The following is a 44511-nucleotide window of genomic DNA, read 5'->3' on the forward strand; positions in this document are numbered from 1 at the left end:
TTTAGCTTACAGAACTGCTTGTGAAGCTCTAGAGGATGAGTTCAAGTAAATGTTGCACTTATTCTTGCAATTTATCAAAAATAAACCCTTTCTATTTTCCCCATAAGCTATTTCAATGGCGATACATAATCATCTGGAAGTCTCCCTCTCCAATCAATCCACATTTGCTCAGCAAGTGGAATTAATCTTTCAAGCTCTTCATGAGTAAATAATTCTCTAGTTTCAGGTAAATCAATTAATGATGTAGGACTCTCTTCTATGAATCGTTTCTCACTAGCTTTCTTCTCTTCTTCCGTAGGTGGCCACCGATCGGTCTCAATCATGTAAAATATTTCGAGTAGTGATCTCTCTCCACTATCTAATAAGGCAAATAGCTCATTTGGTAATTCATAGACTACTAACCAAGAAGCCACAGTTCCCTCTTCTGAAACTAAATAATATTTATCCTCATTTTTCCAGATAGATTTCCCATATCCTTCAACTTCTTCAAACTGAATAACATCTTCCCATTCTAGGTTTGTTGGTTTCATTTGTATTCTCCTAGTGCAAGTTATTCTCTCAACCAGAATAACATAAAATCAGGCTTCTTTTTCTCTTCCTCAATAGGCAATGCCATCTTTTACCCATTTTCTATTTTCTAACTCCACATCAAAATAGAAATCCCTTCGACCAAATTTATCAAAACAATCCTCTTTAAGAGCCTCACAGACAATTCTCAGTTTCTCTTTACTTATCTCAGAAATATACATCATTGTATATCCTATAGGAGATTCAATTTTGTCAATTTTCTCACCTTCTAAATTATAAATCTCTAATTCTGAAGGAATATCAAATCCACTTGATGAGCCAAATATGCTGAAGATACGCTGATATTTAGGGCTAAAGCGAAGATGATGTAAATGATGAAAACCAATCTGGTGCTGCCCATTATGATTCCACTCTAGGGTACCTTCTAGTAGATTTTGTTGCCCTAATAATTTTCCTGCTAAACTAAAGTAGAAAATAATTTTGCTTACAAAGTTTTCACCACTATAGACCATCACAATGTTTTCAGCTTTATTATACTCTGCTTGAATGATATCTGGTAGTTCTATCTTTATTTCACTACCATCCCATCCCCATGTGACCATCCGTTCACTATAATCGATTCTCATCATCCTGCTCCTACTCTAACTCAGTGTATTGTTTGCTCAGTCATCAGGGACTGCACCTCCTCGACAAGTTTATCTATCACATTCTGTGTGATACGAATGTGATTGAATGATGACTCCCAATTCAGTATAGTTGACTTATATGCAGTAAAACTTCCATCAGTCAACAATTCTCCATTTGCTTTAAAACATAGCCATTTTTATGGTCAAATGTGATGATTGACCTTGTACCAGAAATTTTGATTTAACTTCCTTTTCTTATATCCCTTTTTGAATAAACTTGTAGAGTACTCATAATCTTTTAATTTGGTATTCCAAAATGATAGGACTACCTTAAAAATCAATGTTCTCATGTTCCACTATTATACCATATAAGCACTTTCCCCAAGATCCATCCTTCCATAAACCAACAAAAAAACACTGAATCATCAGTGTTTTCTTTTCTATTTCTGTCCCCTGCCGGAATCGAACCAGCAACTACTCCTTAGGAGGGAGTTGTTATATCCATTGAACTAAGGGGACCCTATAAAAAAAGAAGCGAGATCACTCCCGCCTCCTTGTTCGTCTTAACGACGGATTTCTTTAATACGAGCTGCTTTACCTTGCAATGCACGAAGGTAGTACAATTTCGCACGACGTACTTTACCGTAACGTACAACTTCAATCTTTTCTACACGTGGAGTGTGTACTGGGAATGTACGTTCAACACCGACACCGTTAGAGATTTTACGAACAGTGTACATTTCAGTGTGTCCTTGACCTTTACGAGCGATAACAACGCCTTCAAAGATCTGGATACGTTCACGAGATCCTTCGACAACTTTCGCGTGTACACGAACAGTGTCACCAGGACGGAATGCAGGGATATCAGTACGAAGTTGACCTTCAGTCAAGCTTTGGATTAATGGATTCATTTTATTCTCCTATCTTCGTCAATCTTGAGGGCTACTCCCCCAGCGGATAAACTGTATTTTTGTGCTTTCATTACGCACAAAGTTTATAATACCAAAAGAATGTTCGTTTGTAAAGGATTATTGCAACTTTTTCGCAACTTTTTGTCCACCATAGATAGACAAGGCTGGAAAGAGACGCGTAGCGACCAGACAGACTAGGAGAAAGGCTGGCCAATGCTGGAATCCAAAGACCTCACACCCGATCAAAATTGGACCAATGGTCGTTGAGGTTGCACCAGCAAAGACTGCAGCATAGCCCAAGGCGGCTACCAGATAAAACGGAAGTCCAAGGAAAGGAGCTAGCCAGACACCTAGACTTGCCCCGATAGAAAAGAGCGGGGTCACTTCTCCTCCCTTATAGCCTGCAGCAATGGTCGTTACCGTAAAAAGGAGCTTGAGGATCCAGTCTGCTCCAGTGATCAAGCTCTTGCCATCAGCTCCCGCAAAACTTTGGGAGATTAGATTGGTCCCCAGTCCTGTATAGCGACCTGTCCCAATCAGATACAAGAGGACACTTAGACCGAGACCAACCACTCCAATCCGCACATAGGGATTGGCAAAGGTCTTGGCAAAGCTAGTTTTTAACAGCCCCAAAAGATAGGCAAAGAGCTTACCTGTCATACCAAAGATCACTCCTAAGATCAGCAACTGCAAGACTACTAGAGGAGATAGGGAAAGCTTATCTGAAATGACCTGGGTGAACTTCTCTAGCCCCAAGGTATGAGAGGTCCAACTAGCGACAAAGGCTGCAATGGTCGCAGGATAGAGAGCCCGCCACTCCAGTCTCCCAACCACTAGGACCTCCATTGCAAAGAAGATAGCGGCTAGAGGCGTCTGAAAGAGGCCACCGAAGCCGGCTGCCATCCCAGTGACCAAATAGATCCGTGAAGCGTCTGGGCCAAGTTCCTCTCTTCGTAGAGCATGGGCCACTGTCCCACCAAGCTGGACCGCCACTCCTTCGCGACCAGCGGATCCACCAAAGAGATGCGTCATCCAGGTAGAGAGGATGGTCAAGGGGATCAAGCGCTTGGGAATGTTTTTCTCCCTTCCCTCACCCACTTCAAAGAGGAGCTCCATACCTTTTTGACTCTTGCCCCCATAGGTGCGATTGAGATAGGTGATTAAGATACCTGCTAGAGCCAGAAAGGGCAAGAGATAGAGGAGATAGTCTGTACGAACTTCTCCAATCCCGATCAAGACACGCCCAAAGAGGGTATCAATCACTCCAACGATTGCCCCGATTATAAGGGCATCTAGGGTATAAACAAAGGTTCTTTTACTCATCGTCATCTCAGCACCCTAGTCCGCATCTAACTGATCGGCTTGATAGCCTCTGGAGCGCTTCATCAAGTCCCGATAAGTGGCAAGGATGGTTTCTTCATAGCATTTTTCCTGGACCAAGCTGGCTACATTGGCTAAGACCTCTTCCTCTCTGGCCCGGTCCAAGACAGGGTTTTGATGGGTTTCTTTGTAACGAATGACGTCTTCCACACAGTGCATCCGGCGTTCTAATAGACGGACCAATTCTTTATCAATACTGTCAATCTCTTGGCGAATCTTTTCTAGTTCCATACACTGGCCTCCTTACTTTTTGCTACCCATTTTATCAAAAATTGGGCAATCTTACTAGCCCTATCCAGCTATTGAAGGTTTTCATCCATAAAAAAAGTGCTTGCCACATGCAAACACCTTACTTAGCTATGAATTAGCCGACTTTTGCTACGACTTCTTCTGCAAAAGCTTCTAATTTTTCAATATCTTCATCTTCAGCTGACAAGTCTACCTTGACGCACTCAGAACCTTTAACCGCACCAGTCGCTGCAAAGACACGATCAAAGTCATCAACTGCCTTACAGAACTCGTCGTAGAAGGTATCACCGGATCCGACAACACCGTAAATCTTACCATTCAAGTCAAGACCCGCTAAGTCTTCATAAAAGTCTACGATTTCGTCAGGAAGCTCACCATCACCGTAGGTATAGGTTGCTACGACTGCAATATCAGCTTCAAGAAAGTCCTCTGCGTCTACTGTTGTACATTCGTCGACTTCTACTTCGACACCAAGATCACGAAACTTATCTGCTACGATATCAGCAATCTCTTCTGTATTTCCTGTCATACTTGCAAAAACAATCTTTGCTAATGTCATAATTCCCTCCAAATAATAATCTTATGACATTATACCACTTTCGCGCGCATTTTGCATAGTCAAGTACTGAGAGCCTGGCATTGTTCGGAAATTGTCCACCTGAGGCTAGACAACCTTTTTCTTTTCCAAATGCCCTCCTTATGCTAAAATTGAAAGAGAATTAAATGAGGTACTATATGCAGATCACACAGGACATTTTAGAGAAAATCAACCACTACGATACCATAATCCTTCACCGCCATATGAATCCGGATCCTGACGCGATTGGAAGCCAGGTTGGTCTGAAAGAGATCATCCAGACCAACTTCCCAGACAAAAGAGTCCTAGCTACCGGCTATAACGAGCCGACACTTGCTTGGATGGCTAGCATGGATACTGTTACAGATGAGGACTATGCAGGTGCCTTGGTCATTGTCTGCGATACTGCCAACACTCCTCGCATCGATGACAAACGCTACACGAGTGGCGATTTTCTGATCAAGATCGACCACCATCCAAACGATGATGCCTACGGAGATCTCCTCTGGGTAGACACAGATTCAAGCTCTACGAGTGAGCTTATCACCCTCTTCGCTCTTGAACAACAGCTTGAGATTAGTCCAGAAGCAGCCCGTCTCCTCTATGCTGGTATTGTCGGAGACACTGGACGTTTTCTCTACCCTTCGACGACCAGCCGGACTTTCGAGATGGCTGCCCACCTTCGTAGCTTTGACTTTGATTTTGCAGGTCTTTCTCGTCAGATGGACAGCATGAGCTCCAAGATCGCCAAGCTTCAAGGCTATATCTATGATCATCTCGAAATCGATGAAAATGGAGCTAGTCGCGTAACCCTGACCCAGGAGCTCCTCAAACATTACCAAATCACAGATGCCGAGACTGCTGCGATCGTCTCAGCACCTGGTCGGATCGAAGACGTCAGCGTCTGGGCTATCTTTGTCGAGCAAGCTGACGGCCACTACCGCGTCCGTATGAGAAGTAAGGCTCTGGTGATCAATGAGATTGCCAAACGCCACGATGGTGGAGGTCACCCACTCGCCAGTGGAGCCAATTCTTATTCCTTAGAAGAAAACGAGCAAATCTATCGAGAACTACAGGAAGTTGCCAAGGCCAAATAGATAGTGAAAATCAAGCAAGCAGGTCAGTCGTTTCTAGTGGAGACGATTGGCCTTTTTTCATTTTACACAAAAACGAATGAATTTTAATAACATTTAGAAAAATGTGAACGATTTCTTAAATTTCCATTCCAGTTTGAGCTAATTTATGCTATAATAATCACAAAAAAAGGAGACGTTTTATGCATAAACATCGTATTTTTATCATCGTCGCAGCAGCTCTTACTGCCATTTCTACCTTTTTGCCATGGAGTACATTAAATGGTGGATCCTTCGGAAGTTATTCTTTCAGTGGAATTCAAGGTGAATTTGGATGGGTCATCGTTGTCCTAGCTATTGGTGCCATCGTTCTAGCTTGCCTTCCAAACATTGCTCCACCAATGAACAAGAATTTTTCTATTGGTGTCATTGCTATCGGTATTCTTGAAAGCTTAATTACGATCATCACTATGTTTAGAGTCTTTGGTGCTTCATCTCAATTCGGTGATGGCTTTTCTATTGGTTTTGGTTTGATTATTGCAGTCATTGCAAGTATTGCTATTGTGGTCACAGGACTCCTTGCTATGTCTGGTGGTAAAATCACTAAAGGGACATTCCAAGAACTTGCATCAACAAGTAGAGGATTCGCACAGTCTGTTGCATCATCTGTCCAATCACCACAACAACCGGGTCAACCTGGACAACAACAATGGCAACAACCGCAACAAGGGTTTGGTCAGCCTGCCCCAGGACAAGGATTCCAACAAGCGTCTCAACAAGGATTTGGTCAACCTGCTCCAGGACAAGGGTTCCAACAAGCGCCTCAACAAGGGTTTGGTCAACCTGGTCAACAACAATGGCAACAACCGCAACAAGGATTTGGTCAGCCTGCCCCAGGACAAGGGTTCCAACAAGCGCCTCAACAAGGGTTTGGTCAACCTGGACAACAACAATGGCAACAACCGCAACAAGGATTTGGTCAACCTGCTCCGGGACAAGGGTTCCAACAAGCGCCTCAACAACCTCAGCAAGGGTTCCAACAAGCGCCTCAACAAGGGTTCCAACAAGCGCCTCAACAGCCTCAACAAGGGTTCCAACAAGCGCCTCAACAAGCTTGGCAACCACAAGAGCAACAGCAACCTCAACAACCAGAACAGCCAACTACTGAACCTGGTCAAGAATAAAAAGATTTCTATTGATCTTACATGGCTAACTATTCCTTTCTAGGGTTGTTAGTCGGAGTGGGAAAGCTTACCTAACAGGATAGGCTTCTCCCACTTTTTTTCTTTATAAAATACGAAAAATTTGGTAAAAATCCTTGCCAAACTCATTTGTTTTTGATAAACTAACTTAGTAACAATCTATGGCTCGGAAAGAGACCATGGCAGAAAGGAATTATTGCAAAATGAAAAAAGATATCCATCCAGAATATCGCCCTGTTGTCTTCATGGACACTACTACTGGTTATAAGTTCCTTAGTGGTTCAACTAAGTACTCTAACGAGACTGTTGAATTCGAAGGTGAAACTTACCCATTGATCCGTGTTGAAATTTCATCAGACTCACACCCATTCTACACTGGACGTCAAAAGTTCACTCAAGCAGATGGACGTGTGGATCGTTTCAACAAAAAATACGGTCTCAAATAAGAAACCAATCAAAACCACTTCCACTTGGCAGTGGTTTTTTCTTGTCCTTGTCCGCACAAAAATACCGCTCCTTCAGACTTCCTGAAAGGGCGGTTTTTGTATTATTCGTAGTCGCCACCGGTAAAGTTAAAGTATTCTTCTAGGCTTTTTCCTGAAGCTGCGACGTCTTTTGCATCTTCTCCAATATAGCGAAGGTGCCAACTTTCCGGCATGTAGCCTGTGCTCGCTTCTTTTCCTTCTTGATAGCGGACGATAAAGCCATACTTAGCAGCATTCTTGAGCAACCATTTGCTTGCGCCTGCTTCTTGGACCAGATTGCCACTAGTATCGATGAGGTCAAATGCTAGACCTGTCTGGTGCTCACTATAGCCAGGACGAGCTGAGTAGCGATCTGCTGCAGCTGCTCCGTCTTGATTGACATAGCTTTGGTAGAGAACAACCTGGGTCTCATAACTGCGGAAACCACTGTATTGATCGCTGATAGCATAGCCTTCTGCCTGCATGGCTGCAATCAACTCGTGCAAGGCCGCAACAGCTGTCGGATCCTCACCTGGATTGTAGTCTGCAGCTAAGGGGTAGTGCTTGTTGGCGATGACGATATCCCCAGACTTTCCTTGAACACTGTAGTAAGAACCATTGAAAGAAACGCCTTTGTCTACTGTGACTTCGCCTGCCTTCTTCGTTGACTTGTCGCTATCATCAGATGAAGTTGCTTCAGAAGCACTGGTTTCTTTGCCGGCTGACGACTGAGCGACTTGCTTACTGGAAGCAGGCTCTTTTTGAGATGAGCTCTTTGATTCCTTTTGTTGGCCACAAGCACCTAGGCTCAACAGAACCAGGCCAGCAAGCGTCCATTTTGTCATGCTTAATTTCATCATAAACCTCCTAATTACCAGCCGTGACTGCAATAGCCGTAATCACGTAAGTATCCCCCACAGGTTTTAGGGTGTAGGTCTTGTCCTTGCTACTCTGGCTATCTTTTCGGCTGGTCACATAGTGTACAGTATATTCTTCGTGGGTTTTCACGATGATCATTCCGTTCTCTTCGGTAACGCTGAGAACGTTGAAAACACCTGGTGTATAGTAGTCGATTTCAGCCTTCTTGACGCCTCCACCTGTCGTCCACTCCACCATTTCCTTGTAGGCATCACTTGAAGTGTCATAGTACTTGGAGTAGGTGTTGGATCTACTTGAGACAGATGAGAAGATTTCTGTCCGGTAGTCTTGGAGGAAGGAGGTGATAGCAGTTTTCTTCTCTTCTGCCTTCTTGGCTTCTTCTTCCTTGGCTTTACGAGCTGTTTCTGCATCTTTCAATCGTTTAGCCACATCCTTAGAAAGCTTCAAGGTGATGACTTCATCGTCATCAGGAGTTTCACCGATTGTAACCTTGGTCTTTTCAGTTGTATAGCTCTCATTGTTGAGACTAAAGACTGCATGGACCTCGATTTCTTGATGGGCTACGACGTCGACTTCAAATAAAGTACTTGTGCCGACTTCCTTGCCATTCACGGCTACCTTGATATCCGTTGGATTGCTGACTTCCTCTGGGAATTCAATTTCCAGAAGTCGTTTCTCAGAATTGAAGGTCAAGTCCAGCTTATTCTTAGAAGCTTGAGCTGGATCTAGCTTGACCTCACTAGAAATCTTTCCAACTTCGGTCTTACCGTCCAGTTGCATGTCTCGTGGCGCAAAGTGAACCTTTCCAAGTTTGGTGGTTTGGTTCTTTTTGAGCACTGTCGACTCTTTTTCACTGGTCTTAAGCTTGGCATCATCCAGATTCGTAGTTGCTGTGACTTCAAGTGGATAGGTTGCGATGCGGTATTCTTGGAAGATACCGAATTTCTTATCCGCCTTCTCGATTCCAATCAGTAGATTCTGATTTTTGTCCTTGACGATCCCTGTTTTTGAAGACTGGGCGATATGATCTAATTCGTAAATGACATCGATCTTCTGAGCCGTCATGTAGTCAAGCAAGCCTTGAGCTTCTTCCTTGGTCCACTTGTCCTTGTCATTTGATAGGATGCTAGCCACTTCCCGGTAATCCTTTTGTTCAATGGCTGTGACCAATTTGTCTACTGTCACCTGTGGGCCCGTAGTTGTTGAGAAGTAATAGCCTAGTCCAGACAAGGCCAAGACCAACAAAGCCAAAATACTGAAGAAGAAAACTTTCTTTTTCTTGCCCTTTTTCTCTTTTTTGACTTTCTTTTCTTTCTTTTTCTTGCCTTTCTTGCCAGCTTCTTCTTGCTCTGGCGCTTCTACTGGCACTAGGGCTTCAACTGGCTGGGACAGACTTTCTGGAGCTTCTGATGGACTCTCCACTGGCGCGAAGACCTGTGTTGTTTGATTGGTCTCATCCAAGTGAATCGTTGGAGCAGGTCCTTCTACGATTTCAAAGTTCTGGCTACGAGCTGATTCAATCTCTTCTGGAAGTGGCGCACGTCCATAGAGGGCGAAGAAACGCTCTTCCCAGGCCTGTTGGAGTGGATTTACAACTGCTTCTACCACTTCCTGCTCTCCTAGCCCTGGCACTTCTGGCGCCACTTGGTCGATAGCTACTCCGGCAATTGATTTGATTGCCTTAAAATCAAAGCCGGAATCTCTTCCGGCAATGAATTCTTCAGGAGTAGGTTTGCGACCGATTACTTTTTCAAATAATTCTACCCATTTTTTGTTCATCGGTTTGTTCTCCTAAAACCTAAATTATTTTTATCCGATAGTTGTTGAACAAGATATTATGACCGTTTCCCTATCTGATTAGAAGAAGGAAGCGATATAGAAGGATACTTGTTCTAAAATGCGTCTGTCAATGATGCCAACAATGGTGAAGATGACAAGAATGACTGCTGTAGAAGCAAGGAGTAACAAGAATTTGTCAGCTTTGAATTTTGTTCTGTTCAAACCTTGGTAAACAGTATATAGCAAGCCCAAGAAATAGAGAACGAAGATCAAAGATAGAAGGAAGCTAAATCCTTCAAAGTACTTGACTAGAGAAAGGATCAAGACAATGAGGGATGCAGGCAAGGCATAGATAGACAAGCGAGCAAACTCATCAAATGAACGTTTGTAGGTGTATTCTTTATCTTGCAAGACAAGGTTACGAACCAAGAAACCAGTTAACTGAGTGGCGTAAAGTGTAAAGAAAGTTACAATGACAATCAACAAGTAAGCAGTAAATCCTACCTGAGCGTATGGGAAGGCACTCGCCACGAAGAATAGTGAGAGGCTAAGGATAAATGCTGTTAACACATAATGAAGGATACCATTCAAGATTTTTGGTTGATTTTCTACTGTTGGGCGAGCCAAAGCAGAAACGATCCATGACCAGAATCCTTTCATCGCTTGACCAAAAGCGTTTGGTTGAGCAGGTTGTACATAATAGGCTTGACCTGGTTGAGGTTGACCTGGATAAGGTGCTTGTTGGAAGCCTTGACCTGGAGCTTGCCCTGGAGCTGGTTGACCAAATCCTGGTTGTGGCTGTTGTTGAGGCGCTTGTTGGAAGCCGTTTGGTTGAGCACCAAAGACTGGTGCTTCTGGAGCAGCATTGAATTGTGGCGCTTCTTGAACTGGTGCTTCTGGCGCAGCAGTATATTGTGGCGCTTCTTGAACTGGTGCTTCAGGCGTAGCAGTATATTGTGGCGCTTCTTGCACAGGCGCTTCTGGTGCAGCAGCAAATTGTGGCGCCTCTTGAACTGGTGCCTCTGGCGCAGCAGTGAATTGTGGCGCTTCTTGAACTGGTGCCTCTGGTGCAGCAGCGAATTGTGGTGCTTCTTGTACTGGTGCTTCTGGTGCTGCAACGTACTGTGAAGTCACTTCTTCTGGTGCAGCTGGAGCAGCAACAAAGCCAGCGTTTACTTGGTCTGGAGCTACTGGAGCACCTACAAATTGTGAAGCTTCTTGGGCTACCTGTTCTTCTTGGAACTCACCTGCAGCCAACGCTTGAGCGATCTCTGCTTCAGTTGCTGAACGACCGTTCACAGCTTCAAAGTAATCAAGCCAATCCTGTTTGATCATAAAATAATCTCCTTATAAAACAAAATACAGATATATTATATAAAAATTTTAGCTAGAATTCAATGTTCTACCGGAATTCACAAGCTGGGCCATCCCAACTAGTCAAATGCATCCATGCCACCTTGGACGTTGGTTACATCATAGCCCGCTTCTTCCAAAAATTGACAGGCACGGGCTGAGCGCCGACCAGACTTGCAGATGACATAATAGGCTTGGTCTTTGTTCAGCTCTGAATAGCGTTCTGCCAATACTGATAAGGGAAGTAAGGTCACTTCGTCCAGATGAAGAGCATCGTACTCCTCTTGCTCGCGAACATCGACGACGTTAATTTCTCCTGCTTGGTACTTTGTAAAAAAGTCATTAAATGGAATTTCTTTCATGATTTCTCCTTTTTGTTGCCACTATGGCAAGGTTAGTATTTCATAGTTAAAATCAATGGATTCTAAAAAGTGGAATAGGTCTTGGGTTTTGATAAAGATCGTCTTTTCATTCGTGTTAGGATGGAAGGTCATGATTTCCTCTGACACAATGTCCTGATCAAAATAGACGAGAATATCCTTTTCTTCATTGTTTAACAAGCCAAATGGAGATACCGTCCCTGCTGGTAATTGCATTTTTTCTGCCAGAGATTCAGTTGAAGCCATGCGGATCCGATTGGCTCCTACTTGCTCTTTGAAGTCATCCATGTCCAAGAGTTTCTGGTCATCCATGATGAGCAGATAGTACTGGGTTTTCTTTTTATTGGTCAAAAACATGGTCTTTGTCCGGACCCCTTCGAGACCTTCAATATAGGAATCGGCCTGCTCGGTAGTCAATACTGGTGGATGCTCCACCACATCAAATTCAATCCCGAGCTCGTCCAATTTGGCTTTGACTTTTTGATATGCATCCATGGGAATTCCTCCTATTGGTGGTTATCACTCATTATTCTTTTTGTACTCTCTTAAAATCTGCTGGACCCGAGCCTGAAGAGCCGGCACCACTTCTGCCTCAAACCAGGGATTCTTGGCCATCCAGATCTGATTGCGGGGCGAAGGGTGGATCAGAGGGAAATAGTTGGGCAGGTAGTCCTTGTATCGGCTTACCCGCTCGGTCACCTTGCCACTGACTTTCTCATGGAGATAGTAAGCTTGGGCATACTGGCCGATCAAGAGAGTCAACTCGATATTCGGACACTCCTTAAGGAGCAGAGGGTGCCACTTTTCCGCAAAGTCCTTGCGAGGTGGCAGATCCCCTGACTTGCCATGCCCTGGGAAATAAAAGTCCATGGGAATGACCGCAAATAGACCCGAATGGTAAAAGGTCTCTTCATCGACTCCCAACCACTCCCTAAGACGGTCTCCACTCTTGTCCTTCCAATAGAGGCCGGCTTCTTGTGTTTTCAGTCCAGGTGCCTGTCCGATGATATTGATCCGAGCAGTCTTTGGTGCCGCAAACAAGGGCTCGATCCCTTTATCCGTATAGTTTTTGTTTTGTGGATCGGCCATAATGGCTTCTTTGATCCGCTCCAGTTGATCCATTTCTCCTCCTCTAAGCAAAAACTCAGCCAGCAAGTGCCGACTGAGTAGCATCTTATTTGATGAGTTCGTAGATGGCTTCTGCGTAGATTGCAGCTGCACGGTAGAGATCTTCTACATCCGCAAATTCATTGGCTTGGTGCATTGTGTTCACATAGTCTGGGAACATGGCACCGAAGGCAACCCCGCGTTTTAATAGACGACCAAAGGTTCCGCCACCGATTACTTGCTCATGACCTTTCAGTCCGGTTTGTTTTTCATAGACACGCAAAAGCGTTGAGACCAATTCATCTTCCATAGGAACATAGTGAGGGGTGTGGCCGTGGGCAGACAAGCTGACAGATGCCACTCCTTCTACTTTTTCAAGACCAGCTTTGATGGTTTCTGGATCTGTTCCTTTAGGGTAACGAATGTTCAAGGCAATGGTGTTATCTGAGCTGTTTTCGTCGAAGTTGAAGACACCCGCATTCATGCTGAGAGCCCCCATCTTTTCATCCGTGTGGGCAATGCCAAGCTTCTCACCAGCAAAGTCTTCGTGAAGAAGAGATGCTGACACCTGCAAGTAAGCTTTGGCATCTCCACCGAAGTCAAATTGGTTCAAGAAGAGAGCCAAGTAAGTTGCTCCATTGATCCCAGCTTCTGGAGTAGAGCCGTGGGCAGATTTCCCGATAATGGTGATCTTGTACTGGTCTTCATCTACTGTAGACACTTCATAACGAAGTTGGTGTTCATTGGCAAAGTCCTCCAAAAGACTAGCTAGATCAGGTAATTGACCAGAAACGACTGCAGTCGCTGACTCAGGCACCATGTTTTCACGAAGGCCACCGGTGAAGCTATGAAGATGCGCTTGACCTGTATTTTGACCACCGAAGTGAAGGTACTCAGTAATGTTTCCTTTTTCCCCGTTGATGATGGGGAACTCCGCATCTGGAGAGAAGCCAAAGTCTGGATCAGGAAGACCGACATGTTTGAAATAGAAATCCATATCGCCCCAGCCAGATTCTTCATCTGTACCGACCACGAAGCGCACGCGCTTAGAAACTGGCAATCCCAGATCCTTGATAATCTTCAAACCATAGTAACAAGCTACTGTAGGTCCCTTATCATCTGATGAACCACGCGCATAGAGCTTGCCATCGATAATCTCAGGTTTATAAGGGTCTGTATTCCAGCCACTACCTGCAGGCACCACGTCCATGTGGGCGAAGATCCCGAGCTCTTCTTCCCCTTGTCCAAAGGTGAAGTGACCAGCATAGTTGTCCACGTTGGTTGTTTCGTAGCCATCACGCTCAGCAATTTCCAAGAATTTCTCAAGAGCTTTGACGGGTCCAGGTCCATAAGGGTGAGTCGCATCCGCTTGGCTGTCATCCCGTTCTGAGTTGATTTCCAAGAGGCTGAAAAGGTCAGCCATCATTTCTTCGCGACGTTTTTCTACTTCTGCTTTAAAGTCAATTGTTGTCATGCATTCCTCCGTTATTTCGATTTAAATTGAATCCTCTAGAATCCCTTCAGCGACTGCCAAAGGATTCTAGAAAACCGGACTTGTATCGTACGAGACGAGGACCATCCGGTTCTTTCTGTTGTTATTAGCGTTTTTCGATGATTTCGTCTACTGGCAAGCGGTAGCTAGGTTCTACCTTCTCTGCTGCGTAACCGACTGTAATCAAGAGTTCTGGACGGAAACGCTCTTCGATTTCCAAGACTTCGTTGACTTTTGATTTGTCAAAGCCAAGGATGATGTTTGAGCCGATCCCTTGGTCCGTCAAGGCCAATACCAGGTTCATTGCGACCAATCCAGCATTCAATGCCAAGTAATCGCTAATCTGTTGTTCATTGTAGCGAGCATATTCTGCAGGTAGGTTTTGCATGAAGTATTGCAACTGCTCCTCTGAGAAGTTCTGGACCCCACCGACACGAGCAATCTTCCGAGCCCGACGTTGCAAATCGGTATCCGTAAAGAGAGCGATGGTCACAGGTGCTTCCATGACTTGGTCATAGTTCCCACCATAGGCTAGTTTAGCCAATTCCGCATTTTTCTGACGAACGACCACGAATTTTCATGGTTGGCTATTGTGCGCACTTGGTGCCAAGGTCGCAATTTCAATAGCTGTCCGCACATCTTTTGGATCGACCGGCTGGTCTGTGAAATGCTTGATCGCATGACGTTTTTTGTTGAGTTCTAGGAATTTCATAGTCAACTTCCTTTTCTAATTCTATTACCTCTATTTTAACACAAAATGAAAGAGCTTGCAGAGTTTTTTCATTGAGGACCCTGTTTCATTTTCCACTAGGCCACTCTCACTTCTACGGGTTCAGATTATTCCGACGCAGGACTTTCTTTTTCAAAGAACTGGCCACTAGAGTCTTGGATTTTGTTGATGATATCATCGTAGTGAGAATTTCTTTCTTCCTCATAGAGATTGTTAATTTCTTGATAGTTCAACGGATTTTCGACCTTGGGCTCTGGCTTGCGACTGAGGAAATCAAGAGTCCCTAGAAGAAGTAAGATTAGGATCACTAAAGAGGTCCAGCCAGTTTCCTTCTTAGGTAGCCGAACTCCCTTGGTCGAAAGAGATTTCCAACTTGGGGATTGAGGCAAGAGCTCATAGATTCTCTTTTGAGTCGGAAAGAGGGTCAACAATGCATACAAGGTCAGAAAGAGAAATGAAAAACTATGGACAGAAATCCAACTATACTTAATTTTCATCTTAAAGGCCTTATAACCAGCTCCCCCCATATACATTTCTAGGGCGAAGACGGCGATCATCAAAAGACAGAAAATCAGGAATTGGACTTTCCATAGTTTTCTTAATCCTAAAAACTCTTTTTTGAGCGCCTCTTCTTTGTCCTTAGCTTGGTCTACTTCTATCAGAGCTTGGGTGCTTGGTTTTACTTTACTATTGCTTTCAGTTGACCCTACTTTCGCTTCAACTGGTTCTACCTGTCTAGCAAAATAGGCCTCCGCTTCTCTGATGACTTTGCTAAGGTTTTCCTCCACCAGCAGATAAGGAAAACCATTGATCATCCAATTGTCTTTCTTATCTGGTTTATCTGGCTTCATAACACGAAGAGCAAAGTGTCGTCCAACCAAGCTAATTGAAAATATCGCATCATAATATTCAGATCGAACTGAAAAATCAATGCCATAAACAGTCTGATCCTCGGTCAGTTTTTTCGTTTCCATAAAGGAAACGTCCTTTGTAAACGTCGATCGGATTATCTCTTGTACTTGAGAAATATTCTCTTCAACGGTAGCAGGATCAAGGGGGAGTGTTAAAGCAGAAAACGTATCAGTGGAAGTATTCCCTTCTAGACTATCTTTAAACCAATCCAAGAAAGAAGTCATATTGGATACGGTTAGATCAATAGACTGATGGATTGGAAATGCTTGGTCATCTATACTAGAAGGCATGGGGTCTATCTCTTCAAGGACAAACTGCTGACCCGCTATCTCAAAGCTAAAAAAAGGTGGATAATGAGGCAACAAACAAGTAAAGACAACCCTAAAGGGTTCATTCTTTTCGAAGGGTCTTCTCCAGAAGTCTATTATTGCTATTCCCTCAAAGGTCGATTCTATCATTCTTTTAAGGAGGAAACGCTTTTTTAAGAGATTATCAGGAGTCAGTGTTTCAGAAAACATAAGGCCAGGTTGATCCAGATAAGCTTTGATCTTTCCAAAGCTATCCCTAAAACGATCTCGATCATACAAAAACTCCATTCCGAATCTTTCAGGCCCCCAAAGGAGTGATACATCGTTACCTTCAACCAACATATTTATTGTTGTCTTATATTCTTCAAGATGAATCTCAAGAATAAAAGTCGGACCATAAGCACTCCGGGCTGTCGTTTCTATGTCTACAATTTCGAAATGCTCACCAAAAACATGTTGAAGGGCTTGTCGGATATCATTTACCACAAGCTCTCTATGCTGATCAACAGTTAAACCCATTTCTTTATTACTTACCCCTTATGCGTTTTTATAGACTCAAGGAAAGCATTAACCTCCTTTAGATAGTCGTGTTGTTCAATCAAAGAAGTTAGAAGCTCGATGTTATGACCCCGATAGTTATCCTCGCGTCTCAGTTCTTCGTACATCTCAATAAAAGGAAGGCCCTTGTCCTTAGCATCTTGGAGCTCTGCTTCATAGTCATAGGCCACCTTCCGAAAGTGCAGGTTGGTCACCCCATCTGCCTCGACATCGATCAGAGCATACTGGGCCCTGTGATTTTGAATTGGTTCCCAGTCGAAATAAGGCATGCCAATAGTCCCCGGATTGAGGATCTGCTGACCCTGACTGCCATAGCGAAGCAACTGCTTGTGGACATGCCCGTAGATCGCCATATCTGTCTGGTCATCCAGCAGTTGGTCAAAGTTCTCCGTCGCATTTGCTGGACGCAAGTCTCCACCGTAATTCTTTTCTGGCAAATTGTGGGTCAGTGAAAAACGAATACCATTGATCTTCTTCTTCTCTACCAATGGAAGTGAACGAAGCCAATCGATCCGCTTAGGATCTAGTCCTTCCATGAGGTACTGAGTGAGACGAAGAAGCTGGATCTCCTGCGGATCCTCAAGTCCGTACTCGCCATCCAAAGCCTCTAAAACACAATCGTCCCAATTTCCACGAACAGCCACTGTAATCGGAATCGCATCCAGCAACTCAAAAAGGTCCTCTCTTCCAGGTCCCGGTAGCAAAATGTCACCTAAAAGCCAGTATTCCGTCGCACCTAGAGCACGCGCATCCGCAATTACTGCCTCCAGAGCTGTCGTATCTCCGTGGATATCAGATAAAATAGCGATTCGATGGTTCATAATAAACTCCTTATGATTGGTATGGTTCAGAATCCTCCGCCACTTCCATCAAGAGACTTGCTTCTTCCTGCTGTCCTTGATGAAGCTTGGTTTGCACTGCCTCTGCGACTGCTCGTGGAATGCCGACTGTGACGATCTCATCTACAGTGGCTTCCTTGATCTTGGTCAGTGACTTGAAGTGCTTCATCAGCAACTGCTTGCGTTTTGGTCCCAAACCTTCGATGCCATCCAGCTGAGAGGAGAAGGAATTCTTGGACCGGAGCTGGCGGTGGAAGGTGATGGCGAAACGGTGGACTTCATCCTGGATTCGTTGCAGGAGGAAAAATTCCTGCGAGGTCCGAGAGAGTTCGATGACTTGGAGAGGATCGCCGAAGAGTAATTCATGCGTTTGGTGCTTGTCATTCTTTTGCAGACCCGCAATAGGAATATCCAGCCCTAACTCGTCTTGGATCACTTGCTTAGCGATATTGACCTGGCCCTGACCCCCATCGATAACGATCAGATCTGGTGGCGTCAGGCCATCCCGCATGACACGGCTGTAGCGTCTGCGAATGACTTCCCGCATGCTGGCATAGTCATCTGGCCCGACGACGGTCTTAATCTTGTACTTGCGGTAGTCCTTTTTGCTTGGCTTCCCATTGATAAAGACCACCATGGCTGAGACCGGACTGGTCCCCATGATGTTAGAGTTGTCAAAAGACTCAATGCGCACAGGGGTTGGAATTTGCAGGAGTTTTCCAAGGTTTTCAATAGCACCTTGGGTCTTCTCCATGGATTTTTCAAGGAGATTGAACTTCTGCTCCAGACTGACACGCGCATTCTTGATGGCCAGATTGACCAACTGCTTCTTCTCCCCTCGCTGGGGCTTGAGGACCTTGGTATCCACTAGGGCTTTGACCGCTTCCTCATCGATGTCTTGAGGGATCAAGATTTCATTGGGGATCAGGTGGGATTTTTCCTGGTAAAACTGCCCTACATAGGTCAAGAAATCCTCGTCCGGATCATTGTAGTAAGGAAAAAGGTTGACGTCGCGCTCGATCAGCTTGCCCTGACGGACAAAGAAGACCTGCACACACATCCAGCCCTTGTCCACGTAGTAGCCAAAGACATCCCGGTTCTGCAAATCCTTAGCCATGACCCGCTGTTTGGTCCGCAGGGTCCCGATGGCCTGGATCAGATCGCGGTACTCGGCTGCCCGCTCGAATTCCATGTTTTGCGCAGCTGTATTCATCTTGAGCTTGAGCTCATCGATAATCTTATCGTCCTGTCCCTTGAGGAAATCAGAAACCTCCTGGGCCATGCCCTTGAAATAGGCCTCGTCCTTGTGGCAGACTGTGTGGGCCATGCATTGTCCTAAATGGTAGTAAAAGCAGACTTTGGAAGGCGGATTGGTACACTTGCGGAAAGGGAAAATTCGGTCCAAAAGCCTCTTGATCTCATTGGCCGCTCCCACATCCGGATAGGGGCCGAAATAGAGACTGCCATCCTTTTTGACCTGGCGCGTGATGATGAGGCGCGGATAGCGCTCATTAGTAATCTTGATGAAGGGATAGGACTTATCGTCCTTGAGCATGATATTGTACTTGGGCTTGTTCTCCTTGATGAGGTTGATCTCAAGAAGCAAGGCCTCAATATTGGACTCAGTGACGATAAACTCAAAATCCACAATCTCAGATACCAGTGCTTCCGTCTTAGTATCGTGGCTTCCTCTGAAATAGGACCGCACCCGATTGCGAAGATTCTTGGCCTTCCCCACATAGATGATGGTTCCGTTCTTGTCTTTGTGAATGTAACAGCCCGGACTCGTCGGCAAAAGCTCGAGCTTGGATTTAATCAAGTTATTCATACTCTCTATTATAGCAAAAAAGAGGGATATAAAATAATCCTTTCATGAATGGAAACAAACTATTATTTTACATAAGACAGTTAGATGTTTATAAAAAAATTGAATCTTTTATTCATTTAAGAGGATCAAAAACTTTTCGCTGTGAGAAAAATGCCTGAAACATAATTGTTTCAGGCATCGGAATTATTGAGACCTTAGGCTCAATAATTAGTCATGGAACTTCTTCGAAGTTCGCTGACGTCCGTACTCACCTAAGGAAAGTTTTTCAGAAGATTTTATCTTCAATTTGAGAGAGAGCTAAAACGATCCCTCTTGATATTAATAGCCCCTTAGGTAAGGAAGTAAGGACATAAGAGTTGTCCCAAGGACCAAGACCCAGAACCAGAAGGAATACATGCTTCTTTGGAAGACGCCTGGTGCTGGTCGGTTTTCTTGTATGTAGTGAAAAATAGCTTTTCTCTTTAAAATCAAGACGATGGTAAAGACGATGGTTCCACCTAAAAAGACTAGAATTTGAACCCACTCGGCCACATTCATATTGACATGCGTACCGAGGTAATGAAGCCCTTGAGAGAGGACCAGGTTGTTAAAGATATGGTAGAAAATAGCCCACCAGATCGAATACTCGAAGGTCAAGTAGCCAAAACCAAAGCCTATAATCGTCGCAAAGAACAACTGATCAAAATTGGCATGGAACATTCCAAAAGCCAAGGCTGTCATGATAATCGCAAAGACTTTTCCATACTTTTCTAAGGCTCTCAAGCCAGCCGCCCGGAATACCAATTCCTCCGTGATGGGACCGATCAGGGTCGCATAGAGCAAGAGACTCCAAGATTGGCTGAGTTGCTCAGACATATCCTCTTGAGGCTTGAAAAAGCCCAACGTTTCCATCATGTGGTCTAAGAGCTGAGATAAGGCACTAGAAGCCAATTGGGCAAACCCCAAGAAGGCAATGAACACTAAGAAAGTCTGCCAAGTCATCTTGCGTCCCTTTTGTCTCACATCTCCTTTAAAGAGTGATCCTTGCCGATAAAGGGCAAATAGGAGGACACCTATACTGACAGATATCAAGTAGCTAATCCCATTTCCATTGATGATTTTTTCTACATACTCCTGCTTCTCTGCCATCTCCAATCCATACCGTCCAAACATAAAGAGGGTAACGGCAAAGGTTGAAATGATACTGACAAAGACCATGACCAAGAGATAGAGGCAAACCATCCCTGAAAAGCTTCCCAAATCCTTTTTGGGATCTATAAATCGATTGAACTGTTTCATCCATTCACTCCACTAATCTACTGTTTTTCTTTTCCGACTCCACCCGTAGCACCATCCAAAAGCCCCTTCATACAAAACAAAGAAAATCAGAAAGGCATGTAGGAAATAGTCCTCCGGTAAAGCTAGAATAATCGGATCCCGATAAGGATCAAAGAGCCAGGTAGCATCTCCGACAAAGAGGACTTGGTGAAAGAGGGTAAAGAATTGATCAAAACCAATAAAGAGGGTCACTCCTCCTATGATAATCGGCAAGAGAACCATCCCACCAAATAAAGGGCGATAGAGGCCTGCGTAACCCTTACGCATCACTGTTCGAATAAATCGTATAGCTACTGGCAACAAGACCAAGAACAAGACCTGGGTCAGGTGAAAGAGGTATTTGACTGCTTGGAAATGATGAAGCCCATCTGGAGAGGATGGAAAATCCGGCATTTCCAGCTTCCAGGTAAAAGGACTGGTCAAATACTGCATAAGGATCTGAAAATTTTTCTGGATGACTGCAGGAGCCAAACCAGTCCTATTCTGGATTCGTAACCAGCTAATCTCCATGGGATAGATCAACCAGGCTACGAGAATGGTCCCTAAAATCACCGTTGCTAAGAGCCAGAGGACAAAGCCCGTTACATTTAACCGGTCACGCATCGAAATCCCACTCCGCTAAACTCGATAGGACGTGCGTTGGTGGCAAGGGCAGGTCTGGTACTTCTTCTGGCTTGGTAAAGCCAGTGGTCACCAGCAAAGTAGGGATGCCATTGTCAATCCCTGCTCGGATGTCGGTCAGGTAATTGTCACCCACCATGACCACTTCTTCGCGCTCTAGTCCCAGGTGAGCGATGGCCTTATCCATGATGATGGCATTGGGCTTCCCGATAAAGGTTGGCTTCACGCGCGTTGCCACTTCGATCAGGGCATTTAGAGCTCCTGCCCCTGGCATCATTCCCCGTTCTGTCGGGATATTGAGGTCTGGATTTGTCCCAATGAAATGGGCTCCCTTTTGAATAGCCAAGGTCGCGATGGAGAATTTCTCGTAGTCCACTTCCCAGTCGAGACCCACCACGACATAGGCTGGATTCACGGTATCTTCGACGAAGCCTGCTTCAGCAATAGCTTGTTTCAAGCCCACATCTCCAATGACATAGGCAGTTTTCCCAAGATTCATATCCACCATATAATCGATGGTTGCAAGCGTCGCTGTATAGATGGTATCCAGTGGCGTTTCGATATTGAACTGGCCTGCCAGCATTTCTTGGACCATTTCAGGCGTCCGGGTAGTATTGTTGGTCACAAAGAGATAGGGGATCTGACGCTCTTGCAATTGGTGGACAAAGGCTTCCCCAGCTGGGATCCGCTCCTTGCCCTTGTAGATGGTTCCGTCTAAATCAATTAAATAACCCTTATAAGTCATGGGATTCTTGGTCTCCTTTTTCACTTGCTTCCTCTGCTACTTTCTCCTGACCTTGAAACTGGCCTCCTGCTCCATACAGAAGCAAACAAGCCCCATATAAGGCAAATTGAAGGACCAGACCTAAGAAATTGATACTTGCTTTTCCAGCCTGAGTAAAGAGGAAGGAGGAAATCATCAAAATCACGATGGTCACCATTAAACCACCAATCTTAGCCTGATCAATGGTAATGGTATAGACGCCGGTTTCTTTTTTCTCATTGCTTTCTTTCTCGGCCTGGATAGGCTTCATGGTCTCAATGAAGTCTGTCATTAAGGTCGCTGCGAGGCTGATAGTCGTACTGAAGAGGACACCTTGGGAGAGCTTGTCAAAGAAGTTACTCCAGAAGCTTCCTGATTGACTGGTGATACTCAAAGAAAAAACGACAACAGGCAGGATAAAGGCCAAAATCAAATGAATCCAGACACGATACCAACGGACATCTTCCTTGAGAAAACGAAGAAAGACTTCAAAACTCAAACGATAGCGTACAAAACGAATCGCTTCCTCAATAAAGATATAAAAGGCTGCAACTAAGGTTAAGAAACCATCCCCCAATACATAGAGGGGATTTTTCTTACGACGAGCATAGGCAACAACCCGCCGTTGAACCTCCATCAAGTCTTCTTTTTTTTGTTTTAATCTTCGTTTTTCCATAATGTTTCCTTTTCTATTTCTTCCCAAGTGATGAGGGCTTGTGCGTGGATTTGGCCTTCCGATGAGATGAGATGATTGCTGACCATTCCTTCTCGCTCGACGCTAGAGGTGATCATGCCCCCAGGCAAGACCTCCTTGACATACTTGAGATGGACCCGTTTGGGGATATGCTGGCTTAGGAATTCTGCTCCCATCACTTCAAAGACCCAGTCCAAGTACTTGCTGTTGTTGACATGTCCGTTCATGTCCAAATCATAGAAACGCACATGGTAGTCCTGCTCCATAGCTCCATTCAGTTCTGGATAGCGTGGACCACGGCGGATCTTCTTCTCAAACGGTGACTCATATGGCTCTGTGATCTCTTCCGGTACGGATTGGACCTTACGACTGTCCCGATCCATCAAGACAAAGGTTGCCACCATCTCGACAATGGCTTCCCCCTTCTGGTCTCTAACGACAAAGGAACGGTAGCAAAAGAGACGATTGTGGGCCAGGGCCTGGGTCTCAATGGTAATCTGTTCATCAAAGACTGGTAGGCGGTGAACCGTGATGTCATAGTCGGTGATGATCCACACCAGATTGCGCTGTTCGAGCAGGTCCCTGTCACTGACACCCAGCTCCATCGACTGCATCCCCGAGACCTGCAAGGACAGGAGGATGAGCTGTGGCATCTTGATAAAACCATTCACATCGCTCATATCAAAAGGAACTTTCATGTCATACTGATAAATTTTAGCCATCGTTTACTCCAATATAAATTTCTCTGCTACGGTATCTCCAAGGAACAAACCTCTCTTGGTCATCCGAACTTGCTTGTCATCTGGAACCAAAAGTCCCTGCTCCGTTAGACTGGCCACCACTCGTCCATAGCGTTGGTCAAAGGAGACACCGAATTTTTCTTCAAAACGTGCCTTGGACACACCTGTCTTTTTCCGTAGACCGAGGAACAACTCCTCTTCCATCTTCTCTTCTAGTGTCAGGTGCTCCTCTGTGATTCGAGCCTTACCTGCTTCAACTGCCTCTAGATAATGCCGAATAGGTCCGTGATTCTTGTAGCGAATCCCGTCCACATAACCAGAAGCTCCTGCTCCTAGACCATAGTATTCTGCATTATCCCAGTAGACCAGATTGTGGCGACTTTCAAAGCCAGGCTTGGAGAAATTGGAAATCTCATAATGCTCAAAGCCTGCTTTTTCCAGCTCCTCAATGATGTACTCAAACATCTCTGCTTCCAGCTCTTCTTTTGGGAGAGGAAGCTTGCCCCGTCTCATGCGATTCATAAAGACCGTGTGGTTCTCTAAAATCAAGCTATAGAGACTCATATGGGGAATGTCCAGATCGATCGCCTTAGCGACATTTTCCTTGACCTGGTCCATGGTCTGACCCGGCAGAGCATAGATCAAGTCGATCGAAATATTGTCAAAGCCAGCCTGCTTGAGGTGGCGGATATTGTCATAGATATCCTGCTCCTGGTGGCTCCGCCCAATCTTCTTCAACATCTTATTATCAAAGGTTTGAACCCCCAGAGAGACCCGATTGACCTGAGAGTCCTTGAGGACTGCGATCTTATCCGGATCCAAATCTCCAGGATTGGCCTCGATGGTAAACTCCTCTACCTCCAATAGGTCCATGACCTTGGGCAATTCTGTCAAGAGATAGGCCAGTTGCTGGGCAGATAGAGCTGTCGGCGTCCCTCCACCGATGTAGAGAGTCCGAAGTTTGCCAATCTCATAGGACCGAGTCTCCTGGATCAGGTGTTCCAAATAGGCATCGACCGGCTGATTCTTGATAAAAACCTTCGAAAAGTCACAATAATAACAAATCTGGGTACAAAATGGAATATGCACATAGGCAGAGGACGGTTTAGCTTGCATAACCTTTATTATACCACATTTCGCACCAAAGCCCGAGTAGAAAAGAGAGGGTAAAGCAAGGATTTCCTTGACAAGAAGGAATGAAAGGAATAGAATAAAGCTAATCACATTCGGAGGTAAGGAGATATGAACAACTAAGTTTCGTTAAATAAGACACTTTATTTAGTGGACTGCTTGTTCTATCTCTTTTTGTGTGCCCTCTCGCCTATTGTCCAACTTTTTGTTGGCTATATTAGGTCTTTTTCTGCTTGGGTTCCACTTGAATACAGCTCTACTAAATAGGTAGAGCTGTTTTTTGTCCCAGTAGAAAGGAATCTTATGCTAAAACTATCCCACCTCACCATCCGCCATACAAAAGATTTACGTGATTTGGTTCGTGATCTGTCCCTAACCATTCATGAAGGAGAAAAAGTTGCCATTATTGGCGAAGAAGGAAATGGAAAATCTTCTTTACTTCAAGTCCTCATGTCCCCAAAATCCCCACCAGATTATCTGACCATAGAAGGCGAAATCACCACTTCTTTTCACTCCTATGCCTATATTCCCCAGACTTTGCCGGAAGCCTTGAAGGGAAAAACATTGGAAGAATATTTTTTTGGAGAAGACGAGCTAGACTATGCCACCCTCTACAGACTGGCTGATCAATTGCAGTTTGATAGCGACCGATTTGCAAGCGACCAAGCTATTGGAAGTCTATCTGGAGGAGAAGCCCTTAAAGTCCAACTGCTTCACGAACTTTGCCGTCCTCATGAATTGTTGTTTTTAGATGAACCTTCAAATGATCTGGATTTGGAAACCCTGGACTGGCTCCAGCAGATGATCCAAACGAGCCCCCAAACCATTCTATATATTTCCCATCATGAGGATTTTTTGACGCAAACGGCGGATATGATCATTCACCTAAGACAGATCAAACACCGCAAGGAGGCTGAAACCATTGTGGAGCACCTAGGCTATCAAGACTACAGTAGCCAGAGGGAGCAACAATTCAAACAACAGACTCAGCAAGCTGCCAATGATCAACGAACCTACAAGAAAACAATGGAGAAGCATCGTCGCGTCCGTCAGCAAGTTGAAACATCCTTACGAAACACTAAGGATAGCACTGCTGGACGTCTCCTGGCAAAGAAAATGAAGTCCCTCCTCTCACAAGAAAAGCGCTACGAGCGAGAATTCCAATCCATGACTTCCCAACCCTATGATGAGGAAATCATCAATCTGTATTTCCCTCCCCTCACTCCCTTGTCTCCTCAAAAACGAGTCCTTCTATTAGATCAGGAAGAGCTCGCAATTGGTGATCGGGTCCTGGTCAAGAACCTCTCCCTTACTCTTCTAGGGCAGGATAAAATAGGGATTATCGGTTCCAACGGTGTGGGGAAATCCACTTTCCTAAAAATGATATGGAAAAGTCTACAGAAGAATGAAAGTATCCGCACTGCCTATACGCCTCAAGATTACACTGAAGGCCTCCCTTTGACTCAGACACCCGTTCAATTCTTACAGCATACAGGCGATCGTGAAGAAATCAATACCATTCAATTGCATTTAGCCTCCCTTAACTTTACCTATTCTGAAATGCACCACCCTATCTCTGAGCTTTCTGGTGGTCAGCAAGGCAAACTCTTTCTCCTTCAATTAGTGCTCACAAGTCCCCAATTTCTACTCTTGGACGAGCCTACTCGCAATTTTTCCCCCACTTCCCAACCAGAAATTAGACGTCTATTCGCAGACTACCCAGGCGGACTTGTTACAGTCTCTCACGACCGGACCTTCCTCAAAGAAGTCTGCCAAAAAATCTATCGTCTGACGGAAAATGGTTTGGTAGAAATAGAGTCGCTCTAATGCAAAAAAAGATTGGCCAGAAAACCAATCTTTTAAATTGAAAATGAAGTCCTCTTAGAAACTTTCCTTAGGTGAGAACGGATGTCAGCGAACTTCATAGAAGTTCCATGACTTAGTTTTGAACCTAAGGTTTCAAAACTCCCGATTGAGGCTGGAACAAAAGTCCTAGCCTCTCAATTGTCTTTGCATTGTCGAGCAAGACGCAGTGGTTGAGTGGGCTCTACTACGCTGATTTCATCAGCTTTCATAGCCCTACTCAACTGTGCGGAGGTGGGACGACGAAATCGAATTCTAATGAATTACCGATTTCTGTCCCACTCTCACTTTTCTCACTTTGGAAAGTTTCAATAGAGGATTTGATAACTCTGAATTTGTTAGATTTGTATAAAAGAACAGTTCGTCACTGTTCTACAAGCTTGGTTTTGACCAATTATTTTATCTAATTTCCCCCTGCCTCTTGTCCCATTTCCTGGGTGCGTTTGTAGGCAGCTTCCACTCCTGCAATAATGTCGCCCCGTAAGCCAACTTGTTCTAGGCGGTTGACTCCTGCAATGGTAGAGCCACCTGGGCTACAAACTGCATCTCGCAAGCGGGCAGGGTGCTCGCCTGTCTCTAGGACCATTTGACTAGCGCCTTGGAAGGTCTGGGCCGCCATCAGCAAGGCTTGCTCTCGTGAAAGTCCTAAGCTAACTCCTGCATCTGCCATGGCTTCGATCATCTGATAGACAAAGGCTGGACCACAGCCTGCGACAGCCGTTGCAGGATCCATTAATGTTTCCTCGATTTCGTAGAGGGCCCCTGCTCCTGCTAAGAGCTGGTTGACCTGGGCTACTTGCTGGTCTGTCACTGCTTGGGAGCGAGCCAGACTGATGACCCCTTGACCAATGGCTACGGGCGTATTAGGCATGATGCGAATGAGCCCTACGCGGTCATTTTTAACCACATCAGCCATTTTGTCCAGCTCCAGGCCTGCAGCCATGGACACCAGCAAGAGATTGGAGCGTTGAGCCAAGATTCCTTGATACTCTTCTAAAAGAGGGCAAATCTGGTAGGGTTTGACTCCTAGGAAGATGACCTCTGCTTCTTTAATGGCCTGTTCAGGATCAGACGCTGTTCCCCCATACTGGCCGATAAATTCTTGCACTTTTTGAGGGGAGCGGTTGACCAAAAGCAGTTCTGTAGCTGCTACTTCTTTTGCGACCGCTTTGGCCAGACTGGCTCCCATATTTCCAAGACCGATAAATGCTACTTTCATGACTTACCTCACTTGACCATTTCCAGTAACCAGATACTTATAACTGGTCAGCTCACGCAAGCCCATGGGGCCACGCGCATGCAGTTTCTGGGTCGAGATCCCCATCTCACAACCTAGGCCAAACTCTCCGCCATCTGTGAAGCGGGTCGATGCATTGACATAAACGGCCGCCGAGTCTACCTGGTTGCTGAAGAATTCAATGGCTGTCGCATCTTCAGAGACAATGGCATCTGAATGGTGGGTACTGTGGGCTTCGATATGAGCAATGGCTTCTTCTACAGAAGGCACGACCTTCACGGCCATGACATAATCCAAAAATTCCGTATCAAAGTCAGTCTCAGAAGCTGGTGTCCCAGAAATGATTTGCTGGGCTTTAGCATCCAAGCGCATCTCCACTGGTACTGGAGATTCGTCTACTAAGGCTTTCTTCACGAGTGGCAGAAAGTCATCAGCAATAGCTTCATGCACCAAGAGAACTTCCATTGCATTACAGACGGATGGTCGGCTGGTCTTGGCATTCTGGATGATACTGAGAGCCTTGTCTAAATCTGCCGCTTGATCAACATAGACGTGAACAATCCCAGTCCCTGTCTCAATCACAGGGACAATTGCTTGCTCTACAACTGCCTGGATCAAGCCAGCTCCCCCACGTGGGATGAGAAGGTCTAAATCCCCCTTGGCCTTCATCATGACCAGACTGCTCTCCCGACTGGTATCTTCGACCAACTGGAGGACAGCAGGATCAATAGCGGTCGCTTGCAAACCTGTCTTTAAGGCGCTAACGATGGCATGGGCTGTCTGATAGGCATCCTTGCCACTGCGCAGGACAACAGCACTCCCACTTTTCAGGGCCAAGGCTGCTGCATCAGAGGTCACGTTTGGACGACTTTCATAGATAATCCCAATGACCCCCATGGCCACTCGTTTCTTCTGAATGACCAAACTGTTCTCCAGGGTCCGCTCCTCCAAGAGTTCTCCCACTGGATCGGGTAGGGCAGCCACTTGGAGAATCCCATCAGCCATGGCTTGAATGCGCTCTTCTGTCAAGAGCAGGCGATCCAGCATCACCTCCGAAATCCGGCCCCGAGCAGCGTCCATATCCAATTGATTAGCAGCCAAAATATCAGCTGTTGCGCCAACCAAGGCGGAGGCCATCGCTCTTAAGGCTTTATTTTTCTCATCACTTGTTGCAGTATTAATACTTTTTTTGGCCTGTTTAGCCAGGCGAATCTGATCGATCGTCTCCATCTAATCCCTCCTTTAAAATTCTGTAAATAAGAGTTCTACCTCAGGTGTGATGGTAATCCAATCATCCCGGTGAATGACGATGCCCTTTGGCTTTTGCCCATGGAGCAAATCCTTAATGGCTGCAGCCCCTAAGCGGGTACGCCCTTTCCCAATGACCTGTCCAGTCTCTGCATCATGAACCGTGATAATATCGGAGAAAGAGAAGGCTCCCTCAACCTTTACCACACCAGACACAAGGATACTCTTACCCTCTTCTTTGACAGCCTTAACCGCTCCTTGATCCAGCCATACAGACCCTTGGCTAGGGGCATAGAAGGCCAGCCATTGTTTCTGATTGCGCAAAAACTTGTCCTGAGCTGTAAAATAGCTGCCATCCTGAGTTTTCTCTGCCGCTTCTAGAAGAGCATCTTCTTTCAGGGACGAGCAAATGTAAACAGGTACACCTGATTCTGTGGCGATGGTGGCTGCTTTGATTTTTGTCAGCATGCCTCCTGTCCCATTACTTGAGCCTGCTCCACCGGCCATCTCGATAATGTCCTTGCTAATCGAATCGATCCGTTCCAAACGTTTGGCAGTCGGATCCTTTTGGGGATGTCCCGTGTAGAGACCATCGACATCCGTCAGCAAAACCAAGAGATCCGCCTGGACCATGGCTGCCACTTGAGCACTCAGGGTATCGTTGTCTCCGACCTTGAGTTCTTCAATCGAAACTGTATCGTTCTCATTGATAATCGGAATGGCCCCTCTTTGCAAGAGGACAGAAAGGGCCTGGTGGGCATTTTTATAGCGGCGTTGATCGACAAAGTCATCCTGGGTCAAGAGGACCTGGGCAGATACGATGTCGCGTACCAGTAGATTAGAGGTATATTCTTCTAACAGCAGACCTTGGCCAACTGCTGCAGAAGCCTGCTTGTCTGCAATCTTGGTCGGGCGTTTCTTGAAGCCCAGTGCACCAAATCCAGCTGCGATCGCACCCGAAGATACCAAAATCAATTCATGCCCTTGCTCATGCAAGAGAGCCAGTTGCTGGGTGATGGTCTTGACCTTGCTCCGAGACAAGCTCCCATCTTGATTGGTCAGGGAAGAGGTCCCTACCTTAAACACAATTCGCTTATTCTTCATCCATTCATTCTCCAGAGTATTCGATTGTAACATTATACCATGAAAGCCTTAAAAATTACTAAGAGCAGACCAGGAGCGCCGTTTCCCCACAAAAAAACGAGTTTGAACCACAAGAGGTAAACTCGTTTTGATGATTGAATGCTTATTCTTGACGGAGCTGCTCCAAGGTTTCTTGGAAAATCTCCGGTACCTCCACTGAAAACTCCATGACTTCTCCCGTCCGTGGATGGGTAAAGCCCAGTGTCTTGGCATGGAGGAACTGGCCATGGCCTTTCAAAGTCTTGCGAGGGCCATAGACTTCATCACCAGCGACCGGATGGCCAATGTAGGCCATGTGAACCCGAATCTGGTGGGTCCGGCCTGTCTCCAATTGCAGCTCGACCAAGCTATAATCCCCGAAACGCTCCAAAACATGGAAACGGGTCAGAGCTGGTTTTCCTTTGGCTGTCACAGCCTGTTTCTTGCGGTCCTTGTCACTCCGTCCAATCGGCGCCTCAATGACACCCCGATCGTTGGGAAGATTGCCGTGGACAATAGCCCAATACTTGCGCAAGGACTTCTTAGCCTTGAGCTCATCTGCTAAGGCTACATGGGCCGCGTCATTCTTGGCCACCATGAGAAGGCCAGAGGTGTCCTTGTCAATCCGATGGACAATCCCCGGACGAAGCTCACCATTGATCCCTGACAAGTCCTTGATGTGATACATAAGGGCATTGACTAAGGTCCCACTGGTATGACCGGCACTCGGATGGACCACCATGCCCTGGGGCTTGTTGACCACTGCGACATCCGCGTCTTGATAGACAATCTCTAAGGGAATATCTTCTGCCTCGTAGGTCACTTCTTCCACTTGAGGAACTTCGTAGCTGATAACATCCCCTTCTTTTACAGTATACTTAGCCTTTTTGACTTGACCGTTGACGAGGATTTTTCCTTCCTTGATCTGCTCATTGGCCAAGCCACGTGAGAGTTCAGTCAACTCTGAGACGGCCTTATCCAGTCGCGCTCCTGCGACTTCTACTCTAACTTCCATGGCTCTCCTCTCTCAATAGATAAATCAGTAGCAGTCCCACCCCAATGCTTAAATAGATATCTGCTACATTGAAGATGGCAAAATTCATAAAATCCAAGTGGAACATATCGACGACAAAGCCCTGACGGAGTCGGTCAATAAAGTTGCCAATACCACCAGAAATAATCAAGGTCAATCCCAACAAGAGCCAAATGGAGCCTTTGATATGACGATAGAGATAGACAAAGGCTGCCCCCATCGCTATCAGGGTAATGATGGTAAAGAACCACTGTTGGTTTTCTAACATGGAGAAGGCTGCTCCAGAGTTCTTGAGGTAGGTCAGACTGACCACTTTGGGGATGAAGCGACGCATACCCCCTAACGGGATCTCCTTGACGACATATCCCTTCACCGCTTGATCTAGGAGGATCAAGAGGAGGATACTAATAAAAATACTTACTTTTCTCTTCATTACCTACCTCTTCTCATCAAAGTAGGCTTCCATAACTTGGACAAACTTCTCAGCCACTGGTGAGAGATCCACCTCTTCCCGTTTGACATAGACCATTTTATTATTCAGATCATCGATTAAGGGGATTACCGTAATACCATTCACCGACTGGCTATCCAAGAAGCCAGACCCGGTCGCATAGGCATCGGTCCGCTCTAAGATCCCATTCAGGGTTGCGCGGTCCGTCACATTGAAGAGCTGGGAACTGCTACTCGTATCGACGAAGTTCTCCGAATAGTAGAGATACTCATCCTTTTCCTGGGTAAAGCGAACGGTCGGTAGGTGTGCCAAGTCCTCCATCACTAAGGATTCTTTCTTAGCTAATGGATGACCCTTACGCAAATAGATATGGGTCTGGAAAGGAATCAGGTCAACGACTTCCAAGCCCAGTTTATCCACCCGTTGCATGATCCCTTTGGTATTTTGCTTATTGAGGTAGATAATCCCCAATTCACTATGACCCTGAGCCACTTCATCAAGGATTTGAACCGTCGTTGACTCAAAGATCCGGAAATTTTTATTCTCAGGGTAAAGGACAGAGAATTGGGTAATCAAAGGAGGAAGGAAATCATAGTGCTGACTCGAGATCGAGAATTCCTTCTTTTCTTCCTCAGGATTGGCATACTGGTTTTGAAAAACATCAAAGCCCTTGACCAATTCTTGAGCCTTTTCATAAAATTCCATCCCGCGGCGGGTCAAGAAAGTCCCTGAACTAGTCCGACGGAAAATCTTAAAGCCCAGTTCCTTCTCCAAGTCTCTCACAGAGATGGACAGACTCGGCTGACTGACGTACATTTTTTCAGCTGCTTCACGAAAAGTACCACTATTGGCAATCGCGACAACATAGCGTAATTGTTGAATATTCATGTCTTCTTCCTTCTAACAATATCACTCCATTATACCATAATCTAGAGGATGAAAAAAGATAGGGACATCAATCGAGAGAGATCAAAAAAACTCCCTGATGAATCAGAGAGTTTTTGAATACAAATTATTTTGCGATTGGGTAAACAGAAACTTGTTTCTTATCGCGACCTTTGCGTTCGAAGCGTACTACGCCTTCAACTTTAGCGAACAAAGTATCGTCTCCACCACGTCCAACGTTCACACCTGGGTAGATGTGAGTACCGCGTTGACGGTAAAGGATAGATCCACCTGTTACAGTTTGTCCATCAGCTGCTTTAGCTCCAAGACGTTTAGCTTGTGAATCACGTCCGTTTGATGTAGAACCTCCACCTTTTTTGTGGGCGAAAAGTTGCAAGTTAGCAAGATTCAATTTCAACATAATTGTTTTCCTCCATGTTAGTTTTCTGTGATAACTCTTGTTTGGACGAACTCGGATGAGTTCTCCGATAAGTTTGCCATCCCTAAGAAAAATGATTCAAAGAATAGTTGGGTCATTTCTCTTTGATGAGGTGGAATGTCTGTCGGGATTGTGACCCGCATGAAGCCACCCTCTTCTTCGTTTAATTCTAGTTCCGGTTCATAGCCTGCAAATTTCTCAACTGAGTTGACAAAGTTAATGGCAAGCGTAGAAACCGATGCACACACGACATCTAAGCCGTATTCGCCACTTTCGGCGTGACCAGTAATTTCTGCACTCCTCAGCTCGCCATCTTCGGCTCGTTCAAAGACTGCTTGTATCATGTGTTCTCCTAAAAATTAAGCGTTGATTGCGTTGATGACAACTTTAGTGTAAGGTTGACGGTGACCTTGTTTACGGTGGCTACCTTTTTTAGGTTTGTACTTGTAAGTAACAACTTTCTTTTGTTTTCCTTGTTTTTCAACAGTTCCAACAACAGTAGCTCCTGAAACAAGTGGAGTTCCGACAACAGTGTTTTCACCACCAACAAGAACAACTTCGTTAAATGTAACTTCTTGACCAGCTTCAACGTTCAATTTTTCAACGTAGACTGCTTGACCAACTTCAACTTTAACTTGTTTTCCGCCAGTTTTAATGATTGCGTATGTGCTCATTATGCACCTCCTATGTATTTTTGGGTTTCCCCGTATTTTGTGAAGACTCGCCTAGCATCGTGGGACGAACCACTTAAGCTCAAAGGATGAGCAACGATGATCGAGCGGTTGCACAGGCATGTGCATAGTCAACTCTCTAAGTATATCACTTCTATCAGACAAAGACAAGTATTTTTGTCCCTTGAAAACGGATTTTCATCATTTAATGATAAAAATAGAGGAAAACAAGCGTTTTCCCCTTTTTCATCGATTGGTCTTGCTGATTCTTCAAGCAATCTCACTGGATCTTACAACAAATCCTCAATCAGCTCATCGACTTCATCCGCTTCCGCTTGAGGCGTGATCTCTGTCACGACGATACCTGCTACCGCACGCTCAACTAAAGCTTCCACATCCATACGTTGCTCATACTGCTCCGCATTTTTGAGTTTCGGATTGGTCTTTGGACGATCCGGTGCAAAGATGGTACAGCAATCTTCGAAAGGCTGGATGGAGATTTCAAAGGTATCAATGGCTTGGGCAATATCGATGATTTCCAATTTGTCCATGGTCACCACCGGACGGATAACCGGCGTATTGGTCACGGCATTGATAGCCTGCATGCTCTCCAATGTTTGACTGGCTACCTGACCAAGACTTTCCCCATTGATGATGACTAGGCCTCCACGGATTTGACGGATACGGTCTGTAATGCGCATCATAAAGCGACGGGTCAGGGTCATGAGATAAGCTTCCGGCGCCTTGGCTTTAATCTCTTCTTGGATCTCAGTAAAAGGTACTTCGATAAACTGGATATTGCCCCCAAACTTGGTCAATTTACGAGTTAAATCGTGGGCTTTTTTCAGCGCACCAGGACTGGTATAAGGAGGGCTAGCAAAGTGGACCGCCTCGATGTCCACACCACGCTTCAAGGCTAGGTAACCCGCTACTGGAGAATCAATCCCACCAGATAGCATGAGCATGCCTTTTCCAGAAGTTCCAACCGGCAGACCACCTGCTCCCTTAATGGTTTCATAAGAGATATAAGCTGCTTCTTCCCGGATCTCTACTTGGAGGTTGATATCCGGTTTTTTCATTTGGGCTTGGATACTTGGAAGAACTTCAAAGACAGCGCCACCCAAGGTTTGGTTGAGCTCACGGCTATCCAACTCAAAAGAATGGTCACTTCGTCTGCTAGAAATCTTGAAGGTCATCCCTTCTTGGTAAATGTCCTGAATGATCTCTTGAACGGCTAAAATCAAGGCTGGGACAGATTTCTCAATCTTGTAAACGGGTGAAAAGTTTTGAATCCCGAATACCTGTTTGAGGGATTCAGCCACCTGTTCATAATCCGTCCCATTTAGATAGGCATGGGCCCGGTCCCGATCGGCTGTCACTTTGACAGCTGGGTAAATGGACAAGACATCTGAGATATTATTACGCAATTTATTAATAAAGCGCATCCGGTTCTTTCCTTTAGTGGAAAGCTCTCCATAGCGGATCATAATTTCTGAATAAGTTAATGGCATAGTAACTTCCTTTTCTTTTCCTTAACGCACCTTTCGCGTCTTTTCATAGATCAGTTTGAACTTGGTCAAAAATTGCTCAACCTGACTCATGTCATTTTCGAGATCGAGGCTAAGGCGGACAGCTGTTTGCGCCAGAGCCTTATCGACTCCCATGGCAATCAAGGTTCCAGCTGGTTTGCCAGCCTTAGAAGAGCAGGCTGACGTCGTCGAGATATAAATCTCATACTCTTCGAAAGCGTGGACGATGACTTCTCCTCGCACTCCCTTGATACCAAAAGTCAAGATATGGGGTGCAAAGCCCTCATCTCCTGAGAAGACAGTCACATCTGGATAGTGGGCTAATTCTTCACGAATAACTTCCTTCAACTGATGGCACTTGCGTTCAAAGTCCTCTTGGCGCTCCATCGCCAAGCGCAAGGCCTTGGCGGTCGCTGCAATTCCAGCTAAGTTCTCAGTCGTCGAACGAAGGTCCTTTTCTTGTCCGCCACCTGTTAAGAGGGGACTGATCTTTTTGCCTTCTTTGAGGTAGAGGAAGCCAACCCCACGAAGTCCATGGAACTTGTGACTGGAGAAGGTCGCTAGATCCACTCGTTCTGGTAGGTAGAGAGCGGTTGGAATCTTAGCCAACGCCTGAACCCCATCGACATGGAAGGTGATGGTCGGACGATCAGCTAAAAGCTCCGCAATGGCTTGAATAGGCTGAATAGAGCCTACTTCATTATTGACAGCCATGATCGACACAAGGGTTGTATCAGGGCGCAAGAGTTTTTCCAACTCTTCTACTTGGACAAAGCCACGCGCATCAACTGGAGCAATATCCACTTCAAATCCTTGACCTTGTAGCCAGAGGGCTGATTCCTTCACAGCCGGATGCTCAATAGCTGAGACAATGATGTGCTTTCCATAAGGAGCTTTTTCAAAAGCAACTCCCTTGATCGCCCAGTTGTCTCCTTCAGTTCCACCTGAGGTGAAATAGATTTCTTCTGCTTTCTTGCCTAGGAGGGAAGCAATCTGCTTACGAGATGCCTCCAAGATCCGAGTCGCTTGACTTCCCAGGTTGTGCAAGCTGGAGGGATTGCCCCAAATTTTGCTTGCGACTTCTGTGTAGGTAGCCAAGGCTTCTGGATAAGGTTTGGTTGTTGCTGAATTATCAAAGTAAATCATCTTCCACACTCTCCTAGTCAATTTTCAATCATCTTATTGTAACATTTCTAGGTTGGAGGGACAAGGATTTGGCAGGCTTCATTTTGTTCCTAGTTTCAGACAGAAAACTTGTAAATTTCTCAAAATAGCTTATGATGAAGATGGAGAGTTTTGTAAAACGCTTACAAGATCCCCTGTTGTTTTTTATGACCTACTCAAGTCCAGAACTGGAACGGATTGAAGTTACAAGGAGACAAGCATGAAACGACCGATCTATTTTTCCATTGCCCTAGCTGGAAGTCTTGCTATTGGAGGACTGCTCACTGTCCTACCACCACTTCCATTTGCCCTCCCTTCTGCCCGACTAGCCTGTCACGGTAAAGGACAGTGTGACCTACAACAGCCCTTGGAGAAGCCACCTTACTTTAGGGAAGATGAAGGCAGTCTCCGAGAAATGAGCCTTATCCAACCAATCCCTGGTGAATCCGATAGCCACATCGAATTCAATTGCTTGGTCGAATACAATGGCTGGTTCCGTCGTATTATCCGTGTCAAAGATGTAAAAGTGATTTCAAAAACCAAGGAATTCAAGGGTAAAATTGACTACTCTATCCCGGATCCAAACAAGATAGAGATTCAGGCGAATGGCCAGTTTATCTCTCCTAATGACTCCTCTAGTTTTAGTAACCATGAAATCATCAGCCAGCCTAGTCAAACAAACCAAGCAATTTCCGTCTCTGAAAAAGGACAGGCAAACTTTGAAACGTCCTCTGAAGCAAGCGAGACTCAAAGCGTCCAGTTTGAAAGCAATTTGAAATTTTAAAAACCTCTTTCATTTCTTCTTAGACATTTTCATAAAAATAACGTATAATGACTAAAGTGTTCACATAAAAGAACCAAATATGAAATGAAGAGGAAACAGGTTATGTCACAATACTCACGAAAAGAAAAACACCAAGACAGCAACAAACCATCAAGAAGCGAAAAAGTGAAACAGAGCCTTTCTTTATTCCAGATGATTGTCGCAACGATTGCTAGTCTTCTCGGGATTATCGTTACTTCCTTTACTATTTACAGTATCATGAAACCGACGACTAAGACAGAGGAGAAAAAAGATGGCTCCACTAGCGTTGTTGTTGTCCATGAAAAGGATGGATCTGCTACTGATTCAAGTGCTACGGGAACAGATACCAGTGCTAGCAACAGCCAGGCATCCGAAACAAGTTCTGAACAAACCGATTCATCACAAGCAGAAACCAGTGCCAGTGAGGCTCCTGCAGACACAACACCATCTGCTACTGATACCGAATCATCTGCTAACCAGTAAAAAAAGACCGTTTGGTATTTTTATTATAGAAAAGAGTACTTAAAAAACTTTCCTTAGGTGAGCACGGACGTCAGCGAACTTCGAGGAAGTTCCATGACTTAGTTTTGGACCTAATGTTCCAAAACTCCCGAGTGCTTGAAACATTATTGTTTCAAGCACTTTTCTCACAGCGGAAAGTTTTATAACTACATAAATGAATCAAACTATTAGACATCACTTTTTTTAAAAAAATTAACTAGTTATTTTATCAAAAAAAGTTTGTATGCATTCTAAAAAACAGTATAGTCTATTTTAAAAATATAGAAAAGCCTCTATCGGTCAGAAATCCTGACTGATAGAGGCTTGATTTTATTTGATGACTTCTTGTGTCTTCGCGTAGTTGGCTTCGACAGCTTCTTTTTCAGCTTTCCACCAGTCTTGGTTGTCTGTGTACCACTTGATGGTTTCTTCCAAACCTGCTTCGAAGTTGGTGAATTGTGGTTCCCAACCCAATTCTTCGCGCAATTTTGTTGAATCAATAGCGTAGCGCAAATCGTGACCAGCACGGTCTGTTACACGGTCGTAAGCATCTTTTGGTTGTCCCATTTTTTCAAGGATGAGCTCAAGCACTTCTTTGTTGTTCTTTTCACCATCGGCACCGATCAGGTAAGTTTCACCGATACGGCCTTTAGTGAGGATAGCCCAAACACCAGTTGAGTGGTCGTTAGTGTGGATCCAGTCACGGACGTTCTTCCCTTCACCATAAAGTTTTGGCTTGATGCCAGACAAGATATTGGTGATTTGACGTGGGATGAATTTTTCGATGTGTTGGTATGGTCCGTAGTTGTTTGAACAGTTAGAAATCGTTGCTTTGACACCAAATGAACGTACCCAAGCTTTCACAATCAAGTCTGAAGCAGCCTTGGTTGATGAATAAGGTGATGATGGGTTGTATTTGGTTTCAGCAGTGAATTTTTCACCAGGACCTTCCCCATGTCCAGGGAGATCTTCACGCAATGGAAGGTCTCCATACACTTCGTCTGTTGACACGTGGTGGAAACGAATATCGTATTTACGAGCAGCTTCCAAGAGTGTGTAGGTACCAATGAAGTTTGTATGGATAAATGGTGATGGGTCATTCAATGAATTGTCATTGTGGCTTTCAGCTGCATAGTGAACGATCGCATCAGCCTTAGCAGCCAGTTGGTCAACCAATGCTGCGTCAGCAATGTCACCCACAACCAATTCAACACGGTCCCCAAGGATTTCTTCGATGTTGGCACGGTTACCTGCGTAAGTGAGTTTGTCAAGGACAGTCACATGCACGTCTGGATGGTTGTTGTAGACATAGTGTACGAAATTTGAACCGATGAAACCAGCGCCACCGGTTACGATGATGTTTTTGTATTCAGTCATTTTTTCTCCAAATAGTTTTTAGTTTTGATTGTTCCTTTGGCTAGTGAGGGACGCCAGCAACCCTTCGGTTTCATGGCTAAATCCGGAGCCCATGTCTCCGGATTTCCCTACAAGATTCCCTACGACAATCTTGTTTCCACTAGGGCAGGAACAATCCTACCAAGCTCCTTGCAGTCGCAAAAATACTGTGCAAGGTTTATTTTTACAAATCTTCTGCTTTTAGGGGTTTGACGTCTTTGAGCAATGGGTGGTTCTTATCTGCTTCTGAGACTTCTGCTTCTTCCAAGTTTTCCCATTGGATGTCTAGGCTTGGGTCTGCATAGTTGACAAAAGCATATTTTGGCTTGAGCTCCAATGCCCAGTAGTCATTGACCAAATAGCTGTAGGCTACTTTGTCAGACAAAACTTGGAAACCATTGGCTACGCCACGAGGAACAAAAATCCCTTTAGAGGCATCGATCACAGTTTGATAGGTGTTCCCAAATGTTTCACCTTCACGAAGGTCTACCCAAGTGCCAATAACCTTTCCTTCATCTGCCACAGAAATGTACTTGTCCCAAGGTTCTGCATGCAGACCACGTAAGACATGCTTGCGCGAGAAAGAAACGTTATTTTGCAACTTGCCTTCGGCAAAGAAGCTTTCAGGGAAGCCAAGAGGAAGCATTTTTTCCTTTTGGAAGTTTTCCTTGAACCAACCACGGTTGTCCCCATGAACTGGAATATCAAACTCCATCAAACCTGGGATGGCTTCAATCTTGCGGGCTGCTAATTCTTTTCCGAAAAATTGTTCTGTCATTAAACTTCTCCAATCAAACGGAGCAAGTATTGTCCGTATTCATTTTTCTTAAGAGGTTGCGCCAATTCATGGACTTGTTCTTTGGTGATATAGCCCATGCGATAGGCGATTTCTTCAAGGTTGGCAACTTGGACGTTTTGCAAGCGTTGAACAGTCTCGATATATTGAGAAGCCTGCAAGAGACTTTCGTGAGTTCCCGTATCCAACCAAGCAAAGCCGCGGCCCATGAGCTCAACAGAGAGATCTCCACGCTCCAAATAAGCCTTGTTGACATCAGTGATTTCAAGCTCGCCACGAGGACTTGGTTTGATGTTTTTGGCAATTTCTACCACATCATTGTCATAGAAGTAAAGTCCAGTCACTGCAAAATTCGATTTTGGATGTTCTGGTTTTTCTTCGATAGAGATGGCGTTCATATCCGAATCAAACTCTACCACACCGAAGCGTTCTGGATCTTTGACTTGGTAACCAAAGACAGTCGCTCCTTTTTCTTTTGCTTCAGCCCGTTGCAACATCTTGGTTAAGCCATTTCCATGGAAGATATTATCTCCAAGAACGAGGGCAACATGATCGTCACCAATGAACTCTTCACCAATGATAAAGGCTTGTGCCAAGCCGTCTGGACTTGGTTGTTCTGCATAAGAGAGGGAAATACCAAGTTCAGAACCATCTCCAAGAAGCTCTTCAAAACGAGGAAGATCTTGCGGAGTTGAGATAATCAAGATTTCTTTGATCCCTGCCAACATAAGAGTTGACAATGGGTAGTAGATCATTGGTTTGTCATAAATGGGCATCAACTGTTTGGAAGCGGCACGGGTCAAAGGATACAAACGAGTCCCCGAACCACCGGCTAAAATAATACCTTTCATAATGTTAGGCCTTTCTACGTAGTCATTACCCTTATTTTATCATGTTTATATAAAAAAGTCACCTTGCATTTGTGTTGCAAGGTGATGACCGGAGATGAGAGTTGTAGAATTGTTAGCATTGGTCTTACTCATGATTCAAATAGATTACTGCTCCTTGACTGAGCCGTCTGAAAACCTTACCTTGTAGTAGAGCCCACTCAACCACTTCGTCTTGCTCGACAATCCAAAAAAAATTGAGAGGCTAGGACTTTTGTCCCAGCCTACTTCTTCACATACTGATCAACTGGATAATCTGCTGGATCCAAGCGCACCTTTCCTCCTGCCACTAGTTGGGCTAGATGCCAACCAATGAGGGGACCCGTTGTGAGGCCGGACGAACCTAGTCCACTAGCGACATAGAGGCCTGCTTGATCAGGAACAGCTCCCCAAAATGGTGAAAAGTCACTGGTGTAGGCCCGAGTACCCACGCGCTCGCCGACAACTGTCGCTTGAGCTAGTTCTGGATAGTAGGCCAAGGCTTCTGTTTCCATCTGATTTAGCAGAACTTGATCAACCGTCAGGTCAAAGCCCATCTCATTCTCATGGGTAGCGCCCATACTGATTTTGCCATTTTGGAAGGGAATGATATCCAACTCTCCTTCAGGCATGACCACGGGATAATCATCAGTAACTAAGTCTAGCTGATAATCCCGCAACTGTCCTTTTTGGGGACGGACATCGACTTGGTAGCCAAGTGGCTCGAGCACCTGACTCAGCCAGGCTCCTGTCGCTAGGATAACTTGGTCATAGCTTTCTCCTGCTATCTGATAGCCATGATCCGAGGCGGAAAGAGCAACCTCTTCCTTGATGACTCTTGCCCCACTTACCTTTAGAAGGGTTTCCGTTAGAAGGGCTCCCTCTACATGGGCCCCACCTGATGAATAAAGGAGATTCTCAAACCCTTGCAGACCTGGGAATTGCTGGGCCACTTCTTCTGTGGTCAAAATCGATAAGTCTCCGATTAAGGGAGATTCTTCCCGTCGACTCAGCGCCAACTGATAGAGTTCATCTAATTTCTCTTCCTTCTTCTTAAGGAGATAGACCCCTGTCTGCTGGTAAAAGTCTGTTTCGATTCCGTCCTTGGCCAGGTCCTCTACCAATTCTTGGTAAAAATCAGCTCCCAGACGAGCCAGACGATACCAGGCCTTATTCCGCCGTTTGGAAAACCAAGGGCTGATAATGCCTGCCGCTGCCTTAGTTGCTTGGCCGACTCCATGGTCATAGACGGTCAGATCCACTTGTGCTTCTTTGGATAAATAATAGGCGGCAGTAGACCCTACGATCCCTGCACCGATAATGGCAACTTTCATGATGGCCCCTTAGATATGGTAAAAAGGATTGGTACTGGCTTGACTGCCAATCACTTCAATCTCCCACGCTTCTTCAGCTTTCCACTGATTGAGCTTTTCTACTAGTTTCGAGACAAAGAGAACCTCGATATGGTGCCCTGGATCCAAGGCCAAGAGCCCATCGCTCAGCATGTCTTGAGCCGTGTGGTAGTAGATATCTCCTGTGATATAGACCTCAGCTCCTTTAGCGAGAGCATCCTTGTAAAAGGACTGGCCACTTCCTCCACAGATGGCGACACGCGCAACAACCCGATCCAAATCAGTCTGGTCATAACTGACCAAGCGCAAAGCATCTAGGCCAAAAGTTTCTTTGACCTTTTCAGCCAACTGACCAAAGGTTTGGGCGGACAGCTGACCGATGCGCCCGATTCCGAGTTCTTCTCCTGTTATACTGAGGGGCTCTGTATCTTCAATGTCCAAAAGTTGGCAGAACCAATCGTTGAGACCATCTGGGACAATGTCAATATTGGTATGGCTGACGTAGACTGCGATATCATGCTTGATCAAATCGATATAGATTTGATTTTGGGCCCGATCGGCTACCAAATCCTTGATGGGACGGAAAATGGGCGCGTGCTTGACGATGATCAAGTCCACCCCATGGGCGATAGCTTCTGCCACCGTCTGCTCGCGGATATCCAGAGCCACCATGACCTTTTGGATGTCTTTTTGTAGCGTGCCGACCTGTAGGCCACGGACATCTCCCTCCATGGAAAGCTCCTGAGGACAATAGGCTTCATAGCGTTTGATGACTTCACTTGCTAACATGTAGAACCTCCTTGATTTGTGCGATGCGCTCTTCTAACGATGCTCTGGCAGATTGATTATCAACTGGGACCTGCTCCAAGGCAAAGGCTAATTTCTCTACTTCCTTGGACCACTTTTGGACAAATGCTGGAGCTTGTTCCCGCATCAAATAGGGACCAAAACGCAGTTCCATAGCTGTCAACTCTTGAGAACCCTGTTCCACCACGAGGATCTCATAGAACTTCTCATTTTCTTCCAAGATGGCTTCATCGACAATACGGAAATTATGGTCTACTAACCAGCTCCGCAATTCATCCTCCCGATTATTGGGCTGGAGGACCAAGCGAGAGACATTGGCTAATTTATCAAGGCCTGCCGCTAGGATATCCGCAATCAAGCGTCCTCCCATACCAGCAATGGTGATACAGGAAATGCAGTCTGCTGGTTCAAAGGCAGCCAAACCATTGGCCAGGCGGACTTCAATCTTGTCCTCTAAGCCATTATCGGCGACATTTTGCAGGGCAGACTGATAGGGTCCCTCTACCACTTCACCAGCAATAGCAACCTCAATCTTACCTTCTTGTAAGAGGGCGATTGGCAGATAAGCATGGTCACTCCCCACATCCAACAGACGCGCTCCAGCTGGGACGAAGCTAGCCACCAAGTCCAAGCGATTTGATAATTTTGTAAATTCCATGTGCTTCTTTCTATACTTTTATTCCATCCTTTAGTATACCATGTTTGCACCATTAAAAAAAGGCGCAACGGCGCCTTGTCTATTATGGAAAGGTATTACTTTAGACTTTCCTTAGGTGAGTCCGGACGTCAGCGAACTTCTTCAAAGTTCCATGACTAAGTTTTGAGTCTAATGTCTCAAAACTTCTGGGCACATGAAACTTATACGTTTCATGTGCTATACTCACGGCGGAAACTCTCGCTATCATCCTCAACAAGCCGATATTAGACTTTAGTCAATTTCCTTATAGTCTACTTCCAAACCACGTTTGACAGCTGGGCGATTAGCAATTTTCTCTGTCCAAGCTTGCAAATGCTTGTATTCCTTTACATTTAGGAAAATTCCTGCACGGTCCCAGACCTTGTCTTGGGCTAGACGGCCATACCAAGACCAGATGGCGATATCAGCAATGGTGTAGTCATCCCCTGCAATATAAGGTTTGGTAGCCAATTCCTTGTCCAGTAGGTCCAATTGGCGTTTGGCTTCCATGGCAAAACGGTTGATGGCATACTCGATTCTTTCAGGCGCATAGTGGAAGAAATGGCCAAAGCCTCCACCTAAAAATGGCGCAGCCCCTGTCTGCCAGAAGAGCCAGTTGAGCACTTCTGTCCGTTTAGCTGGATCAGTCGGAATCAATTTGCCAAATTTCTCAGCTAGATACAAGAGAATATTGGCTGATTCAAAGACCCGAATGTCTTGGTCGCCTGATTGATCCAACATAGCTGGAATTTTCGAATTTGGATTGATGGCTACAAAGTCACTGCCAAATTGATCTCCCTCACCAATCTTGATGCGATAAGCGTCGTAGCCTGCATCCACTCCCAGCTCTTTCAATTCTTCCAGCATAATGGTCACCTTAATCCCATTTGGTGTTGGAAGGGTATAGAGTTGGAAAGGCTGATCCCCTTTTGGAAGAGTTTGTTCAAAGCGGGCACCTGCTGTTGGTTGGTTCAAGCCACCCCAGGCTCCTCCCATCTGGCTCGGTGCTTCCCATACTTCTGGTAATTGATAATCTGACATCTCTTTTCTCCTTTGTCTATGTTACTACTAGCATATCAAATCCTGCCTCTAGTTTCAAAAATCTGCTACACTAGCTTTACTTGACTTTTCTTGGCAAAATGATAGTATAGAAAAAATCCCCAATTGTCAAGTCAAGTGCAACAAAGTCATTCCTCTGATTAAGCGAGTGTTCTTCCAGCTGTTTGAGCT

General features: G+C 45.3%; 46 protein-coding genes, 1 tRNA gene, 1 pseudogene and 1 other annotated feature. Of the genes and pseudogenes, 6 read left to right on the forward strand and 42 right to left on the reverse strand.

Annotated features, from left to right (window positions below; translation table 11 throughout):
• Positions 1–107 precede the first annotated feature (107 nt).
• The 7 genes from K1J10_RS03635 to K1J10_RS03665 form a co-directional block, all read right to left on the reverse strand.
• On the reverse strand, positions 108–530 hold the full coding sequence (locus K1J10_RS03635) for a hypothetical protein (RefSeq protein ID WP_223355904.1): 423 nt from the start codon (positions 528–530) through the stop codon (positions 108–110).
• A 69-nt stretch (positions 531–599) separates the two neighbouring features.
• Positions 600–1154: a hypothetical protein gene (locus K1J10_RS03640; RefSeq protein ID WP_223355905.1), complete on the reverse strand. Its 555-nt coding sequence runs from the start codon at positions 1152–1154 to the stop codon at positions 600–602.
• 447 nt (positions 1155–1601) lie between these two features.
• Positions 1602–1673, reverse strand: a tRNA-Arg gene (locus K1J10_RS03645).
• Between the two features lie 44 nt (positions 1674–1717).
• Positions 1718–2065, reverse strand: a complete 348-nt coding sequence (gene rplS / locus K1J10_RS03650) for a 50S ribosomal protein L19 (protein WP_003003254.1) — start codon at positions 2063–2065, stop codon at positions 1718–1720.
• Between the two features lie 117 nt (positions 2066–2182).
• Positions 2183–3394: a chloride channel protein gene (locus tag K1J10_RS03655; protein ID WP_223355906.1), complete on the reverse strand. Its 1212-nt coding sequence runs from the start codon at positions 3392–3394 to the stop codon at positions 2183–2185.
• 9 nt (positions 3395–3403) lie between these two features.
• Positions 3404–3676 carry a chorismate mutase gene (locus K1J10_RS03660; RefSeq protein WP_223355907.1) on the reverse strand — a complete coding sequence of 91 codons (273 nt, stop codon included), beginning with the start codon at positions 3674–3676 and terminating at the stop codon, positions 3404–3406.
• 133 nt (positions 3677–3809) lie between these two features.
• The gene (locus tag K1J10_RS03665) at positions 3810–4253 is read right to left on the reverse strand and encodes a flavodoxin (RefSeq protein ID WP_023026746.1); all 444 of its coding nucleotides are present in this window, start codon (positions 4251–4253) and stop codon (positions 3810–3812) included.
• 176 nt (positions 4254–4429) lie between these two features.
• On the opposite strand from K1J10_RS03665, the gene K1J10_RS03670 reads away from it, so the two are divergent.
• The 3 genes from K1J10_RS03670 to K1J10_RS03680 all read left to right on the forward strand — a co-directional run bounded on the left by K1J10_RS03670 (position 4430) and on the right by K1J10_RS03680 (position 6992).
• The gene (locus tag K1J10_RS03670) at positions 4430–5368 is read left to right on the forward strand and encodes a DHH family phosphoesterase (protein WP_048716826.1); all 939 of its coding nucleotides are present in this window, start codon (positions 4430–4432) and stop codon (positions 5366–5368) included.
• Between the two features lie 179 nt (positions 5369–5547).
• Entirely contained in the window at positions 5548–6528 is a 981-nt protein-coding gene (locus K1J10_RS03675; RefSeq protein ID WP_223355908.1) for a hypothetical protein, read from the forward strand.
• Positions 6529–6749: 221 nt separating this feature from the next.
• Positions 6750–6992: a type B 50S ribosomal protein L31 gene (locus tag K1J10_RS03680; protein ID WP_023023047.1), complete on the forward strand. Its 243-nt coding sequence runs from the start codon at positions 6750–6752 to the stop codon at positions 6990–6992.
• Between the two features lie 101 nt (positions 6993–7093).
• On the opposite strand, the gene ldcB is transcribed toward K1J10_RS03680, so the two are convergent.
• The 17 genes and pseudogenes from ldcB to hemW form a co-directional block, all read right to left on the reverse strand.
• Positions 7094–7867: an LD-carboxypeptidase LdcB/DacB gene (gene ldcB / locus K1J10_RS03685; protein WP_048716809.1), complete on the reverse strand. Its 774-nt coding sequence runs from the start codon at positions 7865–7867 to the stop codon at positions 7094–7096.
• A 10-nt stretch (positions 7868–7877) separates the two neighbouring features.
• Positions 7878–9668, reverse strand: coding sequence for a TcaA second domain-containing protein (locus K1J10_RS03690; protein ID WP_223355909.1), 1791 nt, complete (start codon positions 9666–9668; stop codon positions 7878–7880).
• A gap of 78 nt (positions 9669–9746) precedes the next feature.
• Positions 9747–11003: a DUF6574 domain-containing protein gene (locus tag K1J10_RS03695; RefSeq protein WP_223355910.1), complete on the reverse strand. Its 1257-nt coding sequence runs from the start codon at positions 11001–11003 to the stop codon at positions 9747–9749.
• Between the two features lie 98 nt (positions 11004–11101).
• On the reverse strand, positions 11102–11383 hold the full coding sequence (locus K1J10_RS03700) for a rhodanese-like domain-containing protein (RefSeq protein WP_223355911.1): 282 nt from the start codon (positions 11381–11383) through the stop codon (positions 11102–11104).
• Positions 11384–11404: 21 nt separating this feature from the next.
• Complete coding sequence (locus K1J10_RS03705; RefSeq protein WP_048716800.1) at positions 11405–11896, reverse strand: prolyl-tRNA synthetase associated domain-containing protein; 492 nt, start codon at positions 11894–11896, stop codon at positions 11405–11407.
• A 24-nt stretch (positions 11897–11920) separates the two neighbouring features.
• Positions 11921–12523, reverse strand: a complete 603-nt coding sequence (locus K1J10_RS03710; protein ID WP_223355912.1) for a uracil-DNA glycosylase family protein — start codon at positions 12521–12523, stop codon at positions 11921–11923.
• 52 nt (positions 12524–12575) lie between these two features.
• Complete coding sequence (gene pepV, locus K1J10_RS03715) at positions 12576–13982, reverse strand: dipeptidase PepV (RefSeq protein ID WP_223355913.1); 1407 nt, start codon at positions 13980–13982, stop codon at positions 12576–12578.
• Between the two features lie 124 nt (positions 13983–14106).
• Positions 14107–14712: pseudogene (locus K1J10_RS03720) on the reverse strand (nitroreductase family protein).
• Positions 14713–14837: 125 nt separating this feature from the next.
• Entirely contained in the window at positions 14838–15932 is a 1095-nt protein-coding gene (locus K1J10_RS03725) for a hypothetical protein (RefSeq protein ID WP_223355914.1), read from the reverse strand.
• A gap of 548 nt (positions 15933–16480) precedes the next feature.
• Positions 16481–17329 carry a metallophosphoesterase family protein gene (locus tag K1J10_RS03730; RefSeq protein ID WP_223355915.1) on the reverse strand — a complete coding sequence of 283 codons (849 nt, stop codon included), beginning with the start codon at positions 17327–17329 and terminating at the stop codon, positions 16481–16483.
• A 10-nt stretch (positions 17330–17339) separates the two neighbouring features.
• Positions 17340–19175: an excinuclease ABC subunit UvrC gene (uvrC, locus tag K1J10_RS03735; protein ID WP_223355916.1), complete on the reverse strand. Its 1836-nt coding sequence runs from the start codon at positions 19173–19175 to the stop codon at positions 17340–17342.
• 318 nt (positions 19176–19493) lie between these two features.
• Positions 19494–20453, reverse strand: coding sequence for a CPBP family intramembrane glutamic endopeptidase (locus K1J10_RS03740; protein ID WP_223355917.1), 960 nt, complete (start codon positions 20451–20453; stop codon positions 19494–19496).
• A 12-nt stretch (positions 20454–20465) separates the two neighbouring features.
• On the reverse strand, positions 20466–21095 hold the full coding sequence (locus K1J10_RS03745; protein WP_223355918.1) for a TIGR01906 family membrane protein: 630 nt from the start codon (positions 21093–21095) through the stop codon (positions 20466–20468).
• On the reverse strand, positions 21088–21858 hold the full coding sequence (locus tag K1J10_RS03750) for a TIGR01457 family HAD-type hydrolase (protein ID WP_223355919.1): 771 nt from the start codon (positions 21856–21858) through the stop codon (positions 21088–21090). Before K1J10_RS03750 ends, K1J10_RS03745 begins: the two co-directional genes overlap by 8 nt.
• Positions 21848–22552 carry a hypothetical protein gene (locus K1J10_RS03755; RefSeq protein ID WP_223355920.1) on the reverse strand — a complete coding sequence of 235 codons (705 nt, stop codon included), beginning with the start codon at positions 22550–22552 and terminating at the stop codon, positions 21848–21850. The genes K1J10_RS03750 and K1J10_RS03755 overlap by 11 nt, the downstream gene beginning before the upstream one ends.
• On the reverse strand, positions 22534–23292 hold the full coding sequence (locus tag K1J10_RS03760; protein WP_223355921.1) for an acyl-ACP thioesterase domain-containing protein: 759 nt from the start codon (positions 23290–23292) through the stop codon (positions 22534–22536). The genes K1J10_RS03755 and K1J10_RS03760 overlap by 19 nt, the downstream gene beginning before the upstream one ends.
• A gap of 3 nt (positions 23293–23295) precedes the next feature.
• Complete coding sequence (gene hemW / locus K1J10_RS03765) at positions 23296–24426, reverse strand: radical SAM family heme chaperone HemW (RefSeq protein ID WP_223355922.1); 1131 nt, start codon at positions 24424–24426, stop codon at positions 23296–23298.
• Between the two features lie 318 nt (positions 24427–24744).
• Here hemW and K1J10_RS03770 point away from each other — a divergent pair, with 318 nt between their 5' ends.
• The gene (locus K1J10_RS03770; protein WP_223355923.1) at positions 24745–26268 is read left to right on the forward strand and encodes an ATP-binding cassette domain-containing protein; all 1524 of its coding nucleotides are present in this window, start codon (positions 24745–24747) and stop codon (positions 26266–26268) included.
• 439 nt (positions 26269–26707) lie between these two features.
• Here K1J10_RS03770 and proC read toward each other — a convergent pair whose 3' ends face one another.
• The 11 genes from proC to K1J10_RS03825 form a co-directional block, all read right to left on the reverse strand.
• Positions 26708–27523 (reverse strand): pyrroline-5-carboxylate reductase, encoded by an 816-nt coding sequence (proC, locus tag K1J10_RS03775; RefSeq protein WP_223355924.1) that lies wholly within the window; start codon positions 27521–27523, stop codon positions 26708–26710.
• 3 nt (positions 27524–27526) lie between these two features.
• Positions 27527–28771: a glutamate-5-semialdehyde dehydrogenase gene (locus tag K1J10_RS03780; protein ID WP_223355925.1), complete on the reverse strand. Its 1245-nt coding sequence runs from the start codon at positions 28769–28771 to the stop codon at positions 27527–27529.
• 12 nt (positions 28772–28783) lie between these two features.
• Positions 28784–29893 carry a glutamate 5-kinase gene (proB, locus tag K1J10_RS03785; protein ID WP_061563876.1) on the reverse strand — a complete coding sequence of 370 codons (1110 nt, stop codon included), beginning with the start codon at positions 29891–29893 and terminating at the stop codon, positions 28784–28786.
• A 142-nt stretch (positions 29894–30035) separates the two neighbouring features.
• Complete coding sequence (locus K1J10_RS03790; protein WP_061563875.1) at positions 30036–30926, reverse strand: RluA family pseudouridine synthase; 891 nt, start codon at positions 30924–30926, stop codon at positions 30036–30038.
• On the reverse strand, positions 30916–31377 hold the full coding sequence (gene lspA / locus K1J10_RS03795; protein ID WP_223355926.1) for a signal peptidase II: 462 nt from the start codon (positions 31375–31377) through the stop codon (positions 30916–30918). Before lspA ends, K1J10_RS03790 begins: the two co-directional genes overlap by 11 nt.
• Positions 31378–31380: 3 nt before the next feature.
• Entirely contained in the window at positions 31381–32283 is a 903-nt protein-coding gene (locus tag K1J10_RS03800; protein WP_223355927.1) for a LysR family transcriptional regulator, read from the reverse strand.
• Positions 32284–32407: 124 nt separating this feature from the next.
• On the reverse strand, positions 32408–32701 hold the full coding sequence (gene rpmA / locus K1J10_RS03805; RefSeq protein ID WP_003002805.1) for a 50S ribosomal protein L27: 294 nt from the start codon (positions 32699–32701) through the stop codon (positions 32408–32410).
• A gap of 17 nt (positions 32702–32718) precedes the next feature.
• Positions 32719–33063, reverse strand: a complete 345-nt coding sequence (locus K1J10_RS03810; RefSeq protein ID WP_006596492.1) for a ribosomal-processing cysteine protease Prp — start codon at positions 33061–33063, stop codon at positions 32719–32721.
• Between the two features lie 15 nt (positions 33064–33078).
• On the reverse strand, positions 33079–33393 hold the full coding sequence (gene rplU / locus K1J10_RS03815; RefSeq protein WP_003007734.1) for a 50S ribosomal protein L21: 315 nt from the start codon (positions 33391–33393) through the stop codon (positions 33079–33081).
• A gap of 33 nt (positions 33394–33426) precedes the next feature.
• Positions 33427–33513: a sequence feature (ribosomal protein L21 leader region), on the reverse strand.
• A 167-nt stretch (positions 33514–33680) separates the two neighbouring features.
• Entirely contained in the window at positions 33681–34901 is a 1221-nt protein-coding gene (thiI, locus tag K1J10_RS03820; RefSeq protein WP_061563874.1) for a tRNA uracil 4-sulfurtransferase ThiI, read from the reverse strand.
• Between the two features lie 21 nt (positions 34902–34922).
• Positions 34923–36065, reverse strand: a complete 1143-nt coding sequence (locus K1J10_RS03825; protein ID WP_061563873.1) for a cysteine desulfurase family protein — start codon at positions 36063–36065, stop codon at positions 34923–34925.
• A gap of 238 nt (positions 36066–36303) precedes the next feature.
• On the opposite strand from K1J10_RS03825, the gene K1J10_RS03830 reads away from it, so the two are divergent.
• Both K1J10_RS03830 and K1J10_RS03835 read left to right on the forward strand, forming a co-directional pair.
• Positions 36304–36867 (forward strand): hypothetical protein, encoded by a 564-nt coding sequence (locus tag K1J10_RS03830; protein WP_048690241.1) that lies wholly within the window; start codon positions 36304–36306, stop codon positions 36865–36867.
• A 102-nt stretch (positions 36868–36969) separates the two neighbouring features.
• Positions 36970–37371: a DUF6556 family protein gene (locus K1J10_RS03835; RefSeq protein ID WP_223355928.1), complete on the forward strand. Its 402-nt coding sequence runs from the start codon at positions 36970–36972 to the stop codon at positions 37369–37371.
• A gap of 348 nt (positions 37372–37719) precedes the next feature.
• Here the strand turns inward: K1J10_RS03835 and rfbB are convergent, their stop codons facing one another.
• The 7 genes from rfbB to yghU all read right to left on the reverse strand — a co-directional run bounded on the left by rfbB (position 37720) and on the right by yghU (position 44322).
• A complete protein-coding gene (gene rfbB / locus K1J10_RS03840; RefSeq protein ID WP_023026717.1) occupies positions 37720–38766 on the reverse strand; it encodes a dTDP-glucose 4,6-dehydratase in 1047 nt (348 codons plus the stop codon).
• A gap of 202 nt (positions 38767–38968) precedes the next feature.
• Entirely contained in the window at positions 38969–39562 is a 594-nt protein-coding gene (locus tag K1J10_RS03845) for a dTDP-4-dehydrorhamnose 3,5-epimerase family protein (protein ID WP_223355929.1), read from the reverse strand.
• Positions 39562–40431: a glucose-1-phosphate thymidylyltransferase RfbA gene (gene rfbA / locus K1J10_RS03850; protein ID WP_048788930.1), complete on the reverse strand. Its 870-nt coding sequence runs from the start codon at positions 40429–40431 to the stop codon at positions 39562–39564. The genes K1J10_RS03845 and rfbA overlap by 1 nt, the downstream gene beginning before the upstream one ends.
• A 260-nt stretch (positions 40432–40691) precedes the next feature.
• Positions 40692–41783 carry an NAD(P)/FAD-dependent oxidoreductase gene (locus tag K1J10_RS03855; RefSeq protein ID WP_376739470.1) on the reverse strand — a complete coding sequence of 364 codons (1092 nt, stop codon included), beginning with the start codon at positions 41781–41783 and terminating at the stop codon, positions 40692–40694.
• Between the two features lie 6 nt (positions 41784–41789).
• Complete coding sequence (locus tag K1J10_RS03860; protein ID WP_048788928.1) at positions 41790–42587, reverse strand: Nif3-like dinuclear metal center hexameric protein; 798 nt, start codon at positions 42585–42587, stop codon at positions 41790–41792.
• Entirely contained in the window at positions 42574–43263 is a 690-nt protein-coding gene (locus tag K1J10_RS03865; RefSeq protein WP_061563869.1) for a tRNA (adenine(22)-N(1))-methyltransferase, read from the reverse strand. The genes K1J10_RS03860 and K1J10_RS03865 overlap by 14 nt, the downstream gene beginning before the upstream one ends.
• A gap of 270 nt (positions 43264–43533) precedes the next feature.
• Positions 43534–44322 (reverse strand): glutathione-dependent disulfide-bond oxidoreductase, encoded by a 789-nt coding sequence (yghU, locus tag K1J10_RS03870; RefSeq protein ID WP_061563868.1) that lies wholly within the window; start codon positions 44320–44322, stop codon positions 43534–43536.
• Positions 44323–44511 lie beyond the last annotated feature (189 nt).

This window comes from Streptococcus australis (assembly GCF_019930045.1).
In the GTDB taxonomy this organism is placed as follows: domain Bacteria; phylum Bacillota; class Bacilli; order Lactobacillales; family Streptococcaceae; genus Streptococcus; species Streptococcus australis_D.

Coding starts and splice junctions, on each gene's coding strand:
- K1J10_RS03635 (WP_223355904.1), bottom strand. CDS start 530: ATGAAACCAACAAACCTAGAATGGGAAGATGTTATTCAGTTTGAAGAA.
- K1J10_RS03640 (WP_223355905.1), bottom strand. CDS start 1,154: ATGAGAATCGATTATAGTGAACGGATGGTCACATGGGGATGGGATGGT.
- rplS (WP_003003254.1), bottom strand. CDS start 2,065: ATGAATCCATTAATCCAAAGCTTGACTGAAGGTCAACTTCGTACTGAT.
- K1J10_RS03655 (WP_223355906.1), bottom strand. CDS start 3,394: ATGACGATGAGTAAAAGAACCTTTGTTTATACCCTAGATGCCCTTATA.
- K1J10_RS03660 (WP_223355907.1), bottom strand. CDS start 3,676: ATGGAACTAGAAAAGATTCGCCAAGAGATTGACAGTATTGATAAAGAA.
- K1J10_RS03665 (WP_023026746.1), bottom strand. CDS start 4,253: ATGACATTAGCAAAGATTGTTTTTGCAAGTATGACAGGAAATACAGAA.
- K1J10_RS03670 (WP_048716826.1), top strand. CDS start 4,430: ATGCAGATCACACAGGACATTTTAGAGAAAATCAACCACTACGATACC.
- K1J10_RS03675 (WP_223355908.1), top strand. CDS start 5,548: ATGCATAAACATCGTATTTTTATCATCGTCGCAGCAGCTCTTACTGCC.
- K1J10_RS03680 (WP_023023047.1), top strand. CDS start 6,750: ATGAAAAAAGATATCCATCCAGAATATCGCCCTGTTGTCTTCATGGAC.
- ldcB (WP_048716809.1), bottom strand. CDS start 7,867: ATGAAATTAAGCATGACAAAATGGACGCTTGCTGGCCTGGTTCTGTTG.
- K1J10_RS03690 (WP_223355909.1), bottom strand. CDS start 9,668: ATGAACAAAAAATGGGTAGAATTATTTGAAAAAGTAATCGGTCGCAAA.
- K1J10_RS03695 (WP_223355910.1), bottom strand. CDS start 11,003: ATGATCAAACAGGATTGGCTTGATTACTTTGAAGCTGTGAACGGTCGT.
- K1J10_RS03700 (WP_223355911.1), bottom strand. CDS start 11,383: ATGAAAGAAATTCCATTTAATGACTTTTTTACAAAGTACCAAGCAGGA.
- K1J10_RS03705 (WP_048716800.1), bottom strand. CDS start 11,896: ATGGATGCATATCAAAAAGTCAAAGCCAAATTGGACGAGCTCGGGATT.
- K1J10_RS03710 (WP_223355912.1), bottom strand. CDS start 12,523: ATGGATCAACTGGAGCGGATCAAAGAAGCCATTATGGCCGATCCACAA.
- pepV (WP_223355913.1), bottom strand. CDS start 13,982: ATGACAACAATTGACTTTAAAGCAGAAGTAGAAAAACGTCGCGAAGAA.
- K1J10_RS03725 (WP_223355914.1), bottom strand. CDS start 15,932: ATGCCTTCTAGTATAGATGACCAAGCATTTCCAATCCATCAGTCTATT.
- K1J10_RS03730 (WP_223355915.1), bottom strand. CDS start 17,329: ATGAACCATCGAATCGCTATTTTATCTGATATCCACGGAGATACGACA.
- uvrC (WP_223355916.1), bottom strand. CDS start 19,175: ATGAATAACTTGATTAAATCCAAGCTCGAGCTTTTGCCGACGAGTCCG.
- K1J10_RS03740 (WP_223355917.1), bottom strand. CDS start 20,453: ATGAAACAGTTCAATCGATTTATAGATCCCAAAAAGGATTTGGGAAGC.
- K1J10_RS03745 (WP_223355918.1), bottom strand. CDS start 21,095: ATGCGTGACCGGTTAAATGTAACGGGCTTTGTCCTCTGGCTCTTAGCA.
- K1J10_RS03750 (WP_223355919.1), bottom strand. CDS start 21,858: ATGACTTATAAGGGTTATTTAATTGATTTAGACGGAACCATCTACAAG.
- K1J10_RS03755 (WP_223355920.1), bottom strand. CDS start 22,552: ATGGAAAAACGAAGATTAAAACAAAAAAAAGAAGACTTGATGGAGGTT.
- K1J10_RS03760 (WP_223355921.1), bottom strand. CDS start 23,292: ATGGCTAAAATTTATCAGTATGACATGAAAGTTCCTTTTGATATGAGC.
- hemW (WP_223355922.1), bottom strand. CDS start 24,426: ATGCAAGCTAAACCGTCCTCTGCCTATGTGCATATTCCATTTTGTACC.
- K1J10_RS03770 (WP_223355923.1), top strand. CDS start 24,745: ATGCTAAAACTATCCCACCTCACCATCCGCCATACAAAAGATTTACGT.
- proC (WP_223355924.1), bottom strand. CDS start 27,523: ATGAAAGTAGCATTTATCGGTCTTGGAAATATGGGAGCCAGTCTGGCC.
- K1J10_RS03780 (WP_223355925.1), bottom strand. CDS start 28,771: ATGGAGACGATCGATCAGATTCGCCTGGCTAAACAGGCCAAAAAAAGT.
- proB (WP_061563876.1), bottom strand. CDS start 29,893: ATGAAGAATAAGCGAATTGTGTTTAAGGTAGGGACCTCTTCCCTGACC.
- K1J10_RS03790 (WP_061563875.1), bottom strand. CDS start 30,926: ATGGAAGTTAGAGTAGAAGTCGCAGGAGCGCGACTGGATAAGGCCGTC.
- lspA (WP_223355926.1), bottom strand. CDS start 31,377: ATGAAGAGAAAAGTAAGTATTTTTATTAGTATCCTCCTCTTGATCCTC.
- K1J10_RS03800 (WP_223355927.1), bottom strand. CDS start 32,283: ATGAATATTCAACAATTACGCTATGTTGTCGCGATTGCCAATAGTGGT.
- rpmA (WP_003002805.1), bottom strand. CDS start 32,701: ATGTTGAAATTGAATCTTGCTAACTTGCAACTTTTCGCCCACAAAAAA.
- K1J10_RS03810 (WP_006596492.1), bottom strand. CDS start 33,063: ATGATACAAGCAGTCTTTGAACGAGCCGAAGATGGCGAGCTGAGGAGT.
- rplU (WP_003007734.1), bottom strand. CDS start 33,393: ATGAGCACATACGCAATCATTAAAACTGGCGGAAAACAAGTTAAAGTT.
- thiI (WP_061563874.1), bottom strand. CDS start 34,901: ATGCCATTAACTTATTCAGAAATTATGATCCGCTATGGAGAGCTTTCC.
- K1J10_RS03825 (WP_061563873.1), bottom strand. CDS start 36,065: ATGATTTACTTTGATAATTCAGCAACAACCAAACCTTATCCAGAAGCC.
- K1J10_RS03830 (WP_048690241.1), top strand. CDS start 36,304: ATGAAACGACCGATCTATTTTTCCATTGCCCTAGCTGGAAGTCTTGCT.
- K1J10_RS03835 (WP_223355928.1), top strand. CDS start 36,970: ATGTCACAATACTCACGAAAAGAAAAACACCAAGACAGCAACAAACCA.
- rfbB (WP_023026717.1), bottom strand. CDS start 38,766: ATGACTGAATACAAAAACATCATCGTAACCGGTGGCGCTGGTTTCATC.
- K1J10_RS03845 (WP_223355929.1), bottom strand. CDS start 39,562: ATGACAGAACAATTTTTCGGAAAAGAATTAGCAGCCCGCAAGATTGAA.
- rfbA (WP_048788930.1), bottom strand. CDS start 40,431: ATGAAAGGTATTATTTTAGCCGGTGGTTCGGGGACTCGTTTGTATCCT.
- K1J10_RS03860 (WP_048788928.1), bottom strand. CDS start 42,587: ATGTTAGCAAGTGAAGTCATCAAACGCTATGAAGCCTATTGTCCTCAG.
- K1J10_RS03865 (WP_061563869.1), bottom strand. CDS start 43,263: ATGGAATTTACAAAATTATCAAATCGCTTGGACTTGGTGGCTAGCTTC.
- yghU (WP_061563868.1), bottom strand. CDS start 44,322: ATGTCAGATTATCAATTACCAGAAGTATGGGAAGCACCGAGCCAGATG.